Raw genomic sequence first — 57,671 nt, forward strand, 5'->3', positions numbered from 1 at the left:
TGATCTCTTCTACCCGCGATACTTCCATCTGGGTTGAGATGATCTGCGATAGACCTACAGCCATCGTTTGTAATGGATACGTAATTTTGTACGCTTTGCGATAATAAATTTTCAGCGCACCTGTAATGTCTCCTCGTTCTTTGAGCGGAATGATTAACAGTGAGTGGATATCGGGTGTTTTTTCATCAATCACATCATTACTGATCGTAATCTCCCCGCTGGATATTGTCTTCTTGGTCATCTCACTTATAATTTCATTACCGATATGATATCGTTCTTCACCAAATCCTACATACGCCAGTACATTCCGGGTATCCGTAATTGCAACCGCATCGGCCTGAATATCCTCCTGAATAATCCGGCAAATTTTGCGCAGAGAATCCTCATCAATCGAACGGAAATAAGGCAAGGTTTTGTTTGCAATCTCCAGTGCCAGCTTCGCCTGACGAGCTGCAATCATCTCTTTTTCCCCTTCGACACTCTGTACCAAGAGCACAATCAGCCCAATGTTGACTTCACCCAGAATCATAGGCAGCGCAATCTGCGAGACAATATCGGCACCCAGTGGATCGGGATAGGAAAATAGCAGGATTAATAACATCGTGAGCGCTTCACAGATCATTCCAGCACCAATACCGATGATCCACCGCTTGGGCTTGGGCGTGTACTTATGTATATATCCGGAGACCAGACCCGCCAGGATACTTGTGATCAGACACGGTATAGCTGTGACTCCATCCATATCAATCAAATACCGATGTACCCCGGAGACAATCCCCGTAATAATACCCACAGGCGCTCCGAACAAAATACCACCCGATAACACGGCGATGATCCGTACATTCACCAGTGAACCTTCAACATTAATGCCCGTATATGTCCCGAAAATGGCAAAAGCACAGAATAACAAGGTAACTGCAATAGACTCCTGCCACCTTAATTTCCCCTTTTGCAGAATCTGCCTAAACCTTGGCACCCTCGACAAAAAGAATAAAAATATAATCAACAGCGCCGCCCGTTCAAATAAACCCAGCAGCATTGTAAACATTTCCAATCGCACTTCCTCCACATCTGTCTGAAATAAAATGCATATCGGCACGCTACACTCTTGACGAAACATCCATGACATCGATCCCTACTGCTCGTATGCTCGTATGCTCGTATGCTCGTATGCTCGTATGCTCGTATGCTCGTATGCTCGTATGCTCGTATGCAACAGTTTACCGCTCCCCCCGGAGGAAAGCAAAGTCCATCCTGTGAAAATACATCAACTATATTGCACCAAGCACACCATAGTTCACCTTAACTTCTATGAAAATATCCGACTTCAGAAAAACCTATGTTATAATTAGTTGTCATGTTATTCCAATTATTCCCGATCGCTCATCGGCGATTGTCCTGCGAATAATCTTAAGCATCTCAACTCTGACACTCATCGTTCAAGTCTACAACCTTAAAGGAAACCCATATAACTTTATTTTAATATTCGTATTTATCGCTTCATTAATAGCCACTCGTTCTTTTAACGGTACGAACAAAAACAGATAAATAAAAACAATAGGCATGGCTGGCTCTATAGTTCAATCCTGAAACTAATCCAAAAAGGCCAACCAGACGTACCTGATTGACCTCAAGTCCAAAATTCATGAAAAATTTCGCCTGATAAAATAACTTGGTGTGCAGCTCCAAGCATGGCAATAACTGTTGACCAAATTGCTGCCATAAGGAGAATACGTTTTGTCGTCCGGGTCGTAGAGCTCCCAGAAAGTGTCCGCCCCATCTTTTAGCATGCCGCCCCAATACCTTCGGATCTGCTCCAGTGCCTTCTCCTCTTCCCCGCACATTATTAATGCATCAACATAATGATGAACCATGTACGGCGTGGTCATGCCAATAGCTTCTTCGTTACTCATTAACCGATCAAGTAATTGCCGGGAAGCTGGAGCATCCATGATCTCAGCCAGTACCATCCATACTTGCGATGCCCAGGATACCTGTCTTTTTTCACCACTGACGAAAAAGCCCTGCTCACCATCCCACAGATATGTGAGGGCTGCTTGCTCAGCGTCTTTGATGTGTGCGTTAATCCATTGCTCATACTCCGGCAACTCTAGTTCTTTGGCAATCGACCTTCCCCTTTTCATACTATAGATGAGAACTGCCTGAGCACCGGCCTGTTTATTTAGTTCTTCATGCCAGTCCAGAAAACAATACCATGTATCGTCATCCCTTACGATGCCCCGCTCATCAAGTCGTTTAAGCCCAATCTCAATCTGTTCTCGAGCCACCGGCCAAAGTTCTTCCAACGTTTCCCTGTCCTTCGTAGCTTCAAAATAGTCCCATAATGTCGCAATAAAGAACAACGCATAGTCATATAGGTAAATGTCGTCCACGTACGGTTCCGGTTGTTCGTACAAACAGGCTCCTACTTGGCCTCCCTCCAATCTTGTTCCGGCAAAGAGATAGAGACAGCGCTTGACGAGATCATTACAGCCGAATGTTTCATAATTGACGAGGGCCTGAAGGCGAAGATCTCCGATCCATAAACGTCGATCGCGCTTCGGTCCATCTTCGAATACCATCTGCATGCAATCCCGGAGTGTCTTCACGGACACGCGATCTATTTCCAGCAGCTCCGTGTCGATACTTTCAGGCAATTGAGGTACTGCCCCTATGTCTGCTGAGGTCACCGTCAAGCAATATATATCGTTAATTCGAATATCGTAACGGATCGACGTTTCTACCACCTCGATTTTAAGATACCGAAAGGCATATCGACGGTTCAGTGTTAGCGTGCCAGGTAACACGTCCACATTCACGATCTCATCTTGAAGCCATGAACGGCTAAGCCAACCCGAATATTCTGCAAAATCATCACCGACCTCACAGGGCATTTCTCCAAATGTGAGCTTCAACCTGAGAGGTGCATCTGCATTACTGCGCTCGTTAAGAAGCGACAAGGTCAGATAACCGACGAGATGCTCCCCGAAATCCAGCGTAACACTGTCTCCCTTGCACAACACTTGATCAGATAGTTGTTCTGCTAAGCCGAGTGGTTCGATACGCCATCCCTGAAAAGCCGACGCATCCGGAACTGCGCTCACGATATGTTCCGGATAGACCTTTTGCTGGTGAAGCTCCGGCATTAGACGCTGTGCTTTTTCCAGCCAGGCGTTGTTTATCACTTTTTCATTCATTGCAGTGTCCTCCTTAACCTTTGACCGCCCCAACGGTCATGCCACCGATAAAATATTTTTGCAGGAACAAGAACGCCAGCAGCAACGGTAGTGCGCACAGAAAGCACGCTGCAAACAGGACATTCCACTGCGTGGGATTTTGCTGATCGCCCAAAAATCCGAGCATGGCCAGTGGTAACGGTGAATCTCCTGCGCTGGAAATAAAGATCATATTGAAGAAATAATCGTTCCAAATCCAGACACCTTGCGTAATAATGACCGAAACCGTTACCGGAATGAGTAAGGGGAACACGACGGTCCAGAACCGTTGGAATAATCCCGCCCCATCGATGTGCGCCGCTTCTTCTACCTCCTCAGGCACACCACTTCGAATGAAGCCCGTGTACAGGAAAGTTGAAAACGGCAGACTGCACGTAATGAACATGAAAATAGGCGTATATTGATTCGTTGGAATATGCAGTGCATTGATCATTTGCACGATCGGTATCAATACCATTTGCGCAGGTACCACGAGTCCGGACAAAAAAAACAAATACATGAACTTACTTAGCTTTGTCTTCAAACGGGCCATCGGGTAGGCCGCCATCGCCGCAAACAGGACAACAAACACGACCGATACGCCGGTTAACACCACGCTGTTCCATAGCGCTTCCGGAAAGTGCATGCGATCGAAGGCAGCCTTGTAACTTGCAAAAGACATCTCCCGGAACAGGACCAGCGGATTTGTGTTGTTGCTTGGATCGCGGAGTGATGTCGAAAAGGCAATAATTAACGGAATCAGGTTTAACGCCATCACCAACAACACAACGACCTGAACGGACCCTTTCCCCAAAACTTTACGAAGCATCATGCCGACACCTCCCGTTTGTTCATTTTCAGGACAAAAACAGCGGTAATGACGATAATCACGGCAAAGGAAATGACACCAAGAGCCGAAGCTTTACCAAAGAGTTGTTCGGTAAATGCCATCTTGTAGATGGTATAAATCAGCGTGTTGGTAGCCGTGCCGGGACCGCCATTTGTCATGATAAACGGGAAGTCGAACGATTTGAGTCCATTGATCAAACTTAACGTCACGTTGATTGTAATTGCTGTTGCCAGTAATGGAATCTTCACATGTCGCAGCAATCTCCATGAGCCGCAGCCATCAATCCGTCCGGCTTCCAACAGGTCGCTTGGAACAGTCTGTAGTCCTGCAAGGAAGATAATCATTGTCGTTCCGATCGTCTTCCAGATTTCCACGAAGATAATAGAATACAGTGCGGTCGAGTAATCACCCAGGAAATTCAGTTCATTTGCGATACCCAGTTTATCGAGAAAGGAAGAAATCAGCCCGTAATCCGGCATATAGACGTAGCTCCACAAAAAGCCGACGACAATCGCACTGAACAATGTGGGAATATACGCCAGGGAACGGTAAATCCCGGTTCCTCTTATTTTCATGTTTAACAGTAATGCCATTGCTAAACCGATGATATTGCCAGCTATGACGGTGACAAACGTATAGATCAGTGTATTTTTTAAAGAAATACCTAGGATGTCGCTCCGGAACAATTCCTTATAGTTGTCGAAACCGATATAGTTATAGGCTTGGGCGTACCCGTTATAGTCCGTTATACTGTACTGGAACAACCGCAGGATCGGGAAGATCCAGAAGGTCAGGTAGAAGATCAATGCCGGCAAAGCAAACCAGTACATGGACTTTTTCATTACAGTAGAGCTCATCCTGCTCCATCCTTTCCAAGGGGCCTGCGGCAAGGGAAGAAGGACAATCATTCTCCCCTTTACAGCAGACAGCATCGTTTTGTTCTAGTTTTTCCACAGCTCTCTAAACTTGGTTTCCATGGCGTTTGCCACATCTTCTGGTGTTGTTTTCTGTCCAGCAATAATCTCGGCAAACTTTGCCTGCATGACGTCCGATACTCCGGCTGGCCACATCTGGTTGCTGAAGTAGACGGAATTACCAGTTTGTTGATAGTTGTCATTCACTTCCTTAAACAATTCGTTTTCAAGTTCTACGTCCTTATAGACGCTGATGGAACTGTTGGCTTCCGCAAATGCTTTGAACAGATCGGATTCACCATCAAACAGGTAGTTCAGTACTTCCTTGGCTGCATCCAGGTTTGCCGATTTGGCGTTCAAAGCGTATCCGGCAGATGTTGCAGCAGATACAAACACCGGCTGTTCCGGCTCGTTACCTGGCAATGAAGCGAATCCGCGAGTAAATTCGGCAGCGCCTTTGGACGTCATGGAGGCATAATCCCATGTTCCCGTAAAGGTCATGGCTGCTTTCCCGTCGATAAACAACTGTGCAGATTGGGCACTGCCAATACCAAGCGAGTTTTTAACAACGTAGTTGTTATCATAGAGCTCTTTGTATTTCGATATCGTTTGAACCCACTTTGGATCAGTCAGCGATTTTTCGCCGTTCTGCAGTTTGACATCAAAATCCATCTCATTTGGATAGACAACATTGGCCGCAATCGGGTACATACCGAATTGGATCATCCAAGGGTCCTTATCCCCCATCGCAATTGGCGTTACGCCCGCAGCCTGCAACTTTTGGCACAACTCCAGAAACGAAGGCCAATCCTTCGGAAACTCGGAATATCCGGCCTGCTGTAACAACTCCTTGTTGTAATAAACGCCGAGGAAGTCTAGTCCTTTGGCCACTCCATAAGGTTTTCCCTCATAGGACATATCTGCCTTCGCACCTTGGCTGATGTTGTCCCAGAACTTCAGATCGGATAGATCAGCAGCAAATCCTGCCTTTGCGAAATCATTGACGCCGCCAGCTGCATTCTTTGGAAAAATCAAGAACATATCCGGCCCCTGTCCAGCCGCAAGCTTGGTACGTACGGATGTATTGTACTGATCATCAGGCAATTTCTGCACTTCAAGGGTAATGTTCGGAAACTTCTCTTTTACCAGACGCGGCAAGATTTCCAACTCGAAATCCTCTCCATCAGACGCCTTGTTTCCCGATAGCATCATCGTCAACGTAATCGGCTTTCCTGATTCATCTGAACTCCCGTTGCTAGTATCCGTACCGCTCCCCTCCTGACTACCGGAGCTGCATGCGCTCAGAAACATCATGAGGAGTACCAAAGTTAAAGGCAACAATCGTTTTCTATTTTTCATCTTGTCATTCCCCCGATTCATGTTTATTCTTGCTTTGTGCACATTCTCATCATACGGTGGGCAAAAGTGCATTTGCTTTGGCTCGTATGGTGCACTATTTTTAGAATTGACAAATGGCGGGAGGAGCACGTATGATTCTGTTCAACATCAAAACTAAACTTTTTCTGGTCCTCGTCCTCGTATCAATCGTGCCAATTATCGTTGTTTCTGTCAGTTCCTATCGCAGTTACACGAAGCTGGTGAATGAGCAGACCTCTCTCGTGACGTCGACAACTATAGGCAATTCGGTCAAGAGCATGGAGGAAATTTTGCAGAACATCGACCGGATCTCCGTCACACTCCTTCAGCAGTCTTCCAATGCAACCGCTTACAGCACTGTGAGTGATGAACTAATCAAGTTGAATGGTACCAACGATCAATATGAAATCTTCATGATCCGCAGCAAATTGAAACTGATCTTTGAAAACATTCTGCTTGGTTACAATTACATCAATGGTTTGTACCTTTTCACACCTGATGGCAAATGGATAAGTTATGGCAGTAGCGGCACTGACCTACGCCTCGATTATGTCGCACTTCGCGATGAGTGGTATCTGGATACGATCCAGCGTAAAGGCGATTTGTATATTGGTGAAGTTGGCGTCAAACCTTACATCATTAACGCCAAGGAATCCATTGGCTTCTCCAGAGCTCTTTACGATCCCAACAACAACGAGTTCCTAGGCGTGTTTATGCTGGATTGCAGTATGAACATTTTTGACGGTCTAAAACGTAATCCGGCACCAAGCTTGTCCAATCTATATCTCGCGAACGACGCTGGCGAGATCCTGTACTCCAGCGACGGAAGTAGAGTTCGCACGCCTCTCTCCGATACTCTGGCTGCGGCAACGCATCAAGTCGGCAACAGTTCACAGTACAAATTCATCCAAGATAACATGATGACGGTAATTCAAAAGGTTCCCGGCCGCAATTGGAACGTGATTGCCAACATCTCTATGGATCGGCTGTATGAGGAGTACAACATCTCGCAAAAGTTGCTGTTATACGTGGCCGTAAGTTGTGCCGTCATTTTCCTTCTACTTTCCTTTTTCTTGTCCAATCTGATCACCAAACCCATCATCGAATTGACCAAACTGATGCGTAAAACCAAATCTCATCGTTTTGTGACCATCAAGCCTCAAGTAACGAGGCAAGTCGACGAGATTGGAATCCTTTACCATGAGTTCAACAAAATGATGAAAGACATCGATACGCATATCCGAGAGAGTTACCAGAATAAAATCCTCATGCTGGACTCCCAGATGAAGGCATTGGAAGCACAGATCAACTCCCATTTCCTCTACAATACGCTGGAGTCGATTAATAGCATTGCCGAGATCGAAGAAGTTGAGAGTATTGTGGTGATGACCAAGTCACTCGGGGACATGTTCCGCTACAGCATCAAAACGGACAGCGAGCTGGTCGCGGTCAGCGAAGAACTTCAACATGTAGAAAACTACATGGCCATCCAGCAGATTCGGTATGGTGACAAGTTCGCGTTCAACCTGAATGTGGACCCGGAAATTCGGAGTCGTCGCATGCTGAAACTTCTGTTGCAACCACTCGTGGAAAATGCCATCTATCACGGGTTGGAGAACAAACGTGGGAAGGGTTCCGTTACCATTACCGGTTTGTTGCAGGGGGACAGCATCGTGTTCGAGATCTGGGACGATGGCGTGGGCATGTCCTCAACACAAGCGGAAGAACTTCGACAATTGCTCCAGCAGCCACCTGAATTCGTCGCCGTTGGTCAAAGACATAAACAAAGCATCGGCATCAAAAACGTGCATTCACGAATTGCTTTGTATTACGGAGAGGGTTACGGCCTTTCGTTTCATACCGATTTGAATACAGGAACTCGAATTACACTCGAAATTCCGGCCAATTGGGAAAAGAGGTGACCAAAGAGATGTATACGTATATCGTTGTGGACGATGAACCCTTGATCCGCAAAGGTTTGTTGAAAAAAATCGGGACTTTTGAGCACTCGCTTGAACTCCTAGGCGAAGCAGATAACGGCGCAGATGCCTTGGCTTTGATTGAATCCTTCAAGCCGGACATTATCTTTACGGACATGCGCATGCCCGAGGTAGACGGCAAGTTGCTGATCAGGACAGTATGCCAGCAATATCCGCGCATCAAGTTAATTGTCATTAGCGGGCATACCGATTTTGATTATATGCAGGAGGCCATCTCTGCGAAAGTTGTAAATTACCTGCTGAAGCCTTTTAGCCGGGACGAGATCCACGGTACGCTTCACCAAGCCATCCATGCCATCGAACAGGAGCGCTCTCTTCAGCGGGAAGTCGTTCTAAGAGAAGTAGAAACGGAGCAGATGAAAAGGGATGCAGACATGCAAGCCTTCCTGAATTATGTGCTGGCTCCCCATTCATCCATCAAAACACCTGTGTTCCGCTCTGCGGAATTTGCCGCCATCATGGCATCTGACCAGTTCATTTTATTGACGATTTATGGTCCTCAACCGCTTACAGTACAGCAACTACCTACCTTTTCGAATGGCCTGTACATTCCTCATCCACAAACGGATCAGGTACTGTTTTTCCTGATGCATGATCTGGATTGCTCAGGCCAGCTTGATTTGCAGAAAATGGCGGAACAAACTGCGAGTATCATTTTGACCAAATCCGAAACTACGGATTGTTGTGTGGGGATCAGCTTGCCTCATACAGGCATTGGTGGGGTCCGAGAAGCTCACCATCAAACGATCCTTGCATTGGACGAACGAGCCATTACCGATTTTGGCAAATGTTACGTATTTTCACGGGAGCAAATTCCTTTACATCAACTGAAGTGGGCTCGAACGTATGAACTGTTATTTTTTATAGAGAGCGGGAATGTAGCGAAGGTGGAAGAGCTCATCACCGATTTCTTTGCTTTCTACATACGCCAGCCTGACGCTTTGCTTGCCCACCTGAAAGAGCAGTGCAGAGACATTATCACGGAAACCAAACGGCTGCTAAGTAACTATATCCAGAACGGAGGTAATAGTAATGCCTCTTCCAGCTTGGAGGCCGTCCTGAACGTCTCGTTCGATATGGAGTGCATTAGGCATTACATGGTAAAGGTGCTGACGGGAACAGCTCTTCTGCTTAAGGAAGACAACCCCTACGCATCAGATCAAGTGATCGACAACGTCAGGACTTATATCGATAATCACTATACCAAGGATTTAACGCTGGAATGGGTATCGTCCCTGTTCTACCTGAACCCGAGTTACCTCAGTCATTTATTTAAAGAAAAGACATCCGAGAACTTCACTGATTACGTAAACAGACTACGGATCAGGCAAGCCAAGCAGCTCTTAACGAGCACAGACGATAAAATCTACCGGGTTGCCAAACAGTTGGGTTACGACAATCCAAAATATTTTTTTCGGGTGTTTAAAAAATTGACCGGTTGGACTCCAGAGGAATACCGAAAGCAACACAAATCCTTCACCGCAAACAACAAGGAACCAGGCCATGTATGATGGCCCAGTTCCTTGTTTTCGTTGTTCTGGTTCTTAGTGATCCAGCCGTTCTATTATCCGGTCATGCACACGGACAATAACAGTTGCAAGTTGTGCCCGTGTAAGGGTGCTCTGTGGTTGTAACAGTTTATCCGGCGTACCTTGGAATATACCAAGCTGAATGGCCGTTGCCATGACTGCCCGGTTATTTGGTGTCAGCTGGACCTGATCCTTAAAATCTTCCAGCCATGATTCAACCTCTGCTTCTGGCAGTTTCGTATCCACTCCAGACAAGTTCAACGCACGAACGAGCACCATTGCCATGTCCTCACGTGACATTGGGGCATTTGGCAGGTACTGCCCTTCTTCCATCAGGCCATATTCCTTGGAGGCTCGCAAAATCGGATCAAACCATTTCTCGTTTGCTGCCGCTCCCATCGGTTCAATTCCTAACGCATTCAATGCAGCCATCAACGTTTGGGCTGATGTTGTCGTTCCTTGGGGTTGCATGCTGCGTTCCGATACGCCATTGATCAACAGCAAGCTGTTGGCTTTAGCTATATCTTTGGCATACCAGGCTGAAGGCTTAACATCAACAAATTCGCGGAGCGAGTGAATTGCAACGTACGTTCCCCCTTGGTTTAGCAGTACTTTCCATACCTTGTTTCCGTTTGTGTCTTTGGTCAACACGCCAGGCACCGGCGTAAGTTGGCCTCCTGCTCCAACATATGCGATTGCTGTGGAGTTTGCAGCTACGACATCGTTAACAGGCAGCGCTGCAATGACATACGTGTTCTGCTTATCTTTGATGGATACGTTCCATGGATCACCGATGACCCGGATGCCAGATGAGCGGATACTTGCTGCCTTAGCTTGATCAGCAACATCCCCCGTTTGCACGGTCACGACAGTAGAAACATTGCCCTCCGAATCCGTTTCGCCTTCAGTCTCGGACCCGGATGCTGGTGGCTTAACAGGAGTTCCAACACTACCTGATCCAGGCGTGCTTGGCGAATCAGGATTCGTTCCTGGATTTGTTCCCGGCTCTTTCAACGTAAATGACAAACTGTCAATCCGAAGATCCGGTTCATGAAACACCAGATACAGATCATGTACGCCGCTCACGGCAGCAGAAATATCCGCATCTACGTCAATGTACCCTAATTCCTTGACCGTTACGTTAGCATTACTAATCTTGTAGGAGACAGGTTCTGTCATCGGTACGTTCCACACAGCAAGCGGGGCGGTATCGAGCGCATCCGCATGCAACGAGATCGTGCCACCTTGCACATTAGATGCGACAGTTGCCTTCACCTTCTGTGCACCTGTGAGGTCAGCCTTAGGCAACGCGATCCACGATCCATTTTGTTTGGACCGAACTGCGTAATAACCTCCAACAATCGCTTTGGCTTTTAATTGGGCTGCCGTGCGTTCCTTGGATACTTCGTGGTAAATGACTTCGTTCGAAGCAAACGCATGATCAAATACATTTATGGGTTGGGTAAGGGGTAAGGTTGCAATCGACTTCCCACCAATGCTTAATGCCTTCGATACTTGCACGTCTGCATCCGCTGCCGAGGTCCCAATCATGAATTCATAACTGCCCTGTTCAACGATCCATTCACTCCGATTCACATCCCATAATGCCAACGTTTGTGGATCGACCTGCAACAGGACTTCTTTTGTTTCACCCGGAGTGAGATGAATCTTCTCAAATGAAACCAGCTTCTTTTTAGGCGCATGTGCGCCGTATGCAGAGTTGCTGTTACGGGTGTACAGCTGCACAACCTCGGAAGTGGCTACGTCTCCTGTATTGGTTACGTGGACCGACACCGTGAATGGTTCATCTCCCGTTACAGAAGACGGTACGGTCAGGGAATCGTACGTAAAATCAGCATATGATAACCCGTAACCAAACGGATAGGTCACTGTGGCATCTGTATACATATAAGTCAACTCAGATTCAATGGGGTCTGCATTCGTCATATCAACCGTAAATCGGGGGTCGATGTCGTCAAGACCAGTAGAATTCCCTTCTGGTACGACATAAGAACTAATAGATGGAAAAGCATCCATGCCTGCATACCATGTGGACGTCAGGCGGCCTGTCGGCGCGTAATCTCCGTACAACACCTGAGCCAGAGCATACGAATCGTATTGACCCCCATATGGCTGGTAAACGATCGCCGAGACGTTAGGGTTGTTCTGAATGCGCTCCATGTTTACAGGGAAGCTCGATTTAACCACGACAATGGTTTTCTTACCCTGGGTTGCAAAGGCAGCAGATACTTTGTCGACCAGTTCATAATCTGCCTCGCCCATATCGAGGGTAGACCGGTCGTTACCTTCTCCTGCGCTATGTCGTGGAATTGCGCCGACAAAGACGATGGCATAATCGTCTTCCGTGGCTCTTGCTGCTGCCTCTTCGCCCACGTTCTTCACCACGGCCTTCTCAAACTTCACCTCGTCCGGGCGATTCGCAGCGTTATCCTTGCTTCCCAGTGGAGATGATGTTGTCACGAGCTTACCAGCATCATCTACCTTGATAAAGCGTCCGTTAGCATAATACCAATTTGTAAAGTCACCAGAGAATCCTGTACGGTACCCATTGGTAACAATAGACATTGAGCCATCCTCGTTCGTTTCCATTCGTAATGTTGGGGGTATGGCACTCGTATCACCCATCATCTCAGGAAGGTTCCAATCATTGTTCGTCAGATTGAGGCTGGTACGATCCGTATTGCCAACTGCTGCATGATTTGTCGCAGGGGAAGTCACCCAACGCTGGTTATACAGCGACAATAAACTTGAACCCGCCTGACCCCAATCGTACACTCGGAACAAGTGGGAGAAACTGGTCTCATCTGGGGCATCCGACGTTGTGATGAGCTGAGCTCCCTCCGTGCCTGCATTTGGACTATACACGTCCGCTGTGACCGTTTGTTGATTCGCTTTAGAGGTTAGTGCAATGACTTCATTTCCTGGGGCATAGTTTACGTTATTGCTGCCATTCATTTTAATGATTGAGAGCAGTGGAGATTCACCGGAGTTTTCCAGCGCAGGTGTCGCGCCAACTGAATACGTCGTCTTGAAGCGTGCGTCGGCATACACCCCAGAAACAGCAGCGTCATTTCCTTTTTCCAGCGGAAGTGTGCCGTCATTTTTCAACAAAACAACGCTCTCCTGTGCCGCTTGAAGTGCTATTTCCTGATGGTTCACTTGGTTATAATCGGAAGGCGGAGACGTCCTGACATCCCTTGCTTCCTGGGCAAAAGGATAGTTTTTCGGTATGCCCTGCTCATCAGTTTCATTAAAAATCCCCAAACGTACCAGCTGGTTTACATGTGGTCTGGCTGCTTCTATAAGTTCTTCCTCGGTAATTCCATATTCCCCCTGCTCCACGAGCGCCACCAGATCGGTCACATCCGCAGGTGTTGTCCCTGACGGCCGACCCGCATTCGCCTGAGCAAGCGCCATGAGAACGGTTGCATGACCGCGGTCCACGGCATAGCGGTCGTCATATCCATTTCCGAGTTGGTTCGCGTTGGATACAATTGCATCTCCATTGAAATCTGGCGAGCTGTATACGCCATATTTGGAGTCCAAATTGGCTAATAATTGTAGCGGGGAAAGGATGTTTGGAATGCCGTTAGTCCGGCCATAAGATGTCATTGTGCCCGCCAGCGCACTTGATTCAAATCCAGGGAGCACGGCTCTGGTTTGGTACTCAAACAATGAACGCGCGCTTGCACTGTTATTCGCTGTCTGCCTGAACCACTGCGCGTTATATACGGAGTAATGCTTTGTCCCCACCGCAGCCCTCATCCAGAATCCATCTTCGCTGGTGGACTGATCAATTCCGCTAAGACCCGAAGCCATCTTGTCGATCAAGACTCCGGCCATATTGGGATCTTCAGAGAACCCTTCATCGAAGCGACCGCTAAGCGGATTGATACGCATATCACTGACCACACTGAACGCCACGCTGAGGGAAGGATCATTGCCCCCATGAATGTTGGATTCGCCCTGCTTGACCTTTAATTTGCTGATTTTCTCGTTCCCCATCACTTCACCGATATCGGACAAAAGTTCTTTGTTCCAGCTCTGTCCCATGCCAATCAGAGCAGGAAAATCGGTCGAGACACCCTGAACATTATCTGCAGCAGATAACGCACCGGGAATGACCTTGCCCGCATGTTTCCCCTGCTTCAATGTGTAATGGTTTCGCGAACCCGTCACATAAACGGCTGGACCTTCGAGGCCAGTGTATTCGAAATAGGTGTCTACGTATGCATCCAGATGCGCTGGCACGCCATCAAATAATGGCATCCCGTCAAAGACACCTCCCTGCTGAGTTTGGAACTTTAAAGTACTTGTCGTAGATGCTGATAGTGGCGTCGCTCCCCAGGACCCCCATGTCAGACTGACCACGGTGATGATGGCAATCACTTTACCGCCAATCTTCTGCTTGAAACCTCTAGTCAAAGTCAATGTTAACCATCCCCTATTTGTAATCGCTTACAATTTGGTACTCACTCATTATAGTTGGAGGAATGGTACATTTTGTTTATGGGTTGAGGTACAGTATTTTTAGATATTACGGTTATGTATCGTTAAAGGATAAATTTGGATTCATATTAAATATAAGCCTCATACTCCACCCATCACTGTACTAAGATGCTCGATTTAACCAACATAACTACTCATTGAAAACTTTGTTTCCGTGGTAACACAAGCCAGGTCATGGGTCAACTCGATAACTACAACGAATATCAACCAAGTAATACCACAAGGCTTGTCCCAAGTTATAACAATCAAAAAGGCGTTCCATAAGTCATCTTCCTGACTTATGGAACGCCCCACCCACTAAAATTACTTCATAAACATTCGATGTAATTTGGTTTTGTAAAATAAATCAATTTACACAACAACGGAGAGGACAGAAATAACCTAAAGAAGCGAAGCGTGCGCCTTTATCACCGGATTTTACCCTTGGAAAGGGTCAATCAGAAAATCCGGGGATAACAGCGCTCGGAAGGTTATTCTGTCATCGTAGTGCCCTCGTGTAAAGGAATGTTTTATCCCACCCAACATTACATCGAATCCCTACCTAAACATCCCCCACAGCTTAATCAAATGAAACGTATTGTTTGGATCAATCTTCTGCGCGAGCACAAACGCAACAAACTGCTCCTCCTGCGCCGGAGAGAAATTCTCATTCATAATGACAGCGGAAGACTTGACCAACCTTCTGACCTTGGCCTTATCTTGCAGATCAGACTTGGTCACGCCATCAATCAACTTTTTGATACGCTCTTTGACAGCGGGATTTTTCATCTTTAATTTGATCCGCTCCACCAGCTGCGGACTAATTCCATATTGTTGATAACCCAAAACGTATAGCACCTCCCAAAAGAATGAACTCACTTCTTATTCATATGTCGGGAGGGCTTGTACACTTGTCTTTTTTTACAAAGGTAATACGAAAAACCAGCTATCAAGGCAAGCTTTAGTCAATCAGATCACCCTTGAATACTTGCTGTTGCTGTAGGAAATCACGCAGAGGTGCATAGTCCATGGAGGTCCAGAAAGTCGCATCCTCAATTAGTTGGGTCACGTCATCTCTGGCCTGTTCCAGCACAGCAAAATCGGCAACCATATCGGCAAGACGGAACTCGGGTAGTCCGCTCTGTTTGGTACCAAAGAAATCACCCGGACCCCGGAGATCCAGGTCACGCCGAGATACCTCGAATCCATCCTCGGTTTCCGTCATGACCTTCATGCGTTCCTGTCCAACCTCCGTCTTGGGATCAGCAATGAGTACACAATAGGAAGCATGCGCACCACGACCGACCCGACCACGAAGCTGATGCAGCTGGGAGAGACCGAAGCGGTCCGCGTCCATAATGACCATCAACGTGGCATTTGGCACATCGACCCCAACCTCGACAACGGTGGTGGAGACAAGCAACTGAATATCATTGCTATAGAAGTCCCGCATCATCTCTTCTTTCTCCGCAGCCGTCATCCGTCCATGCAACAGACCTACACGATATTTCGGAAAGTTCTGCTGCATCTGCACATGCAGATCAATCGCGTTCTGGACATCCAGCTTCTCCGACTCTTCAATAAGTGGACAGATCAGATAGGCCTGACGGCCCTGATCCACTTCTCTGGAGATAAACCCGAGCACCCGCTCCATCATATCGTGTTTAACCCAATACGTAGAGATGGGAATCCGTCCTTTCGGACGCTCCGAGATCGTGGATACTTCAATATCCCCAAAAGCAGTAATCGCAAGTGTCCGTGGAATTGGCGTTGCCGTCATCGTTAAAACATCCGGGTTATATCCTTTGCGTCGTAAAACGCTGCGCTGATTCACCCCGAAGCGATGCTGCTCGTCCGTCACCACAAGACCCAGATCACGGAAGAAAACATCTTCCTGAATCAGGGCGTGTGTACCCACCACGATATCAATCATGCCCATTTGCAATGAGGCGATCAGATCTTTACGTTTGCGTCCATTTACACTGCCCGTTAACAGCCCTACGGTTACCCCAAACGGTTCAAACAGCTTTTGCAGTGACCGCATATGCTGCTCCGCCAGAATCTCCGTAGGCACCATCAGAGCCCCTTGGAATCCAGATCGAACAGTCGTGTATAGCGCAATTGCCGCAATAACCGTTTTACCTGATCCCACATCACCCTGCAATAACCGATTCATTGCATAGGGCGAACGCATATCATGCAGAATTTCAAGCTCCACCTTTTTCTGAGCATCTGTTAATTCAAAAGGTAAACTGCGTACAAACTCACGAATCGTCGTATTGTCCGTGGTATGCACTACACCATCCATGCGATTTCGGTTGAGTGCGCGATACGCCTGCATTTTCAACTGGAACAGAAACAGCTCTTCATACACCATCCGCTGTCTGGCCTGTTGACCTTCTCGGTTGTCCTGTGGACGATGAATTCCAGCAATCGCTTGTTTACGAGGCATCAAGCTGTATTTCTTCATCAATGACTGAGGCAGAATCTCAGGAATCATATCTCCGAATTGAATTAATCCCTGATTGATCGTCTTCCGCATCCATTGTTGTGTCAGTTTGCCGGTTACCGAATATACAGGTTGCAATGTGCCTGAACGCCCATCGCCTTTATCAGGGAACTCCGAGTCAGTCACGGTCATCTGCATGCGTTTTTGTTCCCATTTTCCCGTAATCACAATCTCCCGATTGGGGGTAAGTTGTTCTTTGAGGAAATGGCGATTGAACCAGGTGGCTGTAATCATCCACTCTTCCGTCATGATCTTACAGGTAAGACGGGACTTTTTACCGTATCGTTGTAATACAGGAATACCCATTACCTGTCCCTGGACCGTAATCTTGTCCCCATCCTTCACTTCACTAAGTGAACGCAGACGATAATCCTCGTAACGGAACGGATAATATTCAAGCAGGTCTTTAACAGTAGAGATGCCAAAGGCGTGAAGCTCTCCCTCTTTGAGAGCACTCACGCCGTTAATTTGCTTAACTGATATTTCTTCCAATTTCATGTCTAATCCCTCATTCCGGAACAGGCCACATAAAGATCGCAATGACACCAGGCCCAACATGACTGCCTATTACGGCTCCAATATTGGTATAGATCACTTCATTCAGTGTAAAATGACCCCGTAGCTGCTCTGCACAAGCGATCGCTGATCCCGGGTCAGCGGTATGACCTACCGCCAGGTTCACCCGTTTGCCTGCAAGATCCTTCTGAAACAGCTCAATAATGCGTGCCATTGCTTTTTTATGACCTCTGACTTTCTCAACTGCGTAGATAACGCCTTCTTCATCAATAGACAGGATCGGCTTAATGTTAAGCAACGTTCCCAAGATGGCTGAAGCTTTGCCAATCCGACCGCCCTTTTGCAGATACTCCAAAGTATCTACAAGAAAGAACAACTTGCGAGATTGTTGCATCCCTTCAATAGCCGCAGCGATTTCGACTGCTGACTTGCCCTGTTCGGCAAGTTCAGCAGCCTGTACCACCATTAGACCGTATCCATAAGATGCTGACTTCGAATCCAGCACGGTGATGTCACCCTCAGTCTCAAGCAAAGACTTGCCAAGCATGGCCGATTGATAGGTACCACTCATGCCGGATGACAGGTGGATCGATACAATCGGGCGTTCCGGGTTCTCATCAAGAAGTGATTGGTACACATCCATGAAATCGGTTGGAGATGGCTGTGAAGTTGTAGGCAACACAGATACCTTCTTCAACTTTTCGTAGAACTGTTCCGAAGTCAGATCAACGCCATCTGCATAGGTCTCTTCACCGAACAGAACACGTAGCGGAACAATATGAATCCCGTATTTGCGAATGAGTTCTTCGGGAATATCTGCCGTACTGTCTGTTACTATCGTAACCTTGTGGCTCATGACTCTCCTCCTCTTCGCTAGAGTGCTATAAGTACATGTTCAAAAAGTCAACTAGAGACTTTTTGAACAACCTTTATTAGGACTCTACGGAGAACAAATAATAATACACAGGCTGTCCTCCAAGATGTACCTCTACCTCAGCATCAGGATACTGTACTTCAAGCCATGCAGCGAGGGCAGCAGTAACCTCAGGGTCAGCTTCTTCCCCTTCAAGGATCGTCACCACTTCATCTCCACTCTCCATCATCTGTTTGAGCAGACCTTCACATGCTTGAAGCATGGTTTCATCCGTCGCTACAATTTTGGAGTTATGAATACCGATATAGTGCCCCGCCTTAATATCTAATTCATCATATTGCGTATCACGAACCGCATGAGTCACTTGACCGGACTGTACCCGGCTGATGGCCTCCAACATTTGGTCACGGTTTGTTTCCGCAGACTCATCTTCCTGGAAAGCAAAAGCAGCAGCCATTCCCTGTGGAATGGTCTTGCTTGGAATAACCGTAATCCGGCGCTCATCTTCAAGCAATTCACGAGCCTGCTCCGCAGCCAGTACAATATTCGAGTTATTCGGGAGTATAAATACCTGCTCCGCAGCAATGGAACGAACGGCTTTTACAAAATCCTCAGTACTCGGATTCATCGTCTGTCCACCGGACAGAACAACATCAACGCCAAGACTTTGGAAAATCTCTGCAATACCGTCACCGGAGGATACCGCAATAAAACCATACGGTGCCATCTCATCTGCAGGAAGCACAGCCTCTTCCATACTGCGCGCAGCCTCAGGTGGAATCTCTGCAAACAATTCAGGTGATGGAGCAATATCCATGCCTGCTGTCAGGAGATCCCGATGCTGTTCACGCATATTGAGAATATGAATCTGTGTAATCTCACCATAATGCAGCGCCAGGTTTAATACATCGCCTGGTGTCTTGGAATGGACATGAACTTTGATGACTTCATCGTCGGCAATGATGATGATCGAATCCCCATTAACTGACAACGCTTTCCGGAATGCTTCATCATCAAATGCCACTCCTGCGTTCTCTCCAAGCTCACGATTAATGAAGAATTCCATATCATACAGGAATTCAATATCTTCCGTTTCCAGTCTCGCCTGAGCAGACAATGGCATCTCCGGTGCAATCACCTGCTGCTGTGCAGGCTTCTTGATATCCACTTCTGTCGGTGCAGCCGGTTTCAAAGCAGATGCTGCCACGGATGGGGTTACTTCTTTGTTCAGCGAAGTACGACTCCCTCCGTCACTTTGCAGCAATACTTCCATAAAGCCCTCGTAGATATATACAAGCCCCTGACCACCTGAGTCCACAACACCGACCTGTTTCAGTACAGGCAGTAATTCTGGAGTCATTGCCAGTGCTTCTTTTGCTTTTAACAAAACTTCATTCATTAATTCAGTAATATCATTCGTCCGTCTTGCATAGTAGTTGGCATGTTTCGCCGCTTCCTTGGCTACGGTAAGAATGGTCCCTTCAACGGGCTTTACGACTGCTTTGTAAGCTGCGTCAACACCGTTCTGCAGGGCTGCTGCAAATTGGAGCGTATTCAGTTCCTCATAGGGAGCAGCTGAACGACTAAAACCACGGAACAATTGCGACAGAATAACTCCTGAATTCCCCCGTGCGCCCATAAGCAGGCCTTTCGATAGAATACCGGCAGCTTCGCCGATGGAGGCAGAACTTTTTCTTTTAATCTCTGCAACTCCTGCACTCATTGTCAAATTCATGTTCGTTCCCGTGTCACCATCCGGCACAGGGAAAACATTCAGGGAATTGACGTGCTCTGCATGCTGTCCAAGTTGTTCCGCTCCGGCAAGTACCATTGCGGTGAAATCTGTTCCATTTAAAGAACGTATACTCAAGTGAGAATTCCCCTTCCTAGCTTGATACACGAACACCTTGCACCAAGATGTGTCTGGTCTGTTCATGCGCTAACGCGGACTGCGTTATTCTTCGTCCATACCTTGTCCGGCACAGGCATACAATACAACATGTCAGCCGGATTAACGGTCTGGGCGGCCGGGCTACCAATATCCTGCACTCTCTGCACCCCTAACTTCGGGGCATACGGATATGCACCGGTATCAAGAGCCGACATGAATGCCGCATGGAGACTGGTGCCAATGATGGAATGCCGCAGCTCACAGCGTTGCCAAAAAGCAGACCACCGACCTCTAAGTACGGTTTATTCTCCGACTTCCTCGCGGCAACAGCCTGTTCACCACTGTATTATGGACTACTCAACATTGTACTATATTAGACAGGAGAAATAAATAAAGTTTTTGGATCAGTTGACGAAGCTTTTTTAATTATGATATTATATTCAAGTATTGTTTTATGCAGGTTAAGTAATGGAAATGATCCGGTTCATGCCGGCTTAAACAACGCCATTAGCTACTGAAACCTGATCTTTATGATCAGGAAGAACAATTTAGTCCTTATGGAATGACTTTTCGTTTCTGAAGGCAACTGGTTATTTTAGGATAGGAGGTGTAATCTATGTCTCGCAAATGTTATGTGACAGGTAAGAAACCGGGCACCGGTAACCACGTATCCCACGCTAACAACCGTAACCGTCGTACTTGGGGCGTAAACGTTCAGAAGGTCCGCATTCTCGTTGACGGCAAACCAAAACGTGTATACGTAAGCACCCGTGCACTGAAAGCCGGTAAAGTGACTCGCGTATAATCACGCAAAGCTACTATAAATCGGGTAAGCAAAAAGCACCTTGTTCCTTGCAGGTGCTTTTTTGGTATTCAAAAAAGGGATTCTTGAATACGCTCATTAACATGTGAATGACCGCCGCATGGCGCTTCGCAGGTACGAATTTCAGATAGGACTGAGCCAAAGCGGCGGTATTCCCTGTTACCTTATCAATCGGATCAGTTCTTTTGAAACGTATTAAGAATCGCCTTTACAAACCCTCCCAAAAACTTCGGCAGTTTGAATGTGTAAAATTTCATAATTCACCCTCCCCATCATGCTCATGCGTCCGCCGTATCCTATGCTTCAGGCCTTCTTTACCTCAAACACGACAAAAAAGGCTACATGAGAAACCTGCTCATGTAACCATATTTATGCGGAACCTTCGATCCCTATTCCACAATGACAAGCCCGAAGATCAGGTCATTTACGTTTGGGCAGGAATATATTGATAGACAGCGATCATGAAAACACTCAGTACATAATACAGTATGCTGAATATGACAAAAGTAACCCGATGTCCGGTACGATCAAATTTGCGGAAATACATAATAACAACGCCCACCCCGATTAATGACGTGATGGCATTAAACGGGGATTGAATAACCGCAAACAAAGCAAGCACAAGTCCCGTCACGAGACTCGCAGCCATCGTCCACAGTGTCTCCTTGAGGGTCATAGATCAGCCTCCGAAGCTACGGCGAATTTCAGTAATCGCGGCAGCACGATCCTCACGGCCAAATACGGCACTCCCAGCAACGAGCACATCTGCTCCAGCTTCCACTACAAGTGGAGCTGTATCGGCTGCAATCCCGCCATCTACTTCGATATGTACATCATGGCGTCCCTTTTCGTTCAACCAGGTACGAATCTGCTTGATTTTGTTCATGGTACCCGAGATAAATGCCTGTCCGCCAAATCCAGGATTGACCGTCATAACAAGAACCATGTCCACATCATCCAGAACTTCGAGAATGGCAGACGCTGGCGTTCCCGGATTAAGGGCAACTCCTGCCTTCACTCCCTGCTCCTTGATCAGATGAATAACCCGGTGTAAATGCACACAAGCCTCCGCATGAACGGTAATTACCGCTGCACCCGCTTTGGCAAATTCCTCAACATAACGCTCCGGATTCTCAATCATCAAATGCACATCGAGCGGCAAGCTTGTATGTGGAGCGATCGCCTTCACAATCGCAGGTCCAAGCGTAATATTAGGGACGAAATGACCGTCCATAACGTCAACATGAATCCAGTCTCCTCCTGCAGCTTGAGCTTCTGCAACTTCCGCACCAAGGCGGGCAAAATCAGCTGATAATATCGATGGGGCAATTTTAATCATGTTAATACCTCCGCTTCTTATCTTTCATTTCGGTCAGGAACAGCACATAGTGCTGATATCGGCTTTCGGAGATCAGACCTTCCTCCTTGGCCGCAAGCACACGACAGCCTGGTTCATGTGTATGGGTACAACCTCTGAATTTGCACTGATCTGCAAACTGGGCGAATTCCCGGAAACAAGTAGAGAGTTCCTCCACACCGATCTCCAGAAAGTCCAGTTGGCTGAATCCTGGCGTATCCGCAACAAATCCACCATTATCCAACGGAATAAGCTCCACGTGCCTGGTGGTGTGTTTCCCTCGTCCTAGACGCATGCTGATTGCATTTGTCTCCAGCGTCAGGCCCGGCATCAATGCATTTAACATCGAAGACTTGCCTACACCGGATTGTCCGGAGAATACGCTGATCTTACCAGCCAGACGGTCTCTGAGCAATTCACTGCCTTCACCGGTACGTGAACTTGTGGAGATTACTTCATAACCAACCTGTTCATACAATGCTTTCACTTCAGCCACAGTGTCTTTGGCTGAATCAGCCAAGTCCAGTTTGGTCAACACAATGAGTGCATCCAGCCCCGCCTGCTCGATGTGAACAAGGAACTTGTCCAACAGGTTCAGGTTCATATCCGGTTCCTTCACAGAGAACACGAGAACAGCCAAACTTACATTGGCTACAGGAGGACGGATAAGTTCCGTCTCACGCTTCCGGATTTCATCTACCGTTCCTTCTCCGTTCTCTGTCAACATGTAACTGACGCGGTCACCTACAAGCGGTGACGTTCCCCGTTTTCTGAAGATACCTCTGGCTCGACATTGAACGGCGGAACCTTCAACCGAAGGAACCCCGTTGTCTTCCACTGGCATGACATAATAGTAACCGCTTAGCGCTTTAACGATGATACCTTCTGGCATAGCTCCGTCGCCCTCCTTTAGTTGGTGGTACATTTACTCCAGACGCCAGCATAAGCCGCCCTTATGGACGGCTTGATGCGTTAATGACTTCCTTTTTCTTCTCTTTTTCCTTGCCGTGCCCCTTACCATTATTCATGGCAGAAGTGTCCTCATCTACGCTCTCACCCTCACCGTCTGCCGGTGTGGACTCAGGTTCACCTTCCTGATTGGAATCAACACTTCCCTCATCTACGCTACCTTCACCTGGATCAGGCTCATTTTCTGGCGGCGTCTCAGTGCTTTGTTCCGGGTCAATGGAAGGTACGTTTACTGTTCCGTTTTTGGCTTCACTGTAGGAGACAAGATACGTATCCAGGAACTGTCCATCACGATATACGGACACAGCCCCATTTTCATTTGGAGCGAGCACAAGTAGAATGGTCAAGGTCTGGGTTGAGTTCACGGTGCGTGTTCCCCATTCCTGATTCTTGCCGCGTGCGTCTTCATATGTGATACGGATTTTACTGTTTTTGCCCTCTTCTTTGGGTGATACATTGATATTAAAAGGATATTTCAGCGCTTCGGGCGGATAACCTGTACTGATAAAGATCGTAATCTTATCGCCAGGACTCACATCTGTGCCGGCTTCCACAGGCCACTGCTGCGTCACTTTCCCCTGGTCCACCGTATAACTTGATTCTTCCTGCACCTGAGCAAGCACAAGTCCAAAAGATTTCAGTTTTTCTTCGGCTTCACTGCGGGTAAGGTCTTTCAGGTCAGGCATTTTGACCGTTTCAGTACCTTTGCTTACGGTCAACTCAATCTGAACTATAGCAGGATCAAATTCCTCATTCACACCCGGTGTCTGGGAAATAACAGAACCTGAAGCCACATCATTGGAGAAGTCATCTTTCCGCTGAATCTGATCTTCCTTAATACCAAGCGCAGTCAGCTTCTTGACAGCCTCATCATAAGTTACTTGTTTGACATCAATCATCTTCAAAAGTTCTTTTTCTGCACCAACACTGATCTGCACCTCGGATCCTTCTTTGACAACATCGCCTTCTTTTCTGCTCTGGTCAAAGACTATGCCGGGCTCGACATCTTCCTTATACAGACGAATGACCTCATCACTGACGACGAGTCCTTTCTCCTCAAGCATTTCCCGCGCCTTTTCTTCCGTCTGGGTGATCACGTTAGGCACGGTTACTTCAGGTACAACCAGCATCCCCTTGACATACCATACAACGCCCACCATGGCGATTAGAATAAGAACGGTTAATGAAATGAGTAGAGCTGGCTTCTTCCAGCTCTTGGATTTTGCCTTACCCTTGCCAGTTTCTTCGTCAGACTCCATCACAGGCACTGCACCCGTCGATGTAACTCCACGCGGTTCAGGCTTGATCGCTGGCATTACGCGAGTCTGGTCTATATCATCCTCATCCGGAAAATCAATCTTCGTTTCATTACGTCTCTCCGGCATCAGGCAAGTTTCCAGATCGGTCTGCATTTCTTTGGCCGACTGATAACGTTCCTGCGGATTTTTACGCATGGATTTTAAGATGACATTTTCCACACTTTGCGGAATCAATGGATTGAATTTGCGTGGTTCATCGAACTCTTCCTGCAAATGCTTCAATGCCACACTGATAGGACTTTCACCCAGAAACGGAAGTTGCCCGGTAAGCATTTGGTAAAGTACGATCCCAAGAGAATATAAGTCCGATTTTTCACCAGTAACGATGCCTTTGGCATGCTCCGGTGAGAAGTAATGTACAGAACCAACTACAGAACCCGTCTGCGTAATCGTTGTAGATGTAACGGCACGAGCGATTCCGAAATCCGTTACCTTCACGCGGCCATTCCGGCCAATTAATATATTGTGAGGTTTGATATCCCGATGAATGATTTGATTATGATGTGCATGATCAAGAGCATCTGCAATCTGGGAAGCGATTCGCACCGATTCGTCCACCTGCAGAGGGGCACGTTCTTTAATAATTTCATTCAGGTTTTTGCCTTCCACATACTCCATGACAATATAATGAACGTCATCTTCCTGCCCCACGTCATAAATACTGACTACATTCGGATGAGACAGCGATGCTGCCGATTGTGCTTCCCTGCGGAAACGGCGAATAAACTCTTCGTCATGCACAAACTGTTGTCTAAGGACTTTAATTGCTACATTCCGGTTTAACAGAAGATCCTGGGCTTTGTACACAAGAGCCATGCCGCCACCGCCGACACGCTCAATCACTTCATAGCGTCCGCCTAGCTGGTGCCCAATCATGACTCACACCCCGTTTCCGTATCCACGGAACCTTCCCTCTGCAACTCGAACAAAGCAACCGTGATATTGTCGTCTCCCCCAGCAAGTAAAGCCAACTGGAGCAGTCGGTCTGCACGATCTTCCAATGCCAGTTCCAGATTGCCGGCAACCTGAATAATCTGCTCATTGCTGACCAGGTTACTGAGACCATCACTGCACAGGAGAAGAACTTCGCCTTCCTCCAGCTTGACGGTATCCAGATCTACCTTCACCTCGGCATCTGTTCCAAGCGCACGAGTTAGTACGTTGCGACGTGGATGATGGGACACATCCTCTTTGCTAATCTGACCATTTTTGAACAATTCATTCACCAGTGTATGGTCTTCGGTTAGCTGGATCACAGCTTTGTTCGCAATTTTGTAGGCTCTGCTATCACCGATGTGTCCAATAACACCTTCCGTATCGTTCAATAAAGCCGCAACCACCGTTGTTCCCATGTTGTGATACTTGTCATCTGTTGATGCCGTGCGGAAGATAACTTCGTTGGCATGCAAAATAGCATCGCTGAGAGCCGCAGACAGAGACGCATGTGACAGACCTGGTTCCAGTGTTCCCAGATCTTTCACCAACGTCTCTACTGCCAAGCGGCTTGCCGTATCCCCTGCAAGATGTCCACCCATGCCATCGGCAACAATACCCAGAATATATCCTGTATCGAGATTACGAATCCAGGCTGAATCTTCATTCACCGAACGCACTCGTCCGATATGGCTCACATGAACTGTTTTGATCAAAACGTTCTCACCTCAACTCCATATGCTTTGCACGAAGCTGACCGCAAGCGGCAGCAATATCATGTCCCTGTTCACGACGAATGGTTACATTAACACCCTGTTCCGAGAGAATCTTCTGAAAATTGAAAATGTCGCTTCTCGATGTTCTTACGTATTTGCGTTCAGGTACATGGTTAACCGGAATCAGATTCACGTGGCACAACATGTTCTTAAGCACACTTGCCAGTTCTGCTGCATGCTCTGGCTGGTCGTTTACCCCACCAATAAGTGCATACTCGAACGTAATTCTCCGACCTGTTTTGGCCAGATAATAACGAAGGGACTCCATCACGTCTTCAAAAGGAAAACGACGGTTAACCGGCATCAATTTCGAACGCAGTGCATCATTTGGTGCATGGATCGAAATGGCGAGGTTAATCTGTGTATCTTCATCTGCAAACTTGTAGATGTTCGGAACGATTCCGCTCGTGGATACCGTGATGTGACGCTGACCGATGTTCAGCCCTTTTTCATGAATCATAATGCGCAGGAAAGTCATCGTAGCTTCATAGTTTTCGAAAGGTTCACCCGAACCCATGATTACAATGCTGCTGACACGCTCGTTGCGTTCATCCAGAATTTTCTGAGCCTGCACAACCTGGGCAACAATCTCCCCAGCCGTAAGGTTACGCTTGAGACCACCCAATGTGGATGCACAGAACGTACAACCAATACGACAACCAACCTGTGTGGTTACACAGATGCTGTTCCCGTAGTTATGCTTCATGATTACTGTCTCAATGGCATGATCATCATGAAGACCAAAGAGGAATTTAACCGTTCCATCCTTGGATTCAAACTTGGTAATTTCCTTAAGCGTTACGAATTCAAATTGCTCTGTCAGTTTTTCACGCAACGGCTTGGACAGATTGGTCATTTCACTGAAATCATTCACGCGTTTTACATAAATCCAGTCAAAGATTTGGCCACCGCGAAACGCCGGCTCCCCATTCTCCACAGCCCATTGCTGCAGTTGTTCCAGAGAATAATCATATATAAAAGGTTTCATTTTGTTGTCAACACCTATTCCTTCTTTTCTTTTCGTTGGCTTCCTTCTTTTCGTTCCATTCGTCCTATTCTATCACAAAGACCACGTTACATCCATGTATACCCTTGATATCTGTACTTCATGCATTATAACATCTCAATGCCGCCATCGCACCCTGTCATCACATTCTCTGACAATTATATCGTAGTCCCATCACAAAGAAATCCGCCGAAGTTCCCCTCGGCGGTCATACTTCCGTGCTCTATTAAACTGTTATTTCGCTGTTTTTGTCAACCGTGCGATGAAAAATCCGTCGCTGTGAGCGTATTGTGGCAAAATCTGAATACCACCATTCACAACCTTCAAGTTCGCTGTCTCCGATTCAGACCAGACGGATGTTTCTGCTGGACTATATTCCGGATGTCGATTCAAGAAGTCTGCAACCATATCCTCATTCTCAGCAGGCTCAATCGTACACGTACTATACACCAGAATACCACCTGGTTTTAACAACGGCGCAACCTGATCAAGCAATTCACGTTGCAAGCCTGCGATATCTTCGATATCTTTTACGGTTTTGGTCCATTTCACATCAGGCTTGCGACGAATAACACCCAGACCTGAACATGGTGCATCCAGCAAAATGCGGTCAAACGACGCTTCCGGGTACCGTTCATTCAGGTCTAGCGCATCTCCAGTTACAGCATCGATACAGCTCAGACCGAGACGCTCCGCCTGATCCAGGATCAGCTGGCGCTTGTGAGCATGTACATCATTGGCGACAATACGACCGCGATCCTGCATTTTCTCAGCCATATGAGCTGTTTTACCACCTGGAGCTGCGCAGCAATCCAATACAAGTTGGTCTACTTCTGGCGCAACTGCTTCAGCGACAAGCATGGAACTTTCGTCCTGTACAGAGAACAACCCGTCCCGATACCAGGACGTTAGAGCCATGTTTCCGCCACTACGTACAAGAATTCCATCGGAACTCAGCTGAGAAGCTTCAACGACTGCACCTGTACTGGTCATCTCATGCATCAGTTTCTCCCGTGTGGTCATTGTTGTGTTGACCCGGACACTCACCGCTGGCGGCTCATTATTCGCACGACAGATCGCTTCCGCTGTCTCTTCGCCGTACTGGGCAATCCAGCGTTCAACCATCCATAACGGGTGGGAATGCTCCAGTGAAATACGTTCTGCAGCGGGCAGATGTTCTGGAATACGAAGTTCATCCCGATTGCGGATCATATTGCGGAGCACTCCATTCACCATACCCGAGATTCCCTGATGGCCCAGTTTCTTCGCCAGATTAACCGCTTCGCTCACCACGGCATGCTCCGGAATACGATCCAGGTATATCATCTGATAGACGCTGATTCGCAGCAGGCTACGAACCCATGGTTGCAGTTTGGATACTCCTTTGGCGACGTAACGTTCCAGAAAATAATCAAGTGTATTCAATCTGGCGATTGTTCCATACACCAATTCGGTAGCTAGTCCAGCATCTGCGGGGCTTAAATCCGCCTCTTTCAGACGGCGGTTCAACTCCAGATTACTGTATGCTCCATCTTGCTCAACAGCACTCAGAACCTTGACTGCCAATGTACGAGCAGATGTTTTGGGTTGCTGGGAGCGCGATGCACCACCCGATTTACCCGAATTCGGACGACGGTTTCCTTCACGTCCGGATGAATTCCCATTAGCTTTCTGGCCTTTTCCTGACGAACGACCTGGTATATTACCGCTCATTGCAGCACCGTTCCAGTTTTCAGTGTACCACCGCGAGCAAAGTCAGCGGCCTGCATCACCTTTTTACCTGCTGGCTGCACTTCAGTCAACCAGAGAGACCCATTGCCTGTGCGGACTTCAATCCCTGCCTTGTTCAATTGCAGCACCGTTCCAGGCTCTGCTTGTCCAGCATCCGAAGAAGTTGCCAGGTCCACCTGATCGGGATTAGCCGCAGCCCAGACTTTGAAGACCTGATCATCCCACATCGTAAATGCACCGGAGAACGGCACAAGACCACGAATCTGATTGAACAGTTCACGTGAAGTACGACTCCAGTCCATTTTCTCGTCATCCCGAGTCAGATTGCGAGCATATGAAGCCTCGGCATCATCCTGAGGGACCGCTGTTGTCTCGCCTGCAATCAATCGTGGCATTTCTGCCTGAAGCAGTTTGGAACCAGCCTCACTTAATTTATCAAACATCGATCCTGATGTATCTTCATCCGTAATTGGCAGTTCCACACGCGAGATCATATCTCCGGTGTCCAAGCCTTCAGCCATATACATCAATGTGACTCCTGTCACGGATTCCCCGTTAATAATGGAACGTTGAATCGGTGCTCCTCCCCGATATTTCGGTAAAAGAGAGCCATGCACGTTCACACAACCGCGAACAGGCATATCCAGCACGGCTTTGGGCAGAATCTGTCCAAAGGCCGCGGTTACGATCAGATCCGGCTTCCATTCAGCCAAGCGGGCTACCGCTTCCGGATCACGCAATTTAACAGGTTGAAACACCGGCAGACCGTGGCGTTCTGCCGCGGCCTTAACCGGTGTTGGCGTAAGTACTTTTTTGCGTCCCTGTGGTTTATCAGGCTGAGTCACCACACCCACCACATTGTATCCCTCTGCCATCAGCATATCGAGAGAAGGAACTGCAAATTCAGGTGTTCCCATAAAAACAATATTCAAATCGATCACTCCTTAATTACGACGCGGTCCCGTTTGATCGGCTGCAATTTCGTACACTTTCTCGGCGACATCCGTAAAGAGTACACCATCCAGATGATCAATCTCATGCTGGAATGCACGGGACAGCAAGCCACTACCCGTAATAATCAGCTCTTTACCTTCACGATCCAGACCTTTAACTGTAACGGTCTCGAAACGGCGAACATCACCATTAATTCCAGGGATACTCAGACAACCTTCAGGTCCAAATTGTTCTCCCTCACTTGCAATGATCTCCGGGTTAATCATCTTGATCAGCCCTTGCTCATCACCTGCGTCGATAACAATCAGACGTTTCAAAATACCGACCTGTGGCGCAGCAAGACCCACACCTTCCGCATCGTACATGGTATCAGCCATATCATCCAGCAATTTTTGTACATTTGGTGTAATTTTGGTTACTTCTTTGGCTCTCTTGTGGAGCACCTCATCTGGTTCTTGCACGATAATGCGAATCGACATGTTGTAAGCACCTTCCTAATCCTCATCATAATTTCAGGACGATATCTGTATTTTTGGGGTATTCATTTTAATCTATGTTTATACCGCTTGTTTACATCCGCATTGCTGCAAAATGCTTACATTAACATTTGCGGGTCTACATCCAGACTAATAAGCAATTTTTGCGCCTGAACATCATCGTCCATGCGCCGGGCCGTAGCCAGAGCGAGTCCTATGGCGTCTACATCCCCCCGCCATTTTATCATACATTGGAATCTGTATCTATTCTTGATCCGAGGAATCGGAGACGCTACCGGCCCCAGTACATCAAAGGCATCATTGCTGAAACGATCCAGACTGCCGAGCCATCCGGCCGCATTAGCCTTCTCTTTCAGTATTCGCGTATAGTTCTCAGCAAGACGAATCAATACCGGAAGTTGCTCATGCGAAAAGGTCACCAGAATCAGGCGACAGTAGGGCGGATATTGCAAATTGCGACGGTGCAGCAATTCCTCACGTACAAACGACACATAGTCATGCTGACTCGCATGGCCAATGGAGTAGTGCTCCGGCGTATAGGACTGAACAAACACCTCACCAGGCAATTGGTGCCGACCCGCTCGGCCAGCAACCTGTGTTAATAACTGAAACGTTTTTTCCGCAGCACGGAAATCAGGTAAATTCAACGCCGAATCCGCTGTTATTACGCCAACCAGGGTTACATCCGGGAAATCAAGTCCCTTCGCAACCATCTGGGTGCCCAGCAATACATCCGCCTTTTTCTCACGAAACTGTTTCAGCAGCTTCTCGTGAGCCCCTTTTTCCGTTGTTGTATCCACATCCATCCGAATGACCCGAATACCCGGAAAGAGCTTGGCAAGCTCTTCCTCGACCCGCTGTGTACCTGTACCAAAATATCGAATATGCTCGCTTCCACAATCCGGACACACTTCCGGAGCCGCTTCCGCATACCCGCAGTAATGACAACGGAGATTATTCGAGCGCTGATGATACGTTAATGAAATATCACATTCAGGACAACCTGCCACATATCCACAACTTCGGCACATGACAAAGGTCGAATATCCACGGCGATTCAGCAGAAGCACCGTCTGTTCACCACGTTCCAAGCGCTCCTCCAGCCCTTTGTGCAAAGCCCTGCTGAACATGGAACGGTTGCCATCTTTCAACTCTTCACGCATGTCAACGATCCGCACTTCAGGCAACTTGTTACCCAGTGCCCGCGTTGGCATCTCCAGTAAGAGTGGTGCAAAATCATCATTACTCTGCGATCGTGCAGCGTAATAACTTTCCAGCGAAGGTGTGGCTGAACCCAAAACAACCACCGCCTGATGCTGCTGTGCTCTTTTTACCGCTACATCACGAGCATGATATTTCGGAGTTTCCTCCTGTTTGTAGGAAGTCTCGTGTTCTTCATCCATAATAATCAACCCAAGCCGACTGAATGGAGCAAATACAGCTGAACGCGCCCCAATTGCAACCTTCACCTGACCCTCACGAATCTTGCGCCATTCATCATAACGTTCACCGCCAGACAGACGACTGTGCATAACAGCAACTTGGTCTCCAAATCGCCCTTTAAAACGTTCTACCATCTGTGGTGTGAGCGCAATCTCGGGCACCAGTACGATAGCCTGCCTATCCTGTTCGATGCATTGTTGAATGGTTTGAAGATAGACTTCCGTCTTGCCACTTCCCGTAACACCATGTAACAAAAACACCCCATGGCGTTGTTCCTGCAATCGGCCATTGATATTGTCGTAGACAAGTTTTTGCTCATCGGTCAGAACCAGCGGTTCAGTCGCTTTGAACGTCCTGCCCTGATAAGGGTCACGGAAGACCTCAACGTCCTCGGTGACAATCAATCCCTTTTCCTCAAGCCCTTTAATCGTTGCGGCCGATACCTGTAGTGTTGATAACACTTCTTTCATCGGCATGGGCAGCAGTTCTTTCATTTCCAGCAAAAAAGCCAGAATCTCCTTCTGCCGCTGTGCTTTCGCCGGGAATGAAGCAAGTGCTTCCTGAGCAGCAGCAATATCTACAGCCAGATCAACGGACTTCATCGTTTTTTTATTTAACTTGTCCTTGATGGCTTGACTTTCCAGAAGTACACCACCAAGCAATAATTTCTTAATTAGTGCAGCATGATTGGGATATTTTCGACTCAGTTGTTGCAGCGGTACCTGACCCCGACTTTTGACAAAACGGATGATATCCTGCTGTACTTTCTCGGTCGTAGACTCTTCTCCCCAAACAAATAACACCTCATCATCCGGTTGTGCTCCCGCCATCTGTCCATCAAGTGCATCTCCCAGCGAGATGTATCGCTCTGCTTTCCCTTTCAATGCCGTCGGCACCATGACCTGCAATGACAAAATCCGGTTACTGGCATAACGTCCACTCATCCATTCAGCCAACTCAACCAAATCCTTTGACAACGGGGGAACAATGTCCAGTAACTCCTGAATCTGCTTAAGCTTGAATGTTTCCTCTCCGGTACGCGGCACAAGATCAATCACGAATCCCTGCACCGTCCGATGACCAAAAGGTACACCCACCCGGCTGCCAATCTCGATCCATTCCCTCATCGATTCAGGTACCAGGTAATCAAACGGCCGGTCTGTTTCCTTCACGGGAACATCGACTATGACCTTGGCAATCTCCATATCCTAATTCCTCCCGGCAATGCGCTCCGCCGCAATCCGGAGCAACCGATGAGCCACATCGTCCTTGGCTATCACTGGAAGCTCCTCCACCAAACCTTCCCGGTCATAGATATGTACCGCGTTGGTGTCTGTTCCAAATCCTGCACCCGTGCGGGTTACATCATTGGCTACGATCAGATCACAGTTTTTCCGTTCCAATTTCTCACGTGCATACATCTCAACTGACTGAGTCTCCGCAGCAAAACCAATCAAAAACTGATGGGTTTTCTGTTTGCCCAGCGTTTCAAGAATATCTATATTTTTAATAAGTTCGAGCGACAGCGTGTCGCCTTTCTTCTTGATCTTCTCGGTATAAACTTCCTTTGGACGATAATCGGCAACCGCCGCCGCCTTAACCACGATATCAGCATCGTCCCATTCGCGTGTTACCGCTTCATACATATCCTGTGCAGACTGTACAGGGATCAACTCAACGTTCTCCGGTGGCTTGGCTTGGGTACTGCCCATAACCAATTTCACATCTGCCCCCAGATCACGCGCAGCTGCGGCTATGGCAAATCCCATTTTGCCAGATGAATCGTTCGTAATGTATCGTACTGGATCAATGCGCTCAATCGTACCTCCAGCCGTAACGACAACCTTCTTGCCTTGTAACAATGAAGCTTGTCCCTGCCGACTAATGTCTGCTGATTCTTTCTGTTCAAAGAAACGTTCTACCACATCCACAATGCTCTCCGGTTCTTCCAGACGTCCCTTGCCCACATATCCACACGCAAGCAGACCTTCACCCGGTTCGATCATCATGGCGCCCCGTTCAACAAGCTGGTTCATATTATGCTTTACAGCTGGATGATCATACATATGTACATTCATCGCTGGAGCAATCATGACAGGGGCTGTCGTCGCAAGAAGAGTTGTTGAGAGCATATCATCTGCCATGCCATGCGCCATCTTGGCAATCACATTGGCTGTTGCCGGAGCAACCAGAACAAGATCAGCCAGATCGGCCAGATGAATATGAGATACGACTGCCGGTTCACGCTCATCAAATGTATCCGTATATACGGTGTTTCGGGTCAACGTTTGCAGCGTCAATTCGGTAATAAACTGTGTAGCGGAAGCTGTCATGATCACATGAACATCCGCTCCCTTTTGCACCAGTCTGCTGCATAATGTTGCCGCTTTGTAAGCGGCTATGCCGCCAGTCACACCAAGCACGATTTTTTTACCGTTCAACATGTTTATTTCCCCCGATATTTATACGACGTCTAAGTAAGATTCCGTTAAAATATGCTTATTCGTAAAAAAATAACAACCTCGCGGTTGTCAATTAATCCGGCTTGCGCCGTATGCAGTTGAAGAGCAGCCGCAGGCGGCTTACTCTTCTTCTTCGTCCTGTCCTTTGATGACAACGAGCAGGTCTCCATAGATTTCTTCCAGTGCAACGCCAACTTGTTTATGGGATCTCGCACCTCTTAAATCCGTTTTTTCACCTTCACGTAGCTGTCTAGCCCGGCGGGAAGCAGCAACAACAAGGGAATACTTGCTGTCGACTTTGTTCATCATTTCATCAATAGAAGGATACAGCATATTAACAAACACCTCTTCGCATTAGTATAATCACAAGTTGCCGCCTGACAGAACTGATGTGGCATGTCTTCACACCCGGGCATTCCGAGAAGGAGTGCTTCAGTATATGATATGACAACTGCCCCACTTATATCGCATTCTGCAGCGGCAAAAGGGATTATTTATTGATCTTACAATGTTCGGCGATTATGATGCTTTCTATTCTCTTGCACGCCAAATCAATTTCATCATTAACAACAGCGTAATCATACTGCTCCAGCAGACTGATCTCATCAACCGCCACAGACATCCGGTGATCAATGGTCGCTTGGCTTTCGGTACCACGGCCCTGAATGCGATCTTTCAGCTCGTCCAATGAAGGAGGAAGCAGGAAAACAAAGATCCCTTCCGGGAATTTCTCTTTCACTTTTAACGCGCCTTGAACCTCAATCTCCAGAATGATGTCGCGGCCTTCGTTAATCGTTTTCTCTACAAAATCACGCGGTGTTCCGTAATAATTACCAACATACTCCGCATGTTCCAACAATTGATCTTCAGCAATCATGTTCTGGAACTCTTCATGACTTCTGAAGAAATAGTTCACACCATGTTCTTCACCAAGACGAGGCTGACGGGTTGTTGCCGATACGGAATAGATCAATTCCGGCACCCGTTTGCGCAAAGCGCTGCATACAGTACCCTTCCCGACCCCAGATGGGCCGGACAACACTACCAGTAATCCCTTAGACATATTACACTCCATTTTATTCGTCGTTATCATCATCTTTCGAAGAAAGACGATGGGCGACCGTCTCAGGCTGAACTGCAGACAAAATGACATGATCGCTATCCGTAATAATTACGGCACGAGTACGTCTTCCGTACGTTGCATCAATCAGCATGTGACGATCTCTTGCCTCTTGTATAATTCTCTTGATCGGCGCCGATTCCGGACTCACGATGGATATAATCCGGTTCGCCGATACGATGTTACCGAATCCAATGTTAATGAGTTTGATTGCCATAATCAGGTTCTTCCCCCTATACATGCGACTCTTTTGCCGAAATGTGGCCGTTCATTCGATATTCGCAGCTTGCTCACGAATCTTCTCCAGCTCCGCCTTCATCTCGACAACACGATTCACCAGAGCCAAATGGTTGGCTTTTGATCCAATCGTATTGACTTCCCGATTCATCTCTTGAATTAGAAAGTCCAACTTACGACCTACGGGCTCATCACTCTTCAGCAGTTCCCTGCTCTGTCCAAAGTGACTCTGTAGACGCGTAAGCTCTTCTTCTATGTTAGAACGATCGGCAAACATTGCAATTTCCATACCCAATTTATGCTCATCAAAAGGGAAAGAGCCTTCTTCCTGCATTTCCGTAAGCCTTTGTCTTAGCTTGTTGCGATAATCACTTACCACAGTCGGTGCAAGATCAAGCATTTCGGTATGCAGTGACTCCAGACGGGTAATCCGCCGTTCCAGATCACTGGCCAGATGAAGACCCTCGCGAGCGCGCATCTGTTCAAGGCTGGACAGAGCCTCTTTCAATCCTTCCTGCAGAACTCGCTCCCATTCGTCCTTCTGCTCTTCCGGAATGGAACTTGTCCCATCCGAATGAACCATGACGTCCGGTAGCCCAAGCATATCCACAATACTTGGTTTGCCCTGCAATCCATATTGGGTCTCCAGTTGCTCTGCAGCCTGCAGATAGGCCCTGACCGTCTGTTCATTCAGAACAGCGGGAAGAGCCTGGTCTTCCTCTTTTTCTTTCATTACATAAACATCAATCCGCCCACGTTTCAAACGACTCTGTACGATCTTCCTCAAACCGTCTTCATAATACGTCCACTCTCTTGGCAGACGCATCATCACTTCGCAATAACGATGATTAACAGATTTGATCTCTAATTGTACCTTATAGCCGCCAAAATGAAAGGCGGATTGACCGTATCCGGTCATACTGAATGACATCGGCATCACATCCGTTTTACTATTGTAATTGATTATTAGGGTTGAAACAAGTAGGACATTGATGCTCCGACTTCTCCCATACGTATTGAGTCAGTTCGGCCGTCATGCCGTAGAACATAAACGGTGTCATGAGATAGATGCCTTTGAAATGCGCTGTTGCTACGTCCAGCAGTTCTTTGGCAATTTTTACTCCCATCGCACGGCCTTCTTCGCCTTCCAGACCTGCCATACGGGAACGCACTTCATCCGAAAGCTGGATTCCGGGAACCTCGTTGTGCAGATACTCTGCATTCCGTCCACTCGCTAGCGGCATTACACCTACAAAAATGGGCACATCCAGATGTTTGGTCGCTTCGTGCATTGCTACAATCAACTCAGGATCATAGATCGGTTGTGTCATGATGTAATCAGCGCCAGAGGCAATTTTCTTCTCCAGACGTTGTACAGCTTTCTCCAAATATTTCACATTGGGATTAAATGCTGCTCCGATTACAAAACCAGCTTTTTGCTTCAGTGGTTTACCTGAGAAAGCTACTCCATCGTTCAACTGTTTGATCATGCGTATGATTTCAAAAGAAGTCAGATCGTATACCGAGCTCGAACCAGGCAGATCGCCAAATCTTGCAGGATCTCCTGTTACAGCCAGTACATGATTAATACTCAAAGCATCAAACCCCATCATGTGGGACTGCGTTCCAATCAGATTCCGGTCACGGCAGGCAATATGCACCAGTGGACGAAGGCCCGTGCGATCCTGAACGAGGTGACCCAGCGCCATGTTGCTCATGCGTGTAACCGCGAGTGAATTATCGGCCAGTGTCAGGGCATCGGCTCCGGCTGCTTTCAGTGTCTCGGCACCTTTCATGAACTTGGCAATGTCCAAGTCACGTGGCGGGTCAAGTTCAACGATAACGGTGTGACGATGCTTGACCAGATCAACGATCGTAGGCTGTCCGCCACGTCCGGAACGCTCATCCACATTTTCATGCAACACAATACGCGGTTTGGATTCTGACGGATCAGGCTCCAGAATAGGCGAAGGCACATAGTCAGCAAGCGCCTCTTTCATAGCGGTAATATGATCAGGTGTCGTACCACAGCAACCACCGATAATACGAGCGCCCAGTTCAGCAAATTGTACTGCCGTCTGACCAAAGTACTCCGGAGTCGCACCATAACGGAACTCACCATCTACATAATCTGCTGCACCCGCATTCGGGTAGACGGACATTGGAATACCAATTCGTCCCGAGACGGTTTCCATGGCACGCATAATCCCGTTTGGACCTGAGCGACAGTTAAAACCAATGACATCCGCGCCCTGCTCCCGCATAATCCGGAAGGCTTCAGGCATTGTATATCCGTCCAGTGTGTGTCCTACATCCTCTACCGCGAACTGTCCAATTACGGGCAGATCACTTAGCTTGCGCGCTTGCAAAAGGGCAATATCCATTTCCTCGATATCATAGAAGGTCTCAAGCAAAATGCCATCCACGCCTTCATCTAGCAGTGCAGAGATCTGTTGTTGATAAAAGCGTTTCAGTTCACTCGTTGACACGTTTGTCCGCTTGCCACCTCGAATGGAACCAACTGCACCAAGCACATAACCGGTATCTCCAGCTACCTCTTTGGCGATGCGTACGCCGGCACGGTTCACGTCCTCCACCTTGGACTCCAGACCGAACTTGGACAACTTGTCGTAATTGGCAGAATACGTATTTGTTTCAAATATTTCTGTACCTGCATCCCGATAACGGCGATGTACATCCGCCACTACTTCAGGTGAAATCAAGTTTAATTCTTCATATGAAATCCCCACCGGGAACCCCATTTGGTACAGAAATGTTCCCATGGCCCCATCTCCAACGAGAACCCGTTCCTGCATAACTTTGCGCAAATCCGCCTTCATCCCATTTCCCCCCGCCTAGCTGTGATCATTTACATACTAATGTAACACAAAAAACGCTAAAAAACGAAGAAAAACACAGGTTTTTGATGAGTATCCAGCTCATATGGACTTTCTTGCCATACAGCCACCAATATGTCTCTGTACAGGAGACACGACTTATCCTTTTTGACAAAAAAAGAGGCCCGCAGGCCCCTTTGGTTAAACCTTTCACTTTTTATGAAGTGATTCCTTTAAAAACAACTTCAGCAGGTCCAGTCATGTACACATGATTGTCAGCTTCATTCCACTCAATGTGGAGATCCCCACCCTTGAGGCTGATGACTGCTGTACGATCTGTATGTCCATTCAGGACAGAGGATACCAGTGTCGCACAAGCTCCGGTTCCACAAGCTAGTGTTGGACCCGCTCCGCGTTCCCATACACGCATGTCCACATATCCACGGTCACGAACTGTGGCGAATTCCACATTGATTTTTTTTGGAAACATCGGATGCACTTCAAGAAGTGGTCCCCAAGTCGTGAGGTCAAAATTCACAGCGTCATCTACATAGATAACCGCATGCGGGTTACCCATGGATACGGCGGTGAATTTGAACGCATGTCCATTCGCTTCAATGTAGTGATCAACCACTGGGTTGGCATCCACCGTTGTAGGCACTTGAAGACCGTTCAGGATCGGCTCGCCCATATCGACACGAACCGTTTCCACTTTACCATCACGAATGTTGAGACTCACAGGTTGTACCCCTGCACCAATCGTTTCAATGGTGATCTGCTCCTGGCTCACGTGACCATGATCGTATACGTATTTGGATACACAGCGAATGGCATTACCGCACTGTTCTGCTTCCGAACCGTCCGAATTCATGATACGCATCTGAAAGTCCGCCTTCTCCGAAGGCAGTATATAAACCAGGCCGTCCGCACCGATGCCAAAGAAACGGTTGCACCATTTCACAGCCAACTCTGCCGCATCTGCCGGAAGCTCCTTTTCACCAAATACAACGATAAAATCGTTACCAAGTCCATGCATTTTCGTAAATTCCATAATCTTGCCCACTCCTTTTGGCAGTCTGCTGCCAAAGCTATATTCTTGCTCTTCTACAGGATTACCATAGAAATTCATATTCAGCATTTACACAAAAAAGCTATCCTGCAAAATGCCAAAGCTTCCGCTTTGAATCATTTTGAGGATAGCATACCGAAATAGGTAAGGAAAAGGTATTGATTTTATGCCGAAAACTTTGTACTTTTCGGTACGAAGCGGCCAGTACCACCCATACGGCGGCGATTACGACGACCACCCCAGACGCTGCCTGCGCCCATAAGGAACGTGGGAATGCCCGCAGCAACGATACAGATCGCCCATTCACGCAATCCCAAAGGTACGGTTTTGAAGATCGGCTGTAACGGTTCAACGTACATGACAACCAGCATCAGTACAACCGATGAAATCACCGCAAGAACCAGATATTTGTTCTGTAAAGGATTCCGGTGGAAGATGGACCGCGAACTACGGCAATCAAAGACATGAATAAGCTGCGCCAAAACAAGTGTAGCAAAAGCCACAGACTGTGCCTTGATCAGTTGACCCGGATTATCCGGCGCAGCCTGAAGGGTAAGCCAGAACGCTCCGAGTGTGCATAACCCAATCAACACACCCCGGCTGACGATTTTCCACCCCAGTCTGCGGGCAAAAATGTTTTCCTTGGCGCCACGGGGTTTGTGTTCCATCAGATCTTTCTCAGGCTGATCTACCCCCAGCGCCATTGCAGGCAAACCATCCGTTACGAGGTTAACCCACAGAATCTGAATAGGTACGAGTGGTAGCGGCAGGCCCATCATCATTGCAAAGAACATTGTCAATATTTCGCCCACGTTTGATGCCAGCAAATAACGGATAAACTTGCGAATGTTCTCATAAATATTACGGCCTTCTTCAATGGCAGCCACAATGGTTGAGAAGTTATCATCACTCAGAATGAGCGCCGAAGCTTCCTTCGTGACATCCGTTCCTGTAATGCCCATCGCTATGCCGATATCTGCAGCTTTGATCGCCGGAGCATCATTGACTCCATCACCCGTCATCGCGACGACATGCCCTTTGCGCTGTAACGATTTCACGATGCGAAGCTTGTGTTCCGGAGATACCCTTGAGAACACGTAGATGCCCTCTACCTGTTTATCCAGTTGCTCGTCTGTCATGCCTGCCAGTTGCTGACCACTTAACGAAGCCCCTCCGCGGGGAAGAATCCCCAACTGATGAGCAATGGCTTCTGCCGTTGTTCCATGATCACCTGTGATCATGACAGTTCGTATCCCCGCCTTGCGGCATGTTGCAATCGCATCTCGCACTTCACGACGTGGTGGATCTATCATACCTGCAAGTCCTACGAAGACAAGCTGACTCTCGGCGGCATGTTCGTTAGCCACTTTTTCTTCCGGCCGCACTTCACGGTAGGCCATTCCGAGGACACGTAGTGCTGCTCCGGCCATGCTCTCATTTGCTGCCATTACTTTCTGTCGCAGTGTTCCAGTGAAAGGTACAACCTTGCCTTCCCACAAAATATAACTACAGTGTCCGATCAACACATCCGGTGCACCTTTGGTATAGATCATTCGGCCCCCCTGATGATGAACCAGGACCGACATGCGTTTTCGCTCCGAATCAAACGGGAATTCCTGCTGGCGGGCATACAACTCTTTAAGTCCGGCAGGAGTAAGCCCCATTTTGGAGGCCAGTGTGACGAGTGCCCCTTCCGTCGGATCGCCTTTCAGCTCCCAGGATACATTATCTCGTTGAACGGTTTCTTCTTGGAGGTCACCTTTTTTCGTGTTTTTCTTGCCGTCCTTTTTGGTATCCTTGCCCTTTTTCTTGCTCCCCACCTCGCTTGCAGCACTTTCCACAATACTCGCATTGTTGCAAAGCGCGCTGATCTGAAGCATTCTGCGCAAGGACTGGTCACTCTTCAGTTCCACCGTACGACCGTTCTCCAGCATCTGCCCTTCAGGTGCATAACCATCCCCGGTAACCTTGATGTTACGTCCCTCCAGCCACACATCCGTTACCGTCATCTTGTTCTGGGTGAGCGTGCCAGTCTTATCCGAACAGATTACGGATGCACAGCCCAGAGTTTCGACAGAAGGCAGTTTGCGTACAATGGCTTTACGTTTGATCATACGCTGCACGCCTAGTGCGAGTGCAATGGTTACAATGGCCGGCAGGCCCTCCGGTATGGCAGCCACCGCGAGGCTGACCCCTGCCAGAAACATGCCAACGGCTGGTTGTCCGTGCAATATACCTGCGACGACAACCATAATGGTTAATCCCAATGCGACAAAAATCAGAATTTTGCCCAATTGCTCCAGCCTGTGCTGTAACGGTGTTTCTTGCTCCTCCGTATTTTGGATCAGATCGGCGATTTTGCCCATCTCCGTCTCCATCCCCGTACGAATGACTACACCTTTAGCTGTGCCACGAGTGACCATGGTACCCATAAAACCAATATTCTTCTGATCACCCAGCGGAACGTCCTCGTCCGCAATCGGAAGGCAATGTTTGCTTACAGGAACCGATTCCCCGGTAAGTGCCGATTCCTCGACATCCAGACTGTTCGTTTGCAGCCAGCGCACATCAGCGGGTATGCGGTCCCCACTCTCCACCATGATAATATCCCCGGGGACAAGTTGTTTGGCGGCAAGGTGTACTTCCTGGCCTGAACGAAGCACTTTGGCAAGAGGTGCAGACAACTGTTTCAATGCACGAAGAGATCGTTCAGCCCGGAATTCCTGTACAAACCCCAGAATCGCATTCAGTACGATAATAGCCACAATCGTTACCGCATCCAGATACTCACCCAGTAATCCGGATACCAACGTTGCTCCCATCAACACCAGCACCATAAAATCCTTGAACTGATTCAAGAGCAATGTAATTGGAGAAATGCGTTTCCCCTCGCTCAGCTCATTCGAACCGACCACTTTCCTCTTCTCTGCTACAGCTTCATCCGTCAATCCTTCCTGCGGGCTGACGCCAAGAGTGTTACGAAGCTCTTCATCACTAAGTTGATGCCACTTGGTATGTTCCATGCTTCAAGTTTCCCTCCCAGTCTGTATTTCATCTGCAAAATAAGCTCACATGACTCACCGGCGCGCTGGTCGACAGGCTGTACACTATGCCGGACAAACTACCTGCTCTATATGTATTCGGACAGGTCTGTGATTAGCACCCGGAAGGTGAATCCTTTCCCTGATGGACAGAATAGGCTAAAATAAAAGTCTGCGATGTTCTGCGCAGTACCAATTCCAGCGTTCAACAGGCAAGCAACGAAGAATCTGTAGCCAGTCCTTGTTTTTTTACATACCTGGTTGCACGTTTCAGTTATATAGATGAAGCATTTGGCATGATAAATGCAGATGCTCGATAGAGAGAGGAAGTGGAAAAAATGGCATTGGACGGCATTGTGACACGGGCCATTGTTCATGAACTGCAAGGCTGCATTGGTGGACGTATCAGCAAGATCCATCAGCCGAATGGCCATGACGTAGTTCTCACCCTGCGTGCTCAGCGCGGAAATAGTAAATTGCTTGTTTCGGCAAGCCCAACCTATCCCCGTGTGCATTATACGGAAAAGACATTCCTTAACCCTACGGAAGCACCCATGTTCTGCATGTTGCTCCGTAAGCACTGTGAAGGTGCAATCATTGAGGAGATCCGTCAGATTGGTATGGAGCGTATTATCCACATCAATGTGCGCCAGCGCGACGAACTGGGGGATGTTTCGGTTAAACGGATCATCATTGAATTGATGGGGCGTCACAGTAATATTATTTTGCTTGATCCTGTAACTGGAACGATTCTGGATGGCATTCATCATGTGACTCCTTCAATCAGTAGCTACCGGGTAATCATGCCTGGATTCGCGTATACTGCCCCACCCGAGCAACATAAAAGTAATCCGCTCGAAGTGAGTCGTACAGCTTTCGAGGACAGCTATCATGCCGCTGAAGAAGATGCATCACGCTGGCTTGTGAACTCCTTTAGCGGTCTTAGCCCGTTAATTGCGGGAGAGATTGCTGCTCGTGGAATTGCTGCTGAAGGCACCGTGAGCACTCCAGCTGTGGTTGAGGGTGAAAGCCGAGTTGAGGCTGGTGCACTCTGGAACGCTTTTGAAGCCGTGATGGGACCTGTCAGAGATCATATCTACACACCTGTAACCGGAATGAACGCCAAAGGCAAAATGATTTTCTCAGCCGTTCATCTTCAGAGCATTCAGGATTTGGAGAAAACCTATGACACGATGAGCAAGTGCATGGAAGATTATTACGGAGATAAGGCTGAACGAGACACGGTTAAACAGAGAGTAAGTGATCTGCTCCGTTTTCTGCAGAATGAGCGAAGCAAAAACATCAAAAAGCTGGACAACCTGAACAAGGATCTACTGGAAGCGGACGATGCGGACAAGTTCAGACTATGGGGTGAGTTGCTGTTTGCCTCCCTGCATCAGGTCCACAAAGGGGACAAGAGCGTGGAGCTTGTGAACTTCTACGATGAAGACCAAGCCAACATTACCATTCAGCTTGATCCGTTGCTCACACCGTCTGACAACGCACAACGTTATTTCAAGCGTTATAACAAATATAAGAACAGTCTGGCTGTTATTCATGAGCAGCTTGGAAAAACCAAAGACGAGATTGACTACCTCGATAACCTGTTACAGCAGCTCTCCATTGCATCGATGAACGATATTGAGGAAATACGGGACGAGCTTGTACAGCAAGGATACCTTCGTGACCGTAATAAAAAGGGTAAAAAGAAGAAGAAAAGTGACCGTCCAACCGTACACCAGTTCACCTCCTCGGAGGGAATTGATATTCTTGTGGGCAAAAACAACCTGCAGAATGAGTACGTGACCAACCGTCTCGCTTCTTCCAACGACACCTGGTTGCATACCAAAGACATTCCAGGTTCACATGTCGTTATTCGCAGTACGGACTTTGGTGAAGCTACATTGGAAGAAGCAGCACAGCTTGCTGCCTATTTCAGCCAGGCCAAGGAGTCCAGCAGTGTGCCTGTGGACTACACGTTTATCCGTCATGTGCGCAAACCAAGTGGTGCGAAGCCTGGTTTTGTGATCTATGATCATCAGAAGACCTTGTTTGTCACGCCAAATGATGAATTGATCAAAAGTCTGCCATCCACCATTAAAAATGGATAGTATGCTTAGCTCATAAGGTGCGATGTAACAGTAACAATAGAAAAATCCCCTGACCATTAACGGTTCAGGGGATTTTTGTTATTGCATTACTTGTTTGAATGATATGTGAAGCTCAGCTTATTTAGCTTTCTCATTGAATTTTTATTCATTTATATGTATAATAATTCGATTGTGATGAATAAATTTATAGTTAAAGGAAGTGTATCATGACCATACATATTCGAGAAACGCAACCTGATGATCTGAAACCCCTGATGGCATTAATGCATGACTATGTGGTGGGATTCTACAACAACCCCTGGCCTGGTGATCAATCCATCCAGCTTTTGATCAACAACCTGCTTAATCAGAAGATCGGTGCTCAATTCGTGGCAGAAGAGGACGGGAAGCTTATCGGATTTTCTACCCTGTTCTTTACATACAGCACGATGAAAGCAGAGCGTGTCGCCATCATGAATGACCTATTTGTTACGGAAACATTCAGAGAAGGCGAAGCAGAAGCCAAATTATTTGCACACTGTCAGCAATATACGCGTGACCATGGATGTGCATATATGTCTTGGATCACAGCAGTGACCAATGAGCGGGCACAGCAATTATTCGAACGTCTCGGGGCTACACGTGGCGCTTGGGTAAACTATTCAATAACATAGACTCTTTTGAGAACAAAAAAAGGGACATGCAAACATGAAGGTTCAGCCCTATCATGCTTGCATGTCCTTTACTCCTTCGATCTTAAATGTATCCAGTAATACAGAATTTATTATAGTCAGATAGAGCGTTCCAACGTCTCGCTTACTCTCCCTTTTGCTGTGAAGCAGCTGCCTTCAGCCTTTCCAACACATCAACCGTTACGGTCTTGCTACCAAGATCCCCGTGGAAAACAACACCTTGCCGTTTACCATGATAATCAGATCCACCTGTTTCAATGAGGTCGTATTCCTTGGCCAGCTCACCATACCTTCGTTCCTCTTCCGGGCCATGGTCCGAATGAAACACCTCAATGCCATCTGGATGAGAGTCTTCGATGATACGTCGCACCAACTCATCATCGTTATAGAGACCCGGATGGGCAATCACAGCGGCTCCACCTGCGGCTCTGATCCACTCGCAAGCATCCTCTGGTGCAACGCGGGGTACAGATACAAAGCCTGGCTTGCCTTCAGCAAGATACTGATCAAATGCATCCCGCATGTCAACAGCGTAGCCTTTTTTCACCAGCACATCGGCCATATGAGGTCTGCCAATACTCTCATCCGGCTCTAACGGTCGTCCCAGCTCATCCAGTACCTCCTGCCAGCTTATATCAAGCCCGAGTTCTTGCAGCTTGGCGATAATCAGATGATTCCGCTCATCTCGCGCTTCTCGTAATCCGGCCAACCGTTGCAGGAATATCTCATCCTCCGTATTAACGTAATAGCCCAGTACATGAATATCTTTGCCGCCAGCCCGGGTGCTGATCTCCACTCCGGCAACAACATCAATATCGTACTCTTTTCCCGCTTGCTGTGCTTCCGCTACACCAGCTACTGTATCATGGTCCGTTAGGGCAACCGCAGATAGCCCTTTTTGTTTGGCAAGCTTCACATTATCAGCAGGTGGCTGCATTCCATCGGAAGCCTGACTATGCGTATGAAGATCACAGCGTCCTTGGCGCTGATCCATGATCAACAGCTCCTTTGTTTAAAATTGATTATGATTCAATCTTATCTACCATTGATGTTGCCAACGATTATGCCTTCCCCGTCTTATGTACCGACTTAGGCTGCTCCTGCTGACGCAGATAATTCAGGAAAGCGACTGCTGACAGGGGCAACAAGGACGATTTTAGATGGATGGCATAGAACTGCCTTTTGAATTCGAGTCCGCGGATATCCACAATATGAACAAGTCCCAGAGCCAGTTCATGCTGCACCGAAGAAGGAGATAACATCGTAATACCTACCCCTGCCTCCACGGCCGATTTTACCGCTCCTGTACTGCCAAGTTCCATCACTACATTCATATCTTGTGGATCAATCTTTTTCTTTTGCAATTGGTCTTCCATCACCTGACGAGTACCCGAGCCCTTCTCACGCAGCACAAAAGGATAATTCATTACATCCTCAATATTCACTTTGCTACGCTTAGCCAAATCATGTCCGGCAGGTACAATCAGTTTCAGCTCGTCCTGCATGACAGGCTCCACAATCATGTCCGGGTGGTGCACTGGCGCTTCAATCAGACCAAAATTAAGCTGGTGCTTCAATATATCATCCATAATTTGCGTTGTATTCATCACTTTCATGACAATTGAAATATCCGGATATTGAAGTGCAAATGGTCCGAGCATGCGTGGAAGCACATATTCCCCGATCGTTAAGCTGGCTCCCAGCTGGAGTCTGCCCTGTAACATCTGAGTAAACGCCGACATCGCTTCGTCCGTCTGTCTGACCAACTCTACACTCCGTTTCGCATGAGGTAATAAAGTTCGGCCAGCCTCAGATAATTCTATTTTTTTGGTGGAACGATGCAATAACTTGGTGCCAAAATAGTCCTCCAATGATTGAATCTGCATCGTTACTGCCGGTTGAGTCATATGTAATGCTTGTGCAGCCGCCGAGAAACTCCCCTTCTCTGCTACCGTATAAAAAATATGCAATTGGTGAAAATTCATATCTTCGCCCCTCTTCGATTACACTCTCTACATTGTAGCCGATTTCCCGCTTAGCAACAAAAAAAGCATGCAGCTTGTCTGCATGCGATAATCCTTGAATCTATGATTTCAACATATTGAATCTACTCAGGCTTACTTATGCTTGCGGCTATTTTTGACCAACGTCATTCTTCTTGAATGTCTTAACCATGAATAATATGATTTCAGGTCCCTCAACTCAATGGTCTCCGACATACGTCCCAGAAACGTAACTACAATCATTTTGTGCAGCGGGTTGCCCGCAATATCATATTCTCCTTCAAGTTCGGAAAATTCGGCGACCACCACCAGATCCTCATCAATCAGGTAGACGTCCTGTTCATTACGGTAGTATGGTGTTATACGGTCCTGCTTCAGACACTCCCATAACCACGCCGCAATATGGTCATCATCACTACGTGCAGGCTCAATACGGTCTGCATACCGCATCTTGGCATGATGGGTAATGACGATGTCGGCCACTTTCTTGTCTCCAAGAGCCACGAAAAACGGCTCGTAGGTGCTCCAACGTTGCATCACCTTATCACGCATGGGAATCACTCTCCACCAGATAGGACTTTCTATCTATTTATTACCAAATATATTACAACATTAGTCCCGCAACCTCAAGGCGTAAGTTTAACTTTTTTTCACAATAGCCAATTTGTGTATAATTCAAGAAAAGAGCGACCCCAAAGGGTCCCTCCAGTTTCTCGTCTATATTCCGTAAAAGCTCGTTTTGTCCATCGTTTTGCTCGCATACTCGGTTTTGATCTCATTACGATACGAGCGTTCGATCTTGCGCACATAGGAAAGTCGCTTCACATTTTTCATCGTATCATCTGCCCGTTCTGCATTAACATACATGACTACATAATGCATACGGCGGGAGATATAATGCACGGTGCCATATTTTTCGAGATTACGGGCAGCCTTCAAATCACTGACCCAAATAATGAATCCTGTCCTTTCCGCAAACATCATCGTTCCCCGCCCTTCTATAATGATTACTTAACTGCAACCACACTTGCCGCCACTACCGCAGCCGCCCTTCGGATTCGGGTCATTGCTCGGTACTTTAATGGTCGTTGACACTGCAAATGCAATGGTCTCTGACATCTGGAATAACATATCATCCAGGGACTTCTCTGCCTGTTTGAAGCGGATTACCGCCTCGAAATTTTCCAACTCCTGTTCCAGAGCCTTCACCTGGTCTTTTGCTGCATGATAATCCGGGTGAAAATGACCGAAACGCTGTGTTTCTTCAAACAATTCCTTCTTGGCATTCAGCTTCCGAATCCCCATCTGAATCTCAGGGGTAGTCTCGACTTGCTGCTTCCAATATAAATAATCCGATACTTCGGCAGATTGGTTAATCATGTCGCCCAGTTCATATGCGCCCGTTAACACTTGGGCCATATCGACCGTGTTCATTTCCGCTACGCTCATGAAATATTCATCCTATCTATATATAAAGTTCTACTTAACGTAGACTACCTCATCATAGCATATCCATGAATAGTTAAGAAGAGTTTTTCCTGCAATTAGAAATAGGGGGAACTCGAAAATTCGCCTTTCAACCTGATATTCACGTGAAATAGTCAGGTTATGACATCATCTGGCAGGATAAGACGCATTGTATCCCACTCTGACGGGGAGAATGTACGCCATTCCGTCTCTGATGTATTTTCACTTGAATCCAACATGCACCAACCGCTTAAAGTCCATTGTTCATGACCCTCTACCTGATGTGGAATGAGGTATTGCGTTTGATTTTCCTGTTGTATCCCCAGCTTGGTCTGCCACTCAATGGCTTTGGCAGCAATCTGTCGGGCGGTTGAACTATGATATCGACGCCACTCCTTGTACCATGTCTCCGGTATCTCCTCAAATCCCAACAGAGAGAACTTCTTCTCAATGACAGAATGATCACGCTCCAACCCATGCAGAGAAGCAGGGACTTCAACCAGACCTAGATTATCGGGAGTGTAGAAAGAAGAATATACACCGCTCAACACATCATTTTCTAATAACTTCGGATCATCTGCGGAGCCTGTACTTGCCTCCATTACCTTCATACTCCGATTTACAGTCAACGGTGCAGCATCCGTCTCCTTGCCCCAATCTGCTAACGCAATACGTACATTCTCTGGTATGCCTGTCAGCGCATATTGATCCAGACACTCTATCACTTCATGTAATTCATACCCTCTGGCTAAGGCCGAAATGAATCGCTCTCTTGTCATACGGTAGATGGACATTCGATCACGCATCACCCGTTCTGCGCATTGCTCCAGCATCCAGATCACATCAGGCCCTGCTTCGGGCGGCACCAACATTTCGAAATCAGGCTGCATGTAAAATCCACACGGCTCCGCCTCACTTACCATCTCTTGTTCTCGATATAACAGGCTATGCGGTTCGATCAGCCAACGGAATGCCAGCGCTCCCGACTGATCTTCTCCTACTTCACCATAACCCCAGCCAGCCAGTGCGTATAGCCAGCCCCTGATCCGTGGTTTCAATTCCAAATTCTCTATATGGCACCATATGTTTTTTTCTGGAGCCAACACTGCCAATTGATAACGGAAATGCTGCAACGCGGGTTCAGCTTCTCCGTATCTTTCCATACACGCTTGATATATTTCCCGATGCATCTGTCTCCACGAGAGCTGCAACCATTTGTGTAATCGATGATCTACAATCTGAATTTGGCCATCTGACTTCTGAACGAGATTCAGACTGAGCAGTAGATCGAGAAGGATAGCTACGTGGGTCGGATACAAATCCGAATGATCATATCGGATGCCCAGACCTTCAAAGTCTGTCGAAGATAACACCGTGATCACACTTAATTTTTGAACACTTTTCTTATGTATAGTGCCCTTCCCTGTCAAAGGAAGTCCTTCTCTTTCAATCCACGCGATCAGATGAAGAAGTTCCGCAGCAATATCCGGCTTTCCTTCCTGTAATACATGAGCATGCTGTGCCATCTGTTTAACGGTTATGCCCACTTTTTGTGCGTAAGCAATCGTCAATGTTTCCATCAACGAAGCAGGAATATAAAATAATTGCTCTCCCCAACTCTTATATACAGATTCAATCCATTTTTGCTGTCTAAGGCTGGCGAATGAAGATTTGGCTTCTGCGACACTTAGTCCTTCGATGGCCCACTGTTCTCGTGGCAGGAGGGAGGAAAAAGGCTGACCGGCATGTTTGTGAAAAATTGCACCAAGCACTTTTTGTTCCACCAAAGCAAGCTTTGACCATGAATCAAGGTTCAGTACCACAGGCTCATCTATTGCTTCAAATGAAGACATATCCCAATCCCTCCTCTTTTCGCGAGTATAAATGGACTATTCGTTCTCATGAACGATGGCATATTCATATCCCTGCTCGACCAAGAACATCTGACGGTTTAATGCAAACTCCTGTTCCTTACTATCCTCTGATACCAACGCATAGAAATATGCTTTGTTTTCTCCAGCTTTTGGTCTCAGAATTCTTCCCAAACGCTGTGCCTCTTCCTGCCTTGACCCGAAACTTCCGGATATCTCAAGCGCAACAGCAGCATCAGGCAAATCCACAGCAAAATTGGCAACCTTGGATACCACAATTGTTTTAATCTCTCCACGTCGAAAAGCGGCAAACCACTTGATTCGCTCTTGCTGTGACATGGTACCCGAGATCAAAGGTGCTTCAATTTCCCGGGCAATCAACTCAAGTTGATCCAGATATTGTCCAATCACTAGCGCAGGCATATCCCGATGACGTTCCAGCAAACGCTTAACTACATGTACCTTCGCCGGATTCTCGGCAGCCAATCGAAATTGATGTTTAACCTCGGCTTGCAGATAATTTGATCTTAGTTCCGGGGAAAACGGAATACGTATCTCTTGACATTGTACATCAGCAATCCACCCTTGCTGCTCCAGTTGTTTCCACGGCATATCATAGAGCTTTGGACCAATCAACGAAAACACATCCTGTTCACAGCCATCCTCTCGAACCAATGTGGCCGTTAATCCCAGCCTTCGCGTAGCTTGAATATCCGCAGTTGCACGAAACACTGGTGCTGGCAGCAAATGTACTTCATCATATATGATCAGCCCCCATTGCCGCTCACTGAGCAGTTTGATGTGGGTAAAATCAGCATCCTTTGATTTCCGGTGTGTAAGAATCTGATATGTAGCTACAGTCACAGGTTTCACCTGTTTTTTCTGACCTGAATACTCACCAATCTGTTCGCTGGTAATCGTGGTTTTGTCTTGAATTTCCTGAATCCACTGTCGCACAGACGTTGTATTGGACGTCAAAATAAGGCATTCACATTGAAGCCGCTCCAGCACGGCCATGCCAATGACCGTTTTTCCTGCCCCGCAAGGAAGTACGAGTAAACCGCTTCCTCCCATGCCCTCACTGCCTTCGAATGCATCCACAGCCTCTCTCTGGTAAGAACGCAACGCAAACCGCTCAGAGTGGTCCCCCGGATCATTAGACCGCCAATCAAATGAAAGCTTGGTTCCCTCCCGATATCCTACGTAATCAAGTACGGGGTAACCCAATCGTGTTAATTCCCTTTTTAATAACCCTCGCTGTTCTCCTGGGAGCAGAAGTTCATGAGCGTCCTTACGTTCCATGCGAAAGGCAGCTATCGATTTCAATCCACTTAATTCATCCAGCAACCGCTCATCCTCACTGTAAAGACGCATTCTAGTGTGATCTGCTTCGGAATGCAGTTTTAATTTGCCATACTGATCCATGATTCTCCGAACATCCTGTATAAGTGCAGCAGGCACGTTCCAGCGGGATACCAGCTCCAAACTTGCGATGACCTGATCTGCATTCCATCCCAGCGCAGCCGCATTCCAGAGCGATAACGGAGTGATTCGGTAAGTATGGAACGCTGCCGGTGTCTTAACTAGTTCTGAATACATCCCAAGCTGCTCTCTTGCTCTTTCGAATCCGGGGTGGCCAACTTCCAGCAAAACTGTAAAATCTCGCTGAACGATACAAGCATCTGTGCTTACCATATGTTCTGTTCCTTCCATTTGGAGCCTTCCTCCTATCACAAAAAAGTCCAGTTCCGGCAGCTTCCGAAAATGAACCACTTTAAGTGCACGTTCAAAAAGTCTAGTTTTCAGTACCGAAAAGTGGACTTTTGGACAACATCTATAAAATCCACAAAAAAACATCCTGCCCATACCTCGGTATGAACAGGATGCCCAACTGCATCTAAAGTCATTCTGCTGTGTAACCCTTAGCCATAGCTATGAACAATCTAACGGCCGTCTGCATTGCGTCTTCATCAAAATCAAACATCGGATGATGATGCGGATAGATCGCATTTTTATCTGGGTTGCCTGCTCCAACAAACATAAAGCACCCTGGAACCTTCTGCAGATAATACGCAAAATCTTCCGCTGGCATCAGCATCGGGGAAGCTTGCACTCGTTCTGCCCCAAATAATTCTGTAGCTTCTCTGAAGAAACGTTCTGTCTCCTGTTCATCGTTCACCACAGGCGGATATCCCATAATATATTTCACTTGCGTCTCTGCGCCATAAGCTGCCCCTGTCTGGGCTACCATGGTAAGCACACGCTCTTTCATCCCGTTTCGGGTCTCTTCATCAAACGTTCTTACCGTACCGCTCATTTTGCATTGCTCTGCAATTACATTCTGAGCCGAGCCCGCCTGCATTGTACCAATGGTCAGCACCGCGGGTTGCAATGGATCCACCGAACGACTGACAACGGTCTGAAGCTGCATCACAAGCGCAGAACCCGCGATAAGACTATCTATCGTGGATTGTGGCATCCCGCCATGTCCACCTTTGCCTTTGATCTCAATGTAAAAATCGTCCGCCGCCGCCATCATCGGTCCTGCTTTACTGGCAACAACACCTATAGGCAGCGGGGTCCACAGATGAATGCCATATATGACATCCACGCCTTCAAGCGCACCATCCGCAATGACCTGAACTGCACCACCCGGAAGCAGTTCTTCTGCTGGCTGGAACAAAAAGCGAATCTCTCCTTGGATCTCCTGCTTGTGACGACTGAAATACAATGCCGTACCGAGCAAGATGGAGATATGACCATCGTGGCCGCATGCATGCATCGCTCCTGCTTGTTGTGATGCATACTCGATATTCTTTTCATCCTGAATTGGAAGTGCGTCCATATCAGCTCGCAGCATGACGACAGGACCCGGCTTGTCCCCACGAATGGTACCGATGACCCCGTGACCACCAACATGACGCCTCACTTCAACGCCAAAGCTCTCCAACATATCCGCTACAAAAGAGGATGTCTTCTCCTCATGAAAGGAAACCTCGGGATTGCGATGAAGATGACGCCGCCATTCCACCATGTGGATCTGCAGATCTTCCCACCATATATTATTAGTCATGTCTCTCCACCCTTTCAATCTTGAACGGGACTTGGATCAAGCCCGAACCTTCCTCTTCAAACCTATTGCTGTATATTGTAGCAGAATTGGAAGAAAACCGATACGAAACGCCTTTGGAAAGCTTGCACGGGAAGGGGAAACATACTATCATGAACTAGAGAAATACTCGAGAAATTATACTCGGAAGCTTATGAGGAGGATCAAACGCTTATGATTTTTGAGAATACAGGCTTGGATGGCTTGAAGAGCGACTTGGCATACCTGGATGAGAGCGCCGAGAAAGTCGGATTTGTCCGGTGGCAATGGGAATATTACCGTGCTACATATGACTACAAAATTGAAGATGAACTAACCAACTCAGAATACTTTGTACGCATTAATACCCGCGCTGTGGAAGGCAAATTGGAAAAACCGGATACCGTTCTTGCTGTGGAAGCAGTATACCTCGGCAAAGCCACTTTCCCTCACGGCCTGGATTATGACTCTTCCGTTCCGCAACCAGTCGTGAAGCTGGCAGCCGAAAAATTACAGCAGCTTAAAGAACTGCTGGAAGCATAGGCTGGGCCAAACGATGAAACAACAAACGGCCCAAACGAAAACGAAGAGAGGCACGCCGGATTTTCAACTGCTAATCCTCACTTTATTGTTGGTGGGCTTTGGACTGGTGATGGTATTCAGCTCCAGTTCCAGCATTGCAATCGCAAGCGATAAATTTAACAATGATGCCCTTTACTTCACGAAAAAACAACTTATGTGGGCGATTATCGGTCTATTTGGCATGTTTTTTGCCATGAATATCCGCTTCAACAAGTACAAAAAGCTCTATGCACCCTTTTTCCTGCTCACTACGGTCATGCTGGTGATTGTTTTGATCTCAGGTGCAGTATTGAACGGTGCACGAAGCTGGATTCACATTTTTGGTTTCAGTCTTCAGCCTGCAGAGTTCGCAAAAATTGCTATCATTCTCTATCTCTCTGCTCTTATTACCAAAAAAGGCGAGAAATTCAGGGTTTTCAAGACAGGGTACGTTCCCGTCTTGTTCATCGTTGGATTCATCGCAGGGCTGATTATGCTGCAACCAGACTTCGGTACCACCTTCATTCTGGTGTCCACCTGTGGTCTCTTGATCTATGCCGGTGGAGCCAGTATGAAACATATCCTGGGTTCGATTCTCCTGGTTGTACTCGGTGGGGCACTGGCGTTCGGAGCGAATTCCCTGTTTTCTTCCATGTCTCCTTCCGACACAACGACTGCTACAACAGCAGTCACTGCGGAGCAGAACTACAAGATCGGACGTATTCAGGCTTTCCTTGATCCAATGTCCGATATTAATGGCGGAAGTCTTAACCTCTACCGTTCTCTTGTTGCCATTGGTGATGGCGGCATGACAGGTTCAGGGATTGGACAAGGTACGATGAAGCTGCACTATTTGCCAAACGCGTATAATGACTTTATTTTCTCCGTAATCGGGGAAGAACTCGGATTCATCGGAAGTGCCTTATTCCTGCTTGTTTACCTGTACTTCATCTGGCGCGGAATTATTGTCTCTCTCCGCTGTCCCGATCCATTCGGAACATTGGTCGGCATAGGTATCATGGGACTAATCGCGATTCAGGCATTTATCAACATCGGTGGTGTAACTCAAACCATTCCGGTGACGGGGGTTACGCTTCCGTTTATCAGTTATGGGGGTACCTCACTCTTTGTAATGATGGTTGCCATGGGCATTCTGCTCAGTATCTCACGCACCAACAATCTGGACGTGATCAAGGAAGAGAAAACGAAGTCCGTAACTGTACAGACACAGACTCGTACCTCTCCTGCTCTTCGTTCACGGGAGTCCATCCGTCGGATTCGATAAAAAACAACACAAAAAAGGCTGTGCACCTAATGGATGCGCAGCCTTTTTATGTGTACTCGGTACAATTCTGTCTATCAAGATGAAGAACAGGTCAATATCGCTCTGTCCTCCATTGCGGATTGCGATTTCTACAGATCGTCGCCTTTGAAAGATACGCCTTCTACCTTTACATTGACTTCAACCACGCGTAATCCGGTCATGGTCTCTACCGCTTCTCTTACATTCTGCTGAAGCATACGGGAAACTTCATGAATCGGGGTTTCGTATAGGACGATGATGCGCAGGTCAATGGCTGCTTCCAGCTGGCCGACCTCAACGCTCACGCCTTTCTGTACGTTTTTACCGCTGAGTCGCTTCGCCCAGCCCTCTGACAATCCTCCAGACATTGCGGCAATTCCGGGTGTTTCCATTGCAGCCATTCCGGCAATTTTTGCAACCACGTCATCGGCAATCCGGATGTTTCCGCTCTCCAGTTGAAGTTGTTCTGCCATGCCACATCCTCCTTCACTTCGTTACTCGTATTTTAAATCCTTTCCACCCCAAAAAGCAAATTAAACTCAAAAAGATGCGTTTACAACCTACCACCATTTGGTTATATTGAAATATGAAAATAATCTCATAAGCGATTTACAATGCAATTCAAAACAAAATAATTTATAACCGAGGTGTTTGTTGTGAGAAACCGGATTTCATCCATTTTGCTGATTGCGTTCTTTGCACTCAGTGCCATCGCCCACTACTTGAAATGGGATTCGATTCTACAGTTCGTGATATCAGCCATTTCGGTTATTTTTGTGGCCGGTTTTTTAGGCAAAGCCACCGAAAATGTAGCCCACTACGCCGGACAGCGGCTGGGTGGATTCTTGAATGCCACCTTCGGCAATGCTGCCGAATTGATCATCGCCATTTTCCTCGTCAAAGAGGGACTCTTCGACATGGTCAAAGCTAGTCTGACAGGTTCTATCATCGGAAATCTGCTATTAGTGCTCGGGTTAAGTATTTTTGCCGGAGGACTCAAGTTCAAAATTCAGAATTATAATGTTTCACTTGCAGGTCTGAATGGTTCCCTGATGATTGTTGCCATTATTGCCCTGTTTATTCCGGCAGTCTTTCTCAATACACATTCCATTACACAGAAAGACACCAATACACTTAGTCTCATCGTGGCCGGATTGCTCATCCTCGCGTATATTGCGTGGTTGCTATTCTCCATGATGACACATAAGAACTACCTCGCAGACGTCACTGAGGATCGCGATGAAGAGTTACCTCATGAGCATGCTCCGGCATGGTCCAAGAAAAAATCAATTCTCTATCTGGTGCTCGCAACAGTCATGGTTGCCTTCGTCAGTGAATGGCTGGTGGGCACGCTTGAAGTCTTCACTTCGGAATTTGGACTTAGCGAACTGTTTGTCGGTGCATTCCTTGTAGCCATCATCGGTAATGCGGCCGAACACAGTGCAGCCATCATGCTTGCCATGAAAAATAAAATTGGAGCCGCCGTTGAAATTGCGGTTGGCAGCAGTTTGCAGATCGCACTCTTCGTTGCTCCTGTACTGATTTTTGTCAGCTACTTCACAGGCAGAACCATGGATATCGTATTCACAACGATTGAGTTGGTCGCCATCGGCGTATCCGTATTTATTGCGAAGTCCATCACCCAAGATGGTTCAACGAATTGGTACGAAGGTTTACTCCTGCTCGTGGTATATATCATACTCGGTGTATCCTTCTTCCTGGTGTAACCAGGCCCTCACGTATCGATTAAAATAAACAAGCCACAAGAGGCAGTCCGAATTTACATTCGGTGCTGTCTCTTTATTTGTATACGCCTTCCGGCTGGCTTGCATCCCCAC

General features: G+C 47.4%; 47 protein-coding genes (1 of these 47 running past the window's edge). 8 read left to right on the forward strand and 39 right to left on the reverse strand.

The window, feature by feature from the left end; genetic code table 11:
- The 5 genes from MHI55_RS21025 to MHI55_RS21045 form a co-directional block, all read right to left on the reverse strand.
- On the reverse strand, positions 1–1,048 hold the 5' portion of the coding sequence (locus tag MHI55_RS21025) for a sensor histidine kinase (RefSeq protein ID WP_235431634.1). Its footprint begins 614 nt before the window's first position; only the first 1,048 of its 1,662 coding nucleotides appear in the window; its start codon is at positions 1,046–1,048; its stop codon lies beyond the left edge, outside the window.
- Between the two features lie 595 nt (positions 1,049–1,643).
- Entirely contained in the window at positions 1,644–3,197 is a 1,554-nt protein-coding gene (locus MHI55_RS21030) for a sugar hydrolase (protein WP_340386798.1), read from the reverse strand.
- A gap of 13 nt (positions 3,198–3,210) precedes the next feature.
- The gene (locus tag MHI55_RS21035; protein ID WP_076318917.1) at positions 3,211–4,047 is read right to left on the reverse strand and encodes a carbohydrate ABC transporter permease; all 837 of its coding nucleotides are present in this window, start codon (positions 4,045–4,047) and stop codon (positions 3,211–3,213) included.
- Complete coding sequence (locus MHI55_RS21040; RefSeq protein ID WP_340386800.1) at positions 4,044–4,922, reverse strand: sugar ABC transporter permease; 879 nt, start codon at positions 4,920–4,922, stop codon at positions 4,044–4,046. The genes MHI55_RS21035 and MHI55_RS21040 overlap by 4 nt, the downstream gene beginning before the upstream one ends.
- 84 nt (positions 4,923–5,006) lie before the next feature.
- Complete coding sequence (locus tag MHI55_RS21045; RefSeq protein ID WP_100527127.1) at positions 5,007–6,338, reverse strand: extracellular solute-binding protein; 1,332 nt, start codon at positions 6,336–6,338, stop codon at positions 5,007–5,009.
- Between the two features lie 131 nt (positions 6,339–6,469).
- Between MHI55_RS21045 and MHI55_RS21050 the strand changes: the two genes are divergently transcribed.
- Together MHI55_RS21050 and MHI55_RS21055 are read left to right on the forward strand one after the other, a co-directional pair.
- Positions 6,470–8,278 carry a sensor histidine kinase gene (locus MHI55_RS21050; protein WP_340386802.1) on the forward strand — a complete coding sequence of 603 codons (1,809 nt, stop codon included), beginning with the start codon at positions 6,470–6,472 and terminating at the stop codon, positions 8,276–8,278.
- Entirely contained in the window at positions 8,263–9,867 is a 1,605-nt protein-coding gene (locus tag MHI55_RS21055) for a response regulator (RefSeq protein WP_340386804.1), read from the forward strand. The genes MHI55_RS21050 and MHI55_RS21055 overlap by 16 nt, the downstream gene beginning before the upstream one ends.
- Positions 9,868–9,900: 33 nt before the next feature.
- Here MHI55_RS21055 and MHI55_RS21060 read toward each other — a convergent pair whose 3' ends face one another.
- The 6 genes from MHI55_RS21060 to MHI55_RS21085 form a co-directional block, all read right to left on the reverse strand.
- A complete protein-coding gene (locus MHI55_RS21060; protein ID WP_340386806.1) occupies positions 9,901–14,337 on the reverse strand; it encodes a glycoside hydrolase family 3 C-terminal domain-containing protein in 4,437 nt (1,478 codons plus the stop codon).
- Positions 14,338–14,952: 615 nt separating this feature from the next.
- Complete coding sequence (locus MHI55_RS21065; protein WP_036614589.1) at positions 14,953–15,240, reverse strand: stage VI sporulation protein F; 288 nt, start codon at positions 15,238–15,240, stop codon at positions 14,953–14,955.
- 115 nt (positions 15,241–15,355) lie between these two features.
- Positions 15,356–17,401 (reverse strand): ATP-dependent DNA helicase RecG, encoded by a 2,046-nt coding sequence (gene recG, locus MHI55_RS21070; RefSeq protein ID WP_340386808.1) that lies wholly within the window; start codon positions 17,399–17,401, stop codon positions 15,356–15,358.
- A 10-nt stretch (positions 17,402–17,411) separates the two neighbouring features.
- Positions 17,412–18,275: a DegV family protein gene (locus MHI55_RS21075; RefSeq protein WP_036674905.1), complete on the reverse strand. Its 864-nt coding sequence runs from the start codon at positions 18,273–18,275 to the stop codon at positions 17,412–17,414.
- Between the two features lie 76 nt (positions 18,276–18,351).
- A complete protein-coding gene (locus tag MHI55_RS21080) occupies positions 18,352–20,163 on the reverse strand; it encodes a DAK2 domain-containing protein (RefSeq protein ID WP_047843679.1) in 1,812 nt (603 codons plus the stop codon).
- A gap of 62 nt (positions 20,164–20,225) precedes the next feature.
- Positions 20,226–20,399, reverse strand: a complete 174-nt coding sequence (locus tag MHI55_RS21085) for a hypothetical protein (protein ID WP_188310489.1) — start codon at positions 20,397–20,399, stop codon at positions 20,226–20,228.
- A gap of 401 nt (positions 20,400–20,800) precedes the next feature.
- On the opposite strand from MHI55_RS21085, the gene rpmB reads away from it, so the two are divergent.
- Positions 20,801–20,989: a 50S ribosomal protein L28 gene (gene rpmB, locus MHI55_RS21090; RefSeq protein WP_017687459.1), complete on the forward strand. Its 189-nt coding sequence runs from the start codon at positions 20,801–20,803 to the stop codon at positions 20,987–20,989.
- A gap of 194 nt (positions 20,990–21,183) precedes the next feature.
- Here rpmB and spoVM read toward each other — a convergent pair whose 3' ends face one another.
- The 19 genes from spoVM to MHI55_RS21185 all read right to left on the reverse strand — a co-directional run bounded on the left by spoVM (position 21,184) and on the right by MHI55_RS21185 (position 42,740).
- Positions 21,184–21,264 carry a stage V sporulation protein SpoVM gene (spoVM, locus tag MHI55_RS21095; protein WP_019424875.1) on the reverse strand — a complete coding sequence of 27 codons (81 nt, stop codon included), beginning with the start codon at positions 21,262–21,264 and terminating at the stop codon, positions 21,184–21,186.
- Between the two features lie 167 nt (positions 21,265–21,431).
- A complete protein-coding gene (locus MHI55_RS21100) occupies positions 21,432–21,683 on the reverse strand; it encodes a hypothetical protein (protein WP_091014322.1) in 252 nt (83 codons plus the stop codon).
- A gap of 3 nt (positions 21,684–21,686) precedes the next feature.
- Positions 21,687–22,346, reverse strand: coding sequence for a ribulose-phosphate 3-epimerase (rpe, locus tag MHI55_RS21105; RefSeq protein ID WP_340386810.1), 660 nt, complete (start codon positions 22,344–22,346; stop codon positions 21,687–21,689).
- A 1-nt stretch (position 22,347) separates the two neighbouring features.
- The gene (gene rsgA, locus MHI55_RS21110) at positions 22,348–23,256 is read right to left on the reverse strand and encodes a ribosome small subunit-dependent GTPase A (RefSeq protein WP_340386811.1); all 909 of its coding nucleotides are present in this window, start codon (positions 23,254–23,256) and stop codon (positions 22,348–22,350) included.
- 61 nt (positions 23,257–23,317) lie between these two features.
- Entirely contained in the window at positions 23,318–25,528 is a 2,211-nt protein-coding gene (gene pknB / locus MHI55_RS21115) for a Stk1 family PASTA domain-containing Ser/Thr kinase (RefSeq protein ID WP_340386813.1), read from the reverse strand.
- Positions 25,525–26,301: a Stp1/IreP family PP2C-type Ser/Thr phosphatase gene (locus tag MHI55_RS21120; RefSeq protein ID WP_036614606.1), complete on the reverse strand. Its 777-nt coding sequence runs from the start codon at positions 26,299–26,301 to the stop codon at positions 25,525–25,527. Before MHI55_RS21120 ends, pknB begins: the two co-directional genes overlap by 4 nt.
- Before the next feature lie 7 nt (positions 26,302–26,308).
- A complete protein-coding gene (rlmN, locus tag MHI55_RS21125; protein ID WP_017687452.1) occupies positions 26,309–27,349 on the reverse strand; it encodes a 23S rRNA (adenine(2503)-C(2))-methyltransferase RlmN in 1,041 nt (346 codons plus the stop codon).
- A gap of 252 nt (positions 27,350–27,601) precedes the next feature.
- Positions 27,602–29,080: a 16S rRNA (cytosine(967)-C(5))-methyltransferase RsmB gene (gene rsmB / locus MHI55_RS21130; RefSeq protein ID WP_340386814.1), complete on the reverse strand. Its 1,479-nt coding sequence runs from the start codon at positions 29,078–29,080 to the stop codon at positions 27,602–27,604.
- On the reverse strand, positions 29,077–30,030 hold the full coding sequence (fmt, locus tag MHI55_RS21135) for a methionyl-tRNA formyltransferase (protein ID WP_340386816.1): 954 nt from the start codon (positions 30,028–30,030) through the stop codon (positions 29,077–29,079). The genes rsmB and fmt overlap by 4 nt, the downstream gene beginning before the upstream one ends.
- 12 nt (positions 30,031–30,042) lie before the next feature.
- The gene (def, locus tag MHI55_RS21140) at positions 30,043–30,531 is read right to left on the reverse strand and encodes a peptide deformylase (protein ID WP_017687449.1); all 489 of its coding nucleotides are present in this window, start codon (positions 30,529–30,531) and stop codon (positions 30,043–30,045) included.
- A gap of 116 nt (positions 30,532–30,647) precedes the next feature.
- Positions 30,648–33,197, reverse strand: a complete 2,550-nt coding sequence (gene priA, locus MHI55_RS21145; protein ID WP_105599619.1) for a primosomal protein N' — start codon at positions 33,195–33,197, stop codon at positions 30,648–30,650.
- A 3-nt stretch (positions 33,198–33,200) separates the two neighbouring features.
- Positions 33,201–34,436 carry a bifunctional phosphopantothenoylcysteine decarboxylase/phosphopantothenate--cysteine ligase CoaBC gene (coaBC, locus tag MHI55_RS21150; RefSeq protein WP_340386818.1) on the reverse strand — a complete coding sequence of 412 codons (1,236 nt, stop codon included), beginning with the start codon at positions 34,434–34,436 and terminating at the stop codon, positions 33,201–33,203.
- Between the two features lie 138 nt (positions 34,437–34,574).
- Positions 34,575–34,787 (reverse strand): DNA-directed RNA polymerase subunit omega, encoded by a 213-nt coding sequence (gene rpoZ, locus MHI55_RS21155; RefSeq protein WP_036614619.1) that lies wholly within the window; start codon positions 34,785–34,787, stop codon positions 34,575–34,577.
- A gap of 157 nt (positions 34,788–34,944) precedes the next feature.
- The gene (gmk, locus tag MHI55_RS21160; protein WP_017687445.1) at positions 34,945–35,517 is read right to left on the reverse strand and encodes a guanylate kinase; all 573 of its coding nucleotides are present in this window, start codon (positions 35,515–35,517) and stop codon (positions 34,945–34,947) included.
- A gap of 13 nt (positions 35,518–35,530) precedes the next feature.
- Entirely contained in the window at positions 35,531–35,791 is a 261-nt protein-coding gene (locus tag MHI55_RS21165) for a DUF370 domain-containing protein (protein ID WP_006209218.1), read from the reverse strand.
- Between the two features lie 51 nt (positions 35,792–35,842).
- The gene (locus MHI55_RS21170) at positions 35,843–36,742 is read right to left on the reverse strand and encodes a YicC/YloC family endoribonuclease (protein ID WP_036614623.1); all 900 of its coding nucleotides are present in this window, start codon (positions 36,740–36,742) and stop codon (positions 35,843–35,845) included.
- Between the two features lie 19 nt (positions 36,743–36,761).
- Positions 36,762–38,651 (reverse strand): bifunctional homocysteine S-methyltransferase/methylenetetrahydrofolate reductase, encoded by a 1,890-nt coding sequence (locus MHI55_RS21175; protein WP_339186538.1) that lies wholly within the window; start codon positions 38,649–38,651, stop codon positions 36,762–36,764.
- Positions 38,652–38,865: 214 nt separating this feature from the next.
- The gene (gene dapF / locus MHI55_RS21180; protein ID WP_076251213.1) at positions 38,866–39,699 is read right to left on the reverse strand and encodes a diaminopimelate epimerase; all 834 of its coding nucleotides are present in this window, start codon (positions 39,697–39,699) and stop codon (positions 38,866–38,868) included.
- Positions 39,700–39,881: 182 nt separating this feature from the next.
- Positions 39,882–42,740, reverse strand: coding sequence for a calcium-translocating P-type ATPase, SERCA-type (locus MHI55_RS21185; protein WP_339186536.1), 2,859 nt, complete (start codon positions 42,738–42,740; stop codon positions 39,882–39,884).
- A 356-nt stretch (positions 42,741–43,096) separates the two neighbouring features.
- On the opposite strand from MHI55_RS21185, the gene MHI55_RS21190 reads away from it, so the two are divergent.
- Entirely contained in the window at positions 43,097–44,869 is a 1,773-nt protein-coding gene (locus MHI55_RS21190; RefSeq protein ID WP_100527114.1) for an NFACT RNA binding domain-containing protein, read from the forward strand.
- Between the two features lie 206 nt (positions 44,870–45,075).
- Complete coding sequence (locus MHI55_RS21195; RefSeq protein WP_340386820.1) at positions 45,076–45,522, forward strand: GNAT family N-acetyltransferase; 447 nt, start codon at positions 45,076–45,078, stop codon at positions 45,520–45,522.
- Between the two features lie 142 nt (positions 45,523–45,664).
- On the opposite strand, the gene MHI55_RS21200 is transcribed toward MHI55_RS21195, so the two are convergent.
- From MHI55_RS21200 to MHI55_RS21235, 8 genes are all read right to left on the reverse strand, one after another.
- Positions 45,665–46,534 carry a PHP domain-containing protein gene (locus MHI55_RS21200; RefSeq protein ID WP_340386822.1) on the reverse strand — a complete coding sequence of 290 codons (870 nt, stop codon included), beginning with the start codon at positions 46,532–46,534 and terminating at the stop codon, positions 45,665–45,667.
- Between the two features lie 67 nt (positions 46,535–46,601).
- Positions 46,602–47,525: a selenium metabolism-associated LysR family transcriptional regulator gene (locus tag MHI55_RS21205; RefSeq protein ID WP_036614641.1), complete on the reverse strand. Its 924-nt coding sequence runs from the start codon at positions 47,523–47,525 to the stop codon at positions 46,602–46,604.
- Positions 47,526–47,657: 132 nt separating this feature from the next.
- Positions 47,658–48,095 (reverse strand): hypothetical protein, encoded by a 438-nt coding sequence (locus MHI55_RS21210; RefSeq protein ID WP_017687436.1) that lies wholly within the window; start codon positions 48,093–48,095, stop codon positions 47,658–47,660.
- 165 nt (positions 48,096–48,260) lie between these two features.
- Positions 48,261–48,524, reverse strand: coding sequence for a YlbG family protein (locus tag MHI55_RS21215; RefSeq protein WP_026080981.1), 264 nt, complete (start codon positions 48,522–48,524; stop codon positions 48,261–48,263).
- Between the two features lie 30 nt (positions 48,525–48,554).
- Positions 48,555–48,992, reverse strand: coding sequence for a YlbF family regulator (locus MHI55_RS21220; RefSeq protein ID WP_036614642.1), 438 nt, complete (start codon positions 48,990–48,992; stop codon positions 48,555–48,557).
- 152 nt (positions 48,993–49,144) lie between these two features.
- Positions 49,145–50,863 carry a helicase-associated domain-containing protein gene (locus tag MHI55_RS21225; RefSeq protein WP_340386824.1) on the reverse strand — a complete coding sequence of 573 codons (1,719 nt, stop codon included), beginning with the start codon at positions 50,861–50,863 and terminating at the stop codon, positions 49,145–49,147.
- A 36-nt stretch (positions 50,864–50,899) separates the two neighbouring features.
- Positions 50,900–52,594: a DNA repair helicase XPB gene (locus MHI55_RS21230; protein ID WP_340386826.1), complete on the reverse strand. Its 1,695-nt coding sequence runs from the start codon at positions 52,592–52,594 to the stop codon at positions 50,900–50,902.
- A gap of 190 nt (positions 52,595–52,784) precedes the next feature.
- Positions 52,785–53,954 (reverse strand): M20 family metallopeptidase, encoded by a 1,170-nt coding sequence (locus tag MHI55_RS21235; RefSeq protein WP_100527109.1) that lies wholly within the window; start codon positions 53,952–53,954, stop codon positions 52,785–52,787.
- 210 nt (positions 53,955–54,164) lie between these two features.
- On the opposite strand from MHI55_RS21235, the gene MHI55_RS21240 reads away from it, so the two are divergent.
- The gene (locus tag MHI55_RS21240) at positions 54,165–54,512 is read left to right on the forward strand and encodes a YugN family protein (protein ID WP_036674884.1); all 348 of its coding nucleotides are present in this window, start codon (positions 54,165–54,167) and stop codon (positions 54,510–54,512) included.
- A gap of 13 nt (positions 54,513–54,525) precedes the next feature.
- Entirely contained in the window at positions 54,526–55,815 is a 1,290-nt protein-coding gene (ftsW, locus tag MHI55_RS21245; protein WP_036614653.1) for a putative lipid II flippase FtsW, read from the forward strand.
- Positions 55,816–55,943: 128 nt separating this feature from the next.
- Here the strand turns inward: ftsW and MHI55_RS21250 are convergent, their stop codons facing one another.
- Complete coding sequence (locus tag MHI55_RS21250; RefSeq protein ID WP_017687428.1) at positions 55,944–56,306, reverse strand: Asp23/Gls24 family envelope stress response protein; 363 nt, start codon at positions 56,304–56,306, stop codon at positions 55,944–55,946.
- A 183-nt stretch (positions 56,307–56,489) separates the two neighbouring features.
- Here MHI55_RS21250 and cax point away from each other — a divergent pair, with 183 nt between their 5' ends.
- Positions 56,490–57,560, forward strand: a complete 1,071-nt coding sequence (gene cax / locus MHI55_RS21255) for a calcium/proton exchanger (RefSeq protein WP_340386828.1) — start codon at positions 56,490–56,492, stop codon at positions 57,558–57,560.
- Positions 57,561–57,671 lie beyond the last annotated feature (111 nt).

The sequence above is a fragment of the Paenibacillus sp. FSL E2-0151 genome, assembly GCF_037993015.1.
Classification (GTDB): Bacteria; Bacillota; Bacilli; order Paenibacillales; family Paenibacillaceae; genus Paenibacillus; species Paenibacillus amylolyticus.

What these genes read in the sequence shown, in the direction of transcription:
- MHI55_RS21230 (WP_340386826.1), bottom strand. Translation starts at nt 52,594, where the DNA reads ATGGAAGGAACAGAACATATGGTAAGCACAGATGCTTGTATCGTTCAG.
- MHI55_RS21100 (WP_091014322.1), bottom strand. Translation starts at nt 21,683, where the DNA reads ATGACCCTCAAGGAGACACTGTGGACGATGGCTGCGAGTCTCGTGACG.
- MHI55_RS21235 (WP_100527109.1), bottom strand. Translation starts at nt 53,954, where the DNA reads ATGACTAATAATATATGGTGGGAAGATCTGCAGATCCACATGGTGGAA.
- rpoZ (WP_036614619.1), bottom strand. Translation starts at nt 34,787, where the DNA reads ATGCTGTATCCTTCTATTGATGAAATGATGAACAAAGTCGACAGCAAG.
- rlmN (WP_017687452.1), bottom strand. Translation starts at nt 27,349, where the DNA reads ATGAAACCTTTTATATATGATTATTCTCTGGAACAACTGCAGCAATGG.
- MHI55_RS21170 (WP_036614623.1), bottom strand. Translation starts at nt 36,742, where the DNA reads ATGTCATTCAGTATGACCGGATACGGTCAATCCGCCTTTCATTTTGGC.
- priA (WP_105599619.1), bottom strand. Translation starts at nt 33,197, where the DNA reads ATGGAGATTGCCAAGGTCATAGTCGATGTTCCCGTGAAGGAAACAGAC.
- MHI55_RS21205 (WP_036614641.1), bottom strand. Translation starts at nt 47,525, where the DNA reads ATGAATTTTCACCAATTGCATATTTTTTATACGGTAGCAGAGAAGGGG.
- ftsW (WP_036614653.1), top strand. Translation starts at nt 54,526, where the DNA reads ATGAAACAACAAACGGCCCAAACGAAAACGAAGAGAGGCACGCCGGAT.
- MHI55_RS21195 (WP_340386820.1), top strand. Translation starts at nt 45,076, where the DNA reads ATGACCATACATATTCGAGAAACGCAACCTGATGATCTGAAACCCCTG.
- MHI55_RS21030 (WP_340386798.1), bottom strand. Translation starts at nt 3,197, where the DNA reads ATGAATGAAAAAGTGATAAACAACGCCTGGCTGGAAAAAGCACAGCGT.
- MHI55_RS21185 (WP_339186536.1), bottom strand. Translation starts at nt 42,740, where the DNA reads ATGGAACATACCAAGTGGCATCAACTTAGTGATGAAGAGCTTCGTAAC.
- MHI55_RS21190 (WP_100527114.1), top strand. Translation starts at nt 43,097, where the DNA reads ATGGCATTGGACGGCATTGTGACACGGGCCATTGTTCATGAACTGCAA.
- MHI55_RS21045 (WP_100527127.1), bottom strand. Translation starts at nt 6,338, where the DNA reads ATGAAAAATAGAAAACGATTGTTGCCTTTAACTTTGGTACTCCTCATG.
- MHI55_RS21040 (WP_340386800.1), bottom strand. Translation starts at nt 4,922, where the DNA reads ATGAGCTCTACTGTAATGAAAAAGTCCATGTACTGGTTTGCTTTGCCG.
- MHI55_RS21250 (WP_017687428.1), bottom strand. Translation starts at nt 56,306, where the DNA reads ATGGCAGAACAACTTCAACTGGAGAGCGGAAACATCCGGATTGCCGAT.
- gmk (WP_017687445.1), bottom strand. Translation starts at nt 35,517, where the DNA reads ATGTCTAAGGGATTACTGGTAGTGTTGTCCGGCCCATCTGGGGTCGGG.
- MHI55_RS21165 (WP_006209218.1), bottom strand. Translation starts at nt 35,791, where the DNA reads ATGGCAATCAAACTCATTAACATTGGATTCGGTAACATCGTATCGGCG.
- coaBC (WP_340386818.1), bottom strand. Translation starts at nt 34,436, where the DNA reads ATGTTGAACGGTAAAAAAATCGTGCTTGGTGTGACTGGCGGCATAGCC.
- MHI55_RS21075 (WP_036674905.1), bottom strand. Translation starts at nt 18,275, where the DNA reads ATGAGCCACAAGGTTACGATAGTAACAGACAGTACGGCAGATATTCCC.
- rpmB (WP_017687459.1), top strand. Translation starts at nt 20,801, where the DNA reads ATGTCTCGCAAATGTTATGTGACAGGTAAGAAACCGGGCACCGGTAAC.
- MHI55_RS21225 (WP_340386824.1), bottom strand. Translation starts at nt 50,863, where the DNA reads ATGTCTTCATTTGAAGCAATAGATGAGCCTGTGGTACTGAACCTTGAT.
- MHI55_RS21210 (WP_017687436.1), bottom strand. Translation starts at nt 48,095, where the DNA reads ATGCGTGATAAGGTGATGCAACGTTGGAGCACCTACGAGCCGTTTTTC.
- pknB (WP_340386813.1), bottom strand. Translation starts at nt 25,528, where the DNA reads ATGATTGGGCACCAGCTAGGCGGACGCTATGAAGTGATTGAGCGTGTC.
- MHI55_RS21175 (WP_339186538.1), bottom strand. Translation starts at nt 38,651, where the DNA reads ATGAAGGCGGATTTGCGCAAAGTTATGCAGGAACGGGTTCTCGTTGGA.
- def (WP_017687449.1), bottom strand. Translation starts at nt 30,531, where the DNA reads ATGTCGATTCGCATTATCGTGCAAGAACCAGATGAGGTGCTCCACAAG.
- dapF (WP_076251213.1), bottom strand. Translation starts at nt 39,699, where the DNA reads ATGGAATTTACGAAAATGCATGGACTTGGTAACGATTTTATCGTTGTA.
- MHI55_RS21215 (WP_026080981.1), bottom strand. Translation starts at nt 48,524, where the DNA reads ATGTTTGCGGAAAGGACAGGATTCATTATTTGGGTCAGTGATTTGAAG.
- rsmB (WP_340386814.1), bottom strand. Translation starts at nt 29,080, where the DNA reads ATGAGCGGTAATATACCAGGTCGTTCGTCAGGAAAAGGCCAGAAAGCT.
- MHI55_RS21220 (WP_036614642.1), bottom strand. Translation starts at nt 48,992, where the DNA reads ATGAGCGTAGCGGAAATGAACACGGTCGATATGGCCCAAGTGTTAACG.
- MHI55_RS21085 (WP_188310489.1), bottom strand. Translation starts at nt 20,399, where the DNA reads ATGTCGGCTCTTGATACCGGTGCATATCCGTATGCCCCGAAGTTAGGG.
- rpe (WP_340386810.1), bottom strand. Translation starts at nt 22,346, where the DNA reads ATGATTAAAATTGCCCCATCGATATTATCAGCTGATTTTGCCCGCCTT.
- rsgA (WP_340386811.1), bottom strand. Translation starts at nt 23,256, where the DNA reads ATGCCAGAAGGTATCATCGTTAAAGCGCTAAGCGGTTACTATTATGTC.
- MHI55_RS21050 (WP_340386802.1), top strand. Translation starts at nt 6,470, where the DNA reads ATGATTCTGTTCAACATCAAAACTAAACTTTTTCTGGTCCTCGTCCTC.
- MHI55_RS21200 (WP_340386822.1), bottom strand. Translation starts at nt 46,534, where the DNA reads ATGGATCAGCGCCAAGGACGCTGTGATCTTCATACGCATAGTCAGGCT.
- spoVM (WP_019424875.1), bottom strand. Translation starts at nt 21,264, where the DNA reads ATGAAATTTTACACATTCAAACTGCCGAAGTTTTTGGGAGGGTTTGTA.
- MHI55_RS21240 (WP_036674884.1), top strand. Translation starts at nt 54,165, where the DNA reads ATGATTTTTGAGAATACAGGCTTGGATGGCTTGAAGAGCGACTTGGCA.
- recG (WP_340386808.1), bottom strand. Translation starts at nt 17,401, where the DNA reads ATGAAATTGGAAGAAATATCAGTTAAGCAAATTAACGGCGTGAGTGCT.
- MHI55_RS21035 (WP_076318917.1), bottom strand. Translation starts at nt 4,047, where the DNA reads ATGATGCTTCGTAAAGTTTTGGGGAAAGGGTCCGTTCAGGTCGTTGTG.